The sequence below is a fragment of the Streptomyces liliifuscus genome, from assembly GCF_016598615.1.
GTDB classification, from domain to species: Bacteria; Actinomycetota; Actinomycetes; order Streptomycetales; family Streptomycetaceae; genus Streptomyces; species Streptomyces liliifuscus.
Window position 1 is genome coordinate 4,482,813 of record NZ_CP066831.1, and the last position, 57,671, is coordinate 4,540,483.

The 57,671-nt window shown below is 70.9% G+C and carries 46 protein-coding genes and 1 pseudogene (2 of these 47 cut by a window edge); 16 read left to right on the forward strand and 31 right to left on the reverse strand.

Annotated elements, in window-relative coordinates; translation table 11 throughout:
- The 3 genes in view from JEQ17_RS18905 to JEQ17_RS18915 are tightly spaced (at most 41 nt apart) and all read left to right on the forward strand, a layout consistent with a single transcriptional unit that may run on beyond the window.
- Positions 1-401, forward strand: partial view of an MFS transporter gene (locus tag JEQ17_RS18905; protein ID WP_200396340.1) — the final stretch only. Its footprint begins 964 nt before the window's first position; the window shows 401 of its 1,365 coding nt (coding positions 965-1,365); its start codon lies beyond the left edge, outside the window; its stop codon occupies positions 399-401.
- Between the two features lie 41 nt (positions 402-442).
- The gene (locus JEQ17_RS18910; protein ID WP_200396341.1) at positions 443-1,234 is read left to right on the forward strand and encodes a carbon-nitrogen hydrolase family protein; all 792 of its coding nucleotides are present in this window, start codon (positions 443-445) and stop codon (positions 1,232-1,234) included.
- On the forward strand, positions 1,231-1,569 hold the full coding sequence (locus tag JEQ17_RS18915; RefSeq protein WP_200396342.1) for a cupin domain-containing protein: 339 nt from the start codon (positions 1,231-1,233) through the stop codon (positions 1,567-1,569). The genes JEQ17_RS18910 and JEQ17_RS18915 overlap by 4 nt, the downstream gene beginning before the upstream one ends.
- Before the next feature lie 112 nt (positions 1,570-1,681).
- Here the strand turns inward: JEQ17_RS18915 and JEQ17_RS18920 are convergent, their stop codons facing one another.
- The 6 genes and pseudogenes from JEQ17_RS18920 to JEQ17_RS18945 form a co-directional block, all read right to left on the reverse strand.
- Positions 1,682-2,308 carry a GntR family transcriptional regulator gene (locus JEQ17_RS18920; protein ID WP_200401582.1) on the reverse strand — a complete coding sequence of 209 codons (627 nt, stop codon included), beginning with the start codon at positions 2,306-2,308 and terminating at the stop codon, positions 1,682-1,684.
- A gap of 149 nt (positions 2,309-2,457) precedes the next feature.
- Positions 2,458-4,101, reverse strand: a complete 1,644-nt coding sequence (locus tag JEQ17_RS18925; protein WP_200396343.1) for a serine/threonine-protein kinase — start codon at positions 4,099-4,101, stop codon at positions 2,458-2,460.
- Positions 4,102-4,225: 124 nt separating this feature from the next.
- Positions 4,226-5,458 (reverse strand): annotated as a pseudogene (locus tag JEQ17_RS18930) (serine/threonine-protein kinase); the annotation flags it as partial.
- A gap of 115 nt (positions 5,459-5,573) precedes the next feature.
- Positions 5,574-7,418, reverse strand: coding sequence for a protein kinase domain-containing protein (locus JEQ17_RS18935; RefSeq protein ID WP_200401583.1), 1,845 nt, complete (start codon positions 7,416-7,418; stop codon positions 5,574-5,576).
- Between the two features lie 199 nt (positions 7,419-7,617).
- Positions 7,618-10,404, reverse strand: coding sequence for a protein kinase (locus tag JEQ17_RS18940; protein ID WP_200396345.1), 2,787 nt, complete (start codon positions 10,402-10,404; stop codon positions 7,618-7,620).
- A gap of 154 nt (positions 10,405-10,558) precedes the next feature.
- Positions 10,559-12,778 (reverse strand): serine/threonine-protein kinase, encoded by a 2,220-nt coding sequence (locus JEQ17_RS18945; RefSeq protein ID WP_200396346.1) that lies wholly within the window; start codon positions 12,776-12,778, stop codon positions 10,559-10,561.
- Positions 12,779-12,955: 177 nt separating this feature from the next.
- On the opposite strand from JEQ17_RS18945, the gene JEQ17_RS18950 reads away from it, so the two are divergent.
- Positions 12,956-14,113, forward strand: a complete 1,158-nt coding sequence (locus JEQ17_RS18950) for a serine hydrolase domain-containing protein (RefSeq protein ID WP_200396347.1) — start codon at positions 12,956-12,958, stop codon at positions 14,111-14,113.
- 230 nt (positions 14,114-14,343) lie between these two features.
- Here the strand turns inward: JEQ17_RS18950 and JEQ17_RS18955 are convergent, their stop codons facing one another.
- The gene (locus JEQ17_RS18955; RefSeq protein WP_143639127.1) at positions 14,344-16,050 is read right to left on the reverse strand and encodes a glycerol-3-phosphate dehydrogenase/oxidase; all 1,707 of its coding nucleotides are present in this window, start codon (positions 16,048-16,050) and stop codon (positions 14,344-14,346) included.
- 273 nt (positions 16,051-16,323) lie between these two features.
- Here JEQ17_RS18955 and JEQ17_RS18960 point away from each other — a divergent pair, with 273 nt between their 5' ends.
- Entirely contained in the window at positions 16,324-17,529 is a 1,206-nt protein-coding gene (locus JEQ17_RS18960) for a nucleotide sugar dehydrogenase (protein WP_200396348.1), read from the forward strand.
- A 632-nt stretch (positions 17,530-18,161) separates the two neighbouring features.
- Here the strand turns inward: JEQ17_RS18960 and JEQ17_RS18965 are convergent.
- The 4 genes from JEQ17_RS18965 to JEQ17_RS18980 form a co-directional block, all read right to left on the reverse strand.
- Positions 18,162-19,286, reverse strand: coding sequence for a GuaB3 family IMP dehydrogenase-related protein (locus JEQ17_RS18965; RefSeq protein WP_055612678.1), 1,125 nt, complete (start codon positions 19,284-19,286; stop codon positions 18,162-18,164).
- 115 nt (positions 19,287-19,401) lie between these two features.
- Positions 19,402-20,907 (reverse strand): IMP dehydrogenase, encoded by a 1,506-nt coding sequence (gene guaB / locus JEQ17_RS18970; protein WP_200396349.1) that lies wholly within the window; start codon positions 20,905-20,907, stop codon positions 19,402-19,404.
- Between the two features lie 619 nt (positions 20,908-21,526).
- The gene (locus tag JEQ17_RS18975; protein ID WP_055612680.1) at positions 21,527-22,114 is read right to left on the reverse strand and encodes a sigma-70 family RNA polymerase sigma factor; all 588 of its coding nucleotides are present in this window, start codon (positions 22,112-22,114) and stop codon (positions 21,527-21,529) included.
- A gap of 271 nt (positions 22,115-22,385) precedes the next feature.
- Positions 22,386-22,997, reverse strand: coding sequence for a response regulator transcription factor (locus JEQ17_RS18980; protein ID WP_003948568.1), 612 nt, complete (start codon positions 22,995-22,997; stop codon positions 22,386-22,388).
- 380 nt (positions 22,998-23,377) lie between these two features.
- On the opposite strand from JEQ17_RS18980, the gene JEQ17_RS18985 reads away from it, so the two are divergent.
- Positions 23,378-23,713 (forward strand): WhiB family transcriptional regulator, encoded by a 336-nt coding sequence (locus JEQ17_RS18985; protein WP_143639121.1) that lies wholly within the window; start codon positions 23,378-23,380, stop codon positions 23,711-23,713.
- 85 nt (positions 23,714-23,798) lie between these two features.
- Here the strand turns inward: JEQ17_RS18985 and JEQ17_RS18990 are convergent, their stop codons facing one another.
- Complete coding sequence (locus tag JEQ17_RS18990) at positions 23,799-24,695, reverse strand: LysR family transcriptional regulator (RefSeq protein WP_200396350.1); 897 nt, start codon at positions 24,693-24,695, stop codon at positions 23,799-23,801.
- Positions 24,696-24,774: 79 nt separating this feature from the next.
- Between JEQ17_RS18990 and JEQ17_RS18995 the strand changes: the two genes are divergently transcribed.
- The 3 genes from JEQ17_RS18995 to JEQ17_RS19005 all read left to right on the forward strand — a co-directional run bounded on the left by JEQ17_RS18995 (position 24,775) and on the right by JEQ17_RS19005 (position 27,327).
- On the forward strand, positions 24,775-25,452 hold the full coding sequence (locus JEQ17_RS18995; RefSeq protein ID WP_200396351.1) for an MOSC domain-containing protein: 678 nt from the start codon (positions 24,775-24,777) through the stop codon (positions 25,450-25,452).
- Between the two features lie 224 nt (positions 25,453-25,676).
- Positions 25,677-26,450, forward strand: a complete 774-nt coding sequence (locus tag JEQ17_RS19000) for an SDR family NAD(P)-dependent oxidoreductase (protein WP_055612684.1) — start codon at positions 25,677-25,679, stop codon at positions 26,448-26,450.
- 169 nt (positions 26,451-26,619) lie between these two features.
- A complete protein-coding gene (locus JEQ17_RS19005; protein ID WP_200396352.1) occupies positions 26,620-27,327 on the forward strand; it encodes an ester cyclase in 708 nt (235 codons plus the stop codon).
- A 120-nt stretch (positions 27,328-27,447) separates the two neighbouring features.
- Here JEQ17_RS19005 and groL read toward each other — a convergent pair whose 3' ends face one another.
- The 4 genes from groL to JEQ17_RS19025 form a co-directional block, all read right to left on the reverse strand.
- Positions 27,448-29,076, reverse strand: coding sequence for a chaperonin GroEL (groL, locus tag JEQ17_RS19010; RefSeq protein ID WP_200396353.1), 1,629 nt, complete (start codon positions 29,074-29,076; stop codon positions 27,448-27,450).
- Between the two features lie 121 nt (positions 29,077-29,197).
- A complete protein-coding gene (gene groES / locus JEQ17_RS19015) occupies positions 29,198-29,506 on the reverse strand; it encodes a co-chaperone GroES (protein WP_015035628.1) in 309 nt (102 codons plus the stop codon).
- 437 nt (positions 29,507-29,943) lie between these two features.
- The gene (locus JEQ17_RS19020) at positions 29,944-30,717 is read right to left on the reverse strand and encodes a polysaccharide deacetylase family protein (protein ID WP_200396354.1); all 774 of its coding nucleotides are present in this window, start codon (positions 30,715-30,717) and stop codon (positions 29,944-29,946) included.
- Positions 30,714-31,706 (reverse strand): polysaccharide deacetylase family protein, encoded by a 993-nt coding sequence (locus JEQ17_RS19025; protein ID WP_200396355.1) that lies wholly within the window; start codon positions 31,704-31,706, stop codon positions 30,714-30,716. Before JEQ17_RS19025 ends, JEQ17_RS19020 begins: the two co-directional genes overlap by 4 nt.
- Positions 31,707-31,868: 162 nt before the next feature.
- Between JEQ17_RS19025 and JEQ17_RS19030 the strand changes: the two genes are divergently transcribed.
- Positions 31,869-33,041 carry a THUMP-like domain-containing protein gene (locus JEQ17_RS19030; protein ID WP_234048742.1) on the forward strand — a complete coding sequence of 391 codons (1,173 nt, stop codon included), beginning with the start codon at positions 31,869-31,871 and terminating at the stop codon, positions 33,039-33,041.
- Positions 33,042-33,071: 30 nt separating this feature from the next.
- Here JEQ17_RS19030 and JEQ17_RS19035 read toward each other — a convergent pair whose 3' ends face one another.
- Genes JEQ17_RS19035 through JEQ17_RS19045 form a run of 3 tightly spaced genes read right to left on the reverse strand, consistent with a single transcriptional unit; the run spans position 33,072 to position 35,946 of the window.
- Complete coding sequence (locus JEQ17_RS19035) at positions 33,072-34,250, reverse strand: dipeptidase (RefSeq protein ID WP_200396357.1); 1,179 nt, start codon at positions 34,248-34,250, stop codon at positions 33,072-33,074.
- A gap of 5 nt (positions 34,251-34,255) precedes the next feature.
- The gene (gene purE, locus JEQ17_RS19040; RefSeq protein WP_200396358.1) at positions 34,256-34,810 is read right to left on the reverse strand and encodes a 5-(carboxyamino)imidazole ribonucleotide mutase; all 555 of its coding nucleotides are present in this window, start codon (positions 34,808-34,810) and stop codon (positions 34,256-34,258) included.
- Positions 34,807-35,946 carry a 5-(carboxyamino)imidazole ribonucleotide synthase gene (locus tag JEQ17_RS19045; protein WP_200396359.1) on the reverse strand — a complete coding sequence of 380 codons (1,140 nt, stop codon included), beginning with the start codon at positions 35,944-35,946 and terminating at the stop codon, positions 34,807-34,809. Before JEQ17_RS19045 ends, purE begins: the two co-directional genes overlap by 4 nt.
- Before the next feature lie 247 nt (positions 35,947-36,193).
- Here JEQ17_RS19045 and JEQ17_RS19050 point away from each other — a divergent pair, with 247 nt between their 5' ends.
- On the forward strand, positions 36,194-36,736 hold the full coding sequence (locus JEQ17_RS19050) for a GtrA family protein (protein ID WP_234048266.1): 543 nt from the start codon (positions 36,194-36,196) through the stop codon (positions 36,734-36,736).
- 114 nt (positions 36,737-36,850) lie between these two features.
- Here the strand turns inward: JEQ17_RS19050 and JEQ17_RS19055 are convergent, their stop codons facing one another.
- Positions 36,851-38,125, reverse strand: a complete 1,275-nt coding sequence (locus JEQ17_RS19055; protein ID WP_200396360.1) for an ATP-binding protein — start codon at positions 38,123-38,125, stop codon at positions 36,851-36,853.
- Positions 38,126-38,268: 143 nt separating this feature from the next.
- Positions 38,269-38,946, reverse strand: a complete 678-nt coding sequence (locus tag JEQ17_RS19060) for a response regulator transcription factor (RefSeq protein ID WP_037748267.1) — start codon at positions 38,944-38,946, stop codon at positions 38,269-38,271.
- Positions 38,947-39,445: 499 nt separating this feature from the next.
- On the opposite strand from JEQ17_RS19060, the gene JEQ17_RS19065 reads away from it, so the two are divergent.
- Positions 39,446-40,942 (forward strand): oligopeptide:H+ symporter, encoded by a 1,497-nt coding sequence (locus tag JEQ17_RS19065; RefSeq protein ID WP_200396361.1) that lies wholly within the window; start codon positions 39,446-39,448, stop codon positions 40,940-40,942.
- A 171-nt stretch (positions 40,943-41,113) separates the two neighbouring features.
- Here the strand turns inward: JEQ17_RS19065 and JEQ17_RS19070 are convergent, their stop codons facing one another.
- The 6 genes from JEQ17_RS19070 to JEQ17_RS19095 form a co-directional block, all read right to left on the reverse strand.
- Positions 41,114-42,397, reverse strand: coding sequence for a hypothetical protein (locus JEQ17_RS19070; protein ID WP_200401584.1), 1,284 nt, complete (start codon positions 42,395-42,397; stop codon positions 41,114-41,116).
- 77 nt (positions 42,398-42,474) lie between these two features.
- On the reverse strand, positions 42,475-43,593 hold the full coding sequence (locus JEQ17_RS19075) for a neocarzinostatin apoprotein domain-containing protein (protein WP_200401585.1): 1,119 nt from the start codon (positions 43,591-43,593) through the stop codon (positions 42,475-42,477).
- A gap of 65 nt (positions 43,594-43,658) precedes the next feature.
- Entirely contained in the window at positions 43,659-44,576 is a 918-nt protein-coding gene (locus tag JEQ17_RS19080) for a COG1470 family protein (protein ID WP_200396362.1), read from the reverse strand.
- A gap of 120 nt (positions 44,577-44,696) precedes the next feature.
- The gene (locus tag JEQ17_RS19085) at positions 44,697-45,383 is read right to left on the reverse strand and encodes an LPXTG cell wall anchor domain-containing protein (protein ID WP_200401586.1); all 687 of its coding nucleotides are present in this window, start codon (positions 45,381-45,383) and stop codon (positions 44,697-44,699) included.
- A gap of 304 nt (positions 45,384-45,687) precedes the next feature.
- The gene (locus tag JEQ17_RS19090; protein ID WP_143639095.1) at positions 45,688-46,191 is read right to left on the reverse strand and encodes an ATP-binding protein; all 504 of its coding nucleotides are present in this window, start codon (positions 46,189-46,191) and stop codon (positions 45,688-45,690) included.
- 280 nt (positions 46,192-46,471) lie between these two features.
- Positions 46,472-46,891: an STAS domain-containing protein gene (locus tag JEQ17_RS19095; protein WP_200396363.1), complete on the reverse strand. Its 420-nt coding sequence runs from the start codon at positions 46,889-46,891 to the stop codon at positions 46,472-46,474.
- Between the two features lie 250 nt (positions 46,892-47,141).
- Here JEQ17_RS19095 and JEQ17_RS19100 point away from each other — a divergent pair, with 250 nt between their 5' ends.
- The 3 genes from JEQ17_RS19100 (at position 47,142) to JEQ17_RS19110 (ending at position 51,551) form a co-directional block, all read left to right on the forward strand.
- A complete protein-coding gene (locus tag JEQ17_RS19100) occupies positions 47,142-48,041 on the forward strand; it encodes an RNA polymerase sigma factor SigF (RefSeq protein ID WP_055614815.1) in 900 nt (299 codons plus the stop codon).
- A 393-nt stretch (positions 48,042-48,434) separates the two neighbouring features.
- Positions 48,435-50,018, forward strand: coding sequence for an RICIN domain-containing protein (locus tag JEQ17_RS19105; protein ID WP_200396364.1), 1,584 nt, complete (start codon positions 48,435-48,437; stop codon positions 50,016-50,018).
- Positions 50,019-50,210: 192 nt separating this feature from the next.
- Positions 50,211-51,551, forward strand: a complete 1,341-nt coding sequence (locus tag JEQ17_RS19110) for a DUF418 domain-containing protein (RefSeq protein ID WP_200396365.1) — start codon at positions 50,211-50,213, stop codon at positions 51,549-51,551.
- 37 nt (positions 51,552-51,588) lie between these two features.
- Here the strand turns inward: JEQ17_RS19110 and hutI are convergent, their stop codons facing one another.
- From hutI to hutU, 4 genes are all read right to left on the reverse strand, one after another.
- Positions 51,589-52,776 carry an imidazolonepropionase gene (gene hutI, locus JEQ17_RS19115; protein WP_234048268.1) on the reverse strand — a complete coding sequence of 396 codons (1,188 nt, stop codon included), beginning with the start codon at positions 52,774-52,776 and terminating at the stop codon, positions 51,589-51,591.
- Positions 52,777-52,817: 41 nt separating this feature from the next.
- Complete coding sequence (locus JEQ17_RS19120) at positions 52,818-54,179, reverse strand: formimidoylglutamate deiminase (protein ID WP_200396366.1); 1,362 nt, start codon at positions 54,177-54,179, stop codon at positions 52,818-52,820.
- Positions 54,176-55,441, reverse strand: a complete 1,266-nt coding sequence (locus tag JEQ17_RS19125; RefSeq protein WP_234048269.1) for an allantoate amidohydrolase — start codon at positions 55,439-55,441, stop codon at positions 54,176-54,178. The genes JEQ17_RS19120 and JEQ17_RS19125 overlap by 4 nt, the downstream gene beginning before the upstream one ends.
- Before the next feature lie 188 nt (positions 55,442-55,629).
- Positions 55,630-57,294 carry a urocanate hydratase gene (hutU, locus tag JEQ17_RS19130; protein ID WP_200396368.1) on the reverse strand — a complete coding sequence of 555 codons (1,665 nt, stop codon included), beginning with the start codon at positions 57,292-57,294 and terminating at the stop codon, positions 55,630-55,632.
- Positions 57,295-57,433: 139 nt separating this feature from the next.
- On the opposite strand from hutU, the gene JEQ17_RS19135 reads away from it, so the two are divergent.
- Positions 57,434-57,671, forward strand: partial view of a type III PLP-dependent enzyme domain-containing protein gene (locus JEQ17_RS19135; protein WP_200396369.1) — the 5' portion only. It continues 1,163 nt past the right edge of the window; 238 of the gene's 1,401 nt are visible here — the first part of the coding sequence; it begins with the start codon at positions 57,434-57,436; its stop codon lies off the right edge, out of view.

The following is a 57,671-nucleotide window of genomic DNA, read 5'->3' on the forward strand; positions in this document are numbered from 1 at the left end:
CCGCGGTGTGGCCGTTCGTGTTCTTCCCGATGGCCGCCGGCGGTTCCTGGCTGCCGCTCGCCGCCGGAGTCCTCGTCGCCCTGGTGATCCACTGCTGTCTCTACGGACCGCAGGCCGCCTTCATCGCCGAGCAGTTCTCGCCCCGGCTGCGCTACACCGGCTCCTCGCTGGCCTACACCCTGGCCGGGATCATCGGCGGCGCCATCGCCCCGCTGCTGTTCACCACTCTGCTGAGCGCCTACGACAGCTGGGTACCACTGGCCCTGTACATCGCCCTCGCCTGCGCGGTCTCCCTGGTGGGCGTCCTCCTGGGCCGCAACCCCGAGGCCGCCGTCGACGAGGACGAAGAGCTCGCCGCGCCGAAGACCCCGGCCGCGGCGGACGTCCCCGTGCCCCGCTGACAACAGCCACACAACCCCGCCCCGGACAAGGAGGCACCGCAGTGCAAATCGCCATCGGCCAGCTCACCAGCGGCCCCGACCCCGAGAAGAACCTGCGCCTCGTCGAGGAGTGGACGCGGCGCGCCGCGGACTCCGGAGCCCGCGTCGTCGTCCTCCCGGAGGCGTCGATGGCCTGCTTCGGCACGCCACTGGCCCCGCTCGCCCAGCCCCTCGACGGGCCGTGGGCCGACGGGGTCCGCGAGATCGCCCGGGCGACCGGCACGGTCGTCGTGGCCGGCATGTTCACCCCCGCCGACGAGGGACGGGTGGCCAACACCCTGCTGGCCACCGGCCCCGGCGTCGAGGAGTCGTACGACAAGATCCACCTCTACGACGCCTTCGGCTTCCGCGAGTCCGAGACGGTCGCCCCGGGCTCCCGCCCCGCCGTGATCGACGTGGACGGCGTCCGGCTGGGCCTGGCCACCTGCTACGACGTCCGCTTCCCGGAGCTGTTCCGGGCGCACGCCGACGCCGGGGCCGTGGGAACCCTCCTTGCGGCCTCCTGGGGCGCCGGGCCCGGCAAGCTCGACCAGTGGGAGCTGCTGGTGCGGGCCCGCGCGCTGGACGCCACGGTCTGGGTCGCCGCCGTCGGCCAGGCCGATCCCGGCACCCCTCCGGGCCCCGCGCCGACCGGCATCGGGCACAGCCTGGTAGTCGGCCCCGACGGGACCGTACGAGCTTCCCTCGGCGCCGATCCTGAATTGCTGGTGACGGACCTGGACGTCGACGAGGTCGGCGCGGTCCGCGAGAAGACGTCCGTACTGGCGAACCGGCGGCCGGAGGTGTGGCGATGAGCGGGCCCGAGCTGGAGTTCCACCGGCCCGACGGGCCCTGGCGGCCCCCGGCGGGCGCCGGACCCGGCGTCGAGGAGTGCGTGCTGGCCGAGGACCCCGAGAACGGCCGGCGCACCGCGCTCGTCCGCTGGGCGCCGGGCACCGACACCTCGGCCGCGGGCGTGTCCCGGCACGACGTGTGGGAGGAGGTCTATCTCGTCGAGGGATCGATGTACGACCTGACGCTGGAGCGCACCTTCACCGCGGGCATGTACGCCTGCCGTCCCCCGGGCATGCCGCACGGGCCCTGGACCTCGCCGGACGGCGTGACGATGCTCGTGATCACGTACCCCTGATCCGGGCGGGCACGGGAGCGTCCCCCGGCGGCGGGTGTCCCTCGGCCGCGGGCGTCCCCGGGCTGCCGGGAGGCGCGCCGGGGGCGCCTTCAGGCGTCTCAGCCGCCAGCCGTCAGCCGTCGAGGAGCACCTTGAGGGTCGACTCCAGGTGGTGGTCGATGGCCGCGCACGCGGCCCGCGCGTCACCGGCGGCGAGGGCGTCCACGATGGCCTCGTGCTCGTCGAGCACCGCCTTCTGCCGCCCCTGCTGGTTGAAGACGGCGACCACTCCGGCGCGGACCTGGCGGCTGCGCAGACCGTCGTAGTGCCGGTCCAGCAGGGTGTTGCCGACGGCCGCGACCAGGGACGCGTGGAACCGGTGGTCCACGGCGATGAACTCCCGGGTCTCCTCGGCACCGGTGAGCGCGCGCTGCTGTTCCAGCAGGGCGCGCAGCTCCTCCAGGGGCACCCGCCCGGCCGCGACGAGCCGCTCGGCCGCGTACCGCTCGACGAGGCCGCGCAGCTCCATCAGCTCCCGCACCTCACGTCCCGTCAGAGGGGCCACCCGGGCACCGCGCTTGGGCACGAGCTCGACCAGGTCCTCCGCGGCGAGCAGCAGCAGCGCCTCCCGGATGGGGGTGCGGGAGACACCGATACGATCGGCGAGCTCCTGCTCCGACACGAAGGCCCCCTGCATCTCGGGGTCCGTCAGCACCGTGTCCTTGAGATACGCGTAGGCCTTCTCCCGACCGGACGCCACGGCAACCCCCAGACATCGCATACAGTTTGTATACCGACGCTACCACGCGCGTTCCCGCACGACACCGGGCCGTGAGCCGTCACGAACCTGCCGTGGAAGCCTGCACGAACCCGCCGTAGGAGCGCGAGCGTCCCGTCCACGCGGCGGGCTCAGAGCGTGTCGATGTCCAGGTTCGCGATCGCCGTCCTCGCGACCTCGCGCCCGCGCTCGGTGAAGTCGCCCTTGCCCGGATAGCCGATCATGAACTTGTACATGTCGCCGGACTTGGTCTTGTAGTAGAGGACCTGGATCTCGCGCGGACGCGGGTATTCGGTGTCCGTGGTCGAGTAGGTGATGGTGTTGAGGGCCGCTTTCCGGTCCTTGTACGTCGTCGGGTCGGGCTTGCTCTTGGGAGCGGGCTCGGAGTCCATGTCCATGCCGTAGCTGCCGCTCTGACGGTAGCTCGCGTCGTCGTCGTACATCTCGGCCGCCGCCGACCCGGCGATCTCACCGCTGGTGTCCTCGGCCTTCTTGGCCAGGGTGAGGCTGATCCAGAGGCTGCCGCTCAGGTCGGTGAACTGGACCCAGTGTTCGTCCTTGGCCGCGTCGGGCTTGGGCACGGTCTTCTGGTAGCCGGCCGGTACCGCCACCGTCGCGCCCAGTGCCTTGAGGTCCTTCTTCTCCCAGTTGTCGGGCAGGGGCCCCGCGAACGGGTCCGCGACCACCAGGTACGCCGCCAGCACGGCCGCGACGACCACGGCACCGATGCCGATCCACCCCTTGCGGCCGACCCGGATCGACCTGCCGCCGGGCTCCGCAATCCGTACGACCTGCGTGGGCGCGGGCTCGGGCGGACGCGCGGCCTGCTCCAGGAGCGTGCGCACCCGCGCGGCGTCCGGGCGGCGGGCCGGCTCCTTGTCGAGGAGGCCGTTGATGGCGTCGGCCAGTGGTCCCGTGGCGGCGTTGGGCGCGGCCGGCGTGGCGTTGAGGACTGACTGGAGCGTCGCGGGCGTGTTGTTGCGGCGGAACGGCGACACGCCCTCCGTGGCCGCGTACAGGACCACGCCCAGGGACCAGAGGTCCGAGGCCGGACCCGGGCGCTGCCCCACCACCCGCTCCGGCGCGATGAATTCGGGCGAGCCGACGAAACCGCCGGTGTCGGTCAGGTTCGTCTCGCCCTCGATCTGGGCGATGCCGAAGTCGGTGAGGACGACCCGGTCGCCCGTGCCGAGCATGACGTTGTCGGGCTTGACGTCGCGGTGCAGGATGCCCGCCGCGTGCGCGGACTCCAGCGCGCCGAGCACCTCAAGGCCGATTCTCGCCGCCTCGCGCGCCCCGATCGTGCCCTCCTGGAGGGCGTCACCGAGCGAACGCCCCCGTACGAGCTCCATGACGATCCACGGCTGGCCGTCCACGACCGCGACGTCGTGGACGTTCACGACGGCCGGGTGGTCGAGCCGGGCGGCGGCGCGCGCCTCGCGGCGCATCCGCTCGAAGACATTGGCCCGTTCGCGTTCGGGAAGGTGGTCCGGTACGCGCGGCTCCTTGACGGCGACCTCCCGGTCCACCGTCTCGTCCTTCGCCCGCCACACCGTGCCCATACCGCCATGGCCGAGTTTGCCGAGCAGCCGGTAGCGGCCCGCGATCAGCCGACCGGTGCCGGGCTCCTGCGGCGCCTGCCGGTCGGGCACCACCTGGGTGGGCGCGGCGTACGGGTTCCCGGGGTGCGGCACGGCGACCGGCGGCCGCGGCGGTTGCAGGCCGAAACTCGTTGGTTCGTCGGGTCCGTAAGGGGCTCCCCCGTTGTTGCTCATGGGTCCATCCCTATCGCGGCAAGCGCTTCGTGAGCCACCCTGGGCGCTTTCCAGTCACAGACCCGTGACGCACGGCGTCGCTTATGTTCCTTTTACGCCGCCGCGCTGCTCAGGTGTCCGAGGGGGCGGGGCCAGAGGGCGCGGGGCCGGTGGTGGCCGGCATCGTGGCCGGGCCCGGGGGCTCGCTGGCCGTCGGGCCGGTCGTCGACGTGGTCGAAGTGACTGTCGCGGTCGTCGTCGCGGTGGTCGTCGCCCGGGACGAGGGCACGGAACTCGTCGGCGACAAGGGCCCGTTGCCCCCGTCGCCGTTCATCAGCAGCGCGGCCGCCGACACACCCGCCACGGCCATCGCGGCGACGAGCGCGACCGCGATCAGCACGTTCCGCGTGGCGGAGCGCGAGGAGGCGGCGGGCCTCATCGGCGAGGTCACGGGCGAGTCCGACGAAGTCGACGGCGCACGCAGTGGTTGCGGCGGCTTCGGCGCGTCCCGCCGGGTCGGTCTGTAGCCGGGCGACACGGGTGGCATACGGCCGGTGTCGAGAAACGCCCGCAGCAGCCGCTCCGCCTCCACCGCGTCGAGCCTGCGCTCGGGATCGCGCTCCAGGAGACCCCGTACGACGGGAAGCAGGGGCGCGGCGGCCGCGGGCGGACGTATCTCGTCGACCACCACCGCGTGCAGGATCCCGCCCAACGAGTCGCGGCGGAACGGCGATTCGCCGCTCAGGGCCGTACAGAGCAGCGCGCCGAGCGACCACAGGTCGGACTCGGGCCCGGTCCTGACGCCGGACATCCGCTCGGGCGCGGTGTACTCGGGCGAGCCCACGAACGACCCGCTCTCGGTGAGTGTCGTCGACCCCGCGACCTGGGCGATCCCGAAGTCGGTGAGGACGACGCGGCCGTCCCCGGTGAGAAGTACGTTCGCGGGCTTCAGGTCCCGGTGCAGTACGCCCGCGCCGTGCGCCCTGCGCAGCGCGCCGAGCAGGTCGATCCCCATCCGGGCCGCCTCGGCCGCGTCCACGGGCCCGCTCCGGGAGATCCGCTCCGCGAGCGAGCCGCCCTCGATCAACTCCATGACGATGCAGGGGCGTTCGTCCTGCTCGACGACGTCGTGCACGACGATGATGTGCGGGTCCCGCAACTGGGCGATCGCACGCGCCTCACGCAGGGCCCGCTCGCGCTGCAGCCGGGACTCCTCCGCGGAGAGCGAGGTGTCGAGGACGAGTTCCTTGACCGCGACCTGCCTGCCGAGCAACAGGTCCGTGGCCCGCCATACGACGCCCATACCGCCCCGGCCGAGTCTGGCCTCCAGCCGGTAACGGCCCGCGATGACACGGACGTTGTCCCCCTCGGTCACCATGCGCCCCATCATGCCGCACCGGACGGAGGCCTTCCGGGACGCCTCGGCGCGGGTGGCCGACAAGCGACGTACGCGGTCGTGTGTCGGGCCGGCCGTACTCACTCGGCGTTCGGGGTCACTGGGCGCCCGGGGGCCGCCAGCTGCGCAGGATCGTGTCGAACCGTTCCTTCGCGGTGTCCCAGTCGGCCACCGGCGAGGACATGTAGATCACGTACTCGACGCCGTCACGGCTGAGATACGCCTGCTCTATGGCCCGGCGCGGGCCGGGAAACTCCGTGTCCTTCGACAGCGCGGTCCAGGTGAAGTCCCAGAGCGCGCCCGGACGGTCGCGGAAGGTGTTCTCCTCCAGACCGACCCGCCGGTAGTCCTGCAACCGCCCCAACTGCTCCTCCAGGTCGAGCAGATGCGTGTACGGGGTGTCGAAGTCCGGGGAGTCGTCGACGGCGATGCGGACGAAGTGCTCGCCGTTGTCGGGCGTGTAGTCGACCTGGGTGTTCTCGACCTGCCGCTTCCAGCCCTTGGGCAGGGCAAGGCTGAAACCCTGGGGGTCGTCGACGCGCTCCCAGCCGTCCGGCACACCGCCGGTGCCGGTGTCCGGGGTCTGGTTTCCCTTCCCGTCGTCCGTCGCACCCGCCGAGGACGACGGGGTGGAGGAGGACCGGTCGGGTGAGGACGGGTCGGACGAGGACGTCGAGTTGCCGTCGCTGCCCCACCGGTCCGCGTACAGCAGCGCCGCGACGCCTCCGCCGCCCACGAGCGCGGCCAGAATGACGACGAGGACGAGCGTGCTGACCTTGCGGCGCTGCGTCCCGGCGACGGTCGGCTGGTTCATGGTGGCGACGGCCGGGTCGTGCGTGGGACGGCCGTGGCTGTCGTAGGTGTCGTGGCCGCCGTGGCTGCCGTGGCTGCCGTAGGTGTCATGGCCGCCGGAGCCGCCTGGAACGCCGGGGCCTCCCTGGGTCCCGTGAGCACCCTGAGGGCCGTACATGCCGTGCGCCCCCGGGACGCCCTGGGGCCCGTAGGCGGCATGGGCGGGCCCGTAGGTGCCCTGGGGTGCGGGGGACTCGGGAGACTGAGGGGTTTCACCGGACTGGTGTGAGGCGGCCACATGTTCCGTCGGCACATAGGCCTGTGCCGAACTCGGTGCGCGCCCCTCCGCGGCCTCGGCGAGCATCTGCTCGGTCTCCTCGGGCCCGGGCCGCTCGGCGGGATCCTTGCGCAGCAGCGCGGCGATGACGGGCGCGAGCGGACCGGCGTGCGTCAGCTCCTCGGGCTCCTCGCCGACCACGGCCTGCATGGTGGTCAGCGGGGTCGTCCGCCGGAACGGGGACCTTCCCTCGACCGCCGTGTAGAGCGTCGCGCCGAGCGCCCACAGATCGGAGGAGGGACCCGGATCGTGGCCGCGTACACGCTCCGGCGCCAGATAGTCGACCGAGCCGACGATCTCCCCGGTACGCGTGATCGTCGTGTCGCCCTCGACCTGCGCGATCCCGAAGTCGGTGAGCAGGACGCGCCGGTCGTTGGAGATCAGTACGTTGCCCGGCTTGACGTCGCGGTGCAGTACGCCCGCGGCGTGCGCGGCCCGCAGCGCGCGCAGCACCCACAGCCCGACCCTCGCCGCCTCCCGGGGCTCGACGCGCCCGGAGTCCTTGACCGCGTCGGCGAGCGAGTGGCCCTCGACCAGCTCCATCACGATCCACGGGCGGCCGTCGTGCTCCAGCACGTCGTGCACGGTGACGACGGCCGAGTGGTTGATCCGCGCGGCCGCGCGCGCCTCGGCCCGCGTCCGGGCGAGGAGCACGGGCCGGTCGCTGTCCGCCACATAGAGCGCGGCCGTCAACTCCTTGATGGCGACGGCCCGGTGCAGCACTTCATCGTGCGCCCGCCACACCCGGCCCATGCCGCCACTGCCGATGGAGTCGACGAGCCGGTAGCGCCCCGCCAGCAGCAGGCCCTGCATCTGATTCACGTTTCCCCGCAATGCTCTTGACAGGGTCAGACTAAGGACCGGCCCTCGCCCAGGGAACCGGCGGGGCCCTACGGAGACAGCACTGTGACGGTTTGCCCGGACGTGAACGGGCGTTTGCCGCCCGGCAATCGGACGTCTGTCGAACCTGAGTCGGACGTCAGCCGGACCTCGGCCGAACCTGGATCGGACGTCAGCCGGTGGCCTGGTAGGTCGCCGACGCCTGCTCGTAGAGCCGCGTCACCTCGTCCCGCTCGGCCTCGGGACCGAGCACCTGCACCACGTGGTACCGCCCGTCGACGATGATCGCGAGATTGCGTACGAAGACCTCGCGCCCCTGGGAGTCCTGCCAGGTGAACTGCCCCTCGGCCATGGTCCGTCCGCCCACCTCGATGCGCCGCATCCCGCTGGAGGTCGCCCACGTCGAGTCGCGGAACGGCTGCAACTCGCGCTCGTCCTCGCGCTGGTACGTCATCGGATCGGTGCCGTACTCACTGGTCGTGTCGCGGCCGGGCACGACCAGCAGCTCGAAGTCGCCCTGGGAGTAGACGATCTGGCCGCGGCCGTTCTTCCCCGTACGGTCCCAGCCGTTGGCGACCGCCACGCGAAAGCCCTCGGAGTCCTTGCGCAGGGTGAAGCCCTGCGCGACCTCGGGTCCGGTGGTCTGGGTGCTGGAACTGGACGACTGCGTCGGGCTGTTCTCCTTGCTCGGCGACTTCTCGTCCTGCGGATCCGTGCCCGCGTTCCCGTCCGTGCCGGTGTCCGTGTCGGCCGAGTGCCCGGGGTTCGGACTGACGACGTCCCCCGCGGAACCGGTCCGCTCACCGGCGCTGTCGGACTTGGGCATGAAGGCCACGGCATACGCGACGGCCGCCGCCATGGCCAGCAGTATCAGCAGAAGCAGCGTGCGGCCGAGCCTGCGGGGCTTGGCCTCCCTGCCCCGCTTGGACCGCTTGTGGCGGCCGTGCGGGCTGGTGTCGGGCAGCCCCGCGCGGCGCCTTCGCACGAGCTCGCCCCGGCGGCGAACGACGGGCAGCCGCTTGGGGTCCACGGGCGGCGCGGCCACGACGTACGTCCCCGCCTCCGGCTCGGGCGCCGACCGCACCAGCGAACGCAGCCAGCCGCGCAGCTCCTCGAAGTCCAGCCGCTCGGTGGGGTCCTGGCGGAGCAACGACTCCACGACCGGCCGGAGCGGCCCGCACTCCTCGGCGAACGCGGGCGGCTCGGCGCACACCAGCTGCACCAGCTCGGCGGTGTTCTCCTCGGGGTAGGGCGCGTGCCCCTGAACGGCCCGGAAAAGCAGTGCCCCCAGCGCCCACAGGTCGGTCGCGGGCCCGATCGGCGCCGCCAACTGCCAGTTCTCGTGCACGGGCCCGGCCTGCTCGGGCGCCCAGCGCTCGGTGACAGGGCCGACGACAGCCATCCGCGCCTGCCGCGCCCGCTCGGCCGCCAGCGCGGTGGCGGGACCCCGATGAGCTGCGGGTGCGGAGTCGGCGGTCAGCCGGCTCCACTGGGTGGGGGCTTCGGTGGCGGCGGTGCTGGTGGTGTGAGCGGGGTCTGCGGCGTGGGCGGGGTCCGTGCCGTAGGCAGGATCCGTGCCGTGGGCGGGGGCAGAGGTGTAGGCCGGGTCAGAGGTGTTGGCGAAGTGGCCGGCGATGCCGTTGCCGTGCCCGGTGTGGGACACGCCGTTGCCGTTGCCGGGGAATCCGGTGCCGTCACCGTGACCCGGTACACCGCTTCCGTTGCCCCCGTTGCCCCCATTGCCGCTGCTTCCGGTGCCGGGCCCGGGCAGCGCGGGAGGCTGGCTCTGTCCGTTCCCGCCCAGCGCGGGCGCACCGTGACGCGGCGCCGCGCCGTGCCAGGAACTGGACCGCCCCACCCCGTACGGGTCGGCGATCTGCCCCGGCGGCGAGGTGCGCTCCACTCCGAGCCCGGAGGTCTGTCCGGCCTCGGCCTCGCCCTCGGCGGGCTGGGACCGCGGCGCGGGCAACGCCGCGTTCCTGCCGCCCCGCTGTTCCTCCTGCACCCGGGCCGCGGCCCGCGCGCCCGCGCGGTAGGCCGCGATGGCCCCGGCCCGCGCGGCCCGCACATCACCGCCGGCGTCCAGCGCCCGCTGCCCCGCGGCCGACGCCTGTGCCCGAGCGACGGGCGACAGCCCTCCGCCGCCCCCGGGCACAGCCTCGACGGCGGCACGACCGCCACCGGAACCGCCCTGCTGGGACTGCCCGAGCTGCCCTTGCCGACCGAGCTGGCCATGAGGCCCGGACGAGCCCGTGGGACCAGCCGAACCGGCGGAACCGGTCGGCCCTGTCCGCCCTGGCGGACCGCCCGCCGTTCCGGAGCCGCCCGCCTCGCCCTCACCGTCGGCGGCCGGCACCGGGTCGTACCCGCACAGCGCCTCCTCCGCGGCCCCGGCGGCAAGCCCGGTGAGCATCACGCGCCCGTCGTCGCAGACGAGCACCGTGCGCGCGGTGATGTTCCGGTGCACCCATCCATGGCCGTGCAGCACCCGCAGGGCGGTCAGCACATCGGAGGCCACCTCGGCGGCCCGGTACGGACTCAGCGGCCGCTCGGCGAGCAGCGCCGCCAGTGGCCGCGCGGCCACCATCTCACTCACTATCCACAACGACCCGCCCTCGGCGAACACGTCGAAGACCTGGTCGAGCCGCGGATGGTCGGGGATCTGGGCCGCGGCCTGCGCGGCCTCGATCGCACGCCGCACCGCCGGTTCGGTGGGCCGCCGTGTGGTCCGCGCGGACGGCCGCCGCACTCCGGCGTCCCGGGCCACGAACCCGTCGGGCAGCCCGTCCGCGTCGAGCACCTCCGCCTCGACGATCTCGGGCAACGGCACCTGCCGGACCAGGACTTCCTGCCCGCTGTACGTGTCGAAGGCGCGGGTCTCGGCCAGTTCGTACTCGTCCGACGGCGGCAGCGGCAGACGGTAACGGTCGGCGAGTACCCGTCCCGCATAGTCGTCCACGATGCCTCCCCCGGCCGCCCGGTTGGTCAATTCCGTTCGCCATGCGTCCCGTTGTGGCTGCAGATGTGGCTGCGTACGGTCCGCAACCACTCACGATACGTGCCGTAGGCAACCCACAGTGAGGAGATACGAGATCTCAGGAATCTCGTGCCCCTCAGGACTTCGGTTCGAACGACTTCGTCAGCGTCCGCCACGTATTTTTACGAAGCTCGGTGTCCCACTTCGAGCCCTTCGCGGTGTACATGAGCCCATATCCGAGGCTGTCGTTGACGACGAACCCTCGGTCTATCGACCGGTACTGCGTACCGCCGTCCACGTAGGTGAACTCCCAATCGGCCGTGTTCCAGCCGCGGTAGTCCACCTTTTCTATTCGGATGCGCTTGTACTGCGACCGCTGCATGAACTGCTCTTGGTTCTTCCAGTCCGCCACCGGGTCGCTCTTGGGCGTCGTGGTCCACCCGACCAGCAGCTTCTGCCCGTCAGGACCGGCGAACCGGGACCCGGCCGCACTCGTGGACTCGTACTTCCACCCCTTGGGCAACCCGATCGAGAACCCCTGCCCGCTCTTGTACGTCTCCTCGGCGCCGTCTCCCGAACCACTGCCGGAGTCGTCGTTCGAACCGCCGGTCCCGCTCGTAGCGCTCGCGGTCGGCGAACTGCCGGTGTTCGCGCCCCCGCCGGCGGAGTCGGTCTTCTCTCCGCTGTCCTTTTCGGTACCGCTGTTCTCGTCCTGCTTGGTGTCGCTGCCCGCGCTCGCCCCGCTGGACGCCGACTTGTCGTCGCCGCCCTTGTTCTCCTTGGCCCCGGAGTCGTCGCCACTGAGCGTGACGGCGAGGATCGTGCCCAGCACGGCCAGCACGACGACCACGGCGGCGATCACCAACGCCCGCCGGGGCACCACATCGGTGAGCGAGGCCCTGGGCGCGACGGTCCGCGGATGCGTCTCCCCGGCACCACCCGAACCCCCGCCCACCGAACTGAAGTTCACCTCGGAGGCAGCAGAAGCCCGCCCCTTGGCCGAACCAGCCGCACCCGCGGAAGCAGAGCGAGAAACAGCCTCGGAGTCCGAGCCAGAAGCAGCGGCAGCCGCCGCGGGGGAAGAGGAGGGCGAAGCGGGGGCGGAGGCAGAGGGAGAAACCGCAGGAGCGGTCGGGGTAGAGGGCGAGGCCTTGGCGGTCTTGGCAGCCTTGCCGTCCGACCCGTCCGGCGTCGTCGCCGGCGCCTCGGCGTCCGCGGGCTTCCCGGCACCGGCCTTCTCGGTTCCGGCCTCCTCCGCACCGGACTTGCCGGTTCCGACGACCGCGGCAGCACCCGCCGCCACAGCGGCAGCGGCCGCCCCCTTGCCCTTCCGCACGGAACGCAGCGCCCCGCGGAGCCGCTCCACCGGCTCCTCGCCCTTCTTGTTCCCGCCCGTGGCCCTGCCGCCCGAGCTCTTCTTCTTGGCGGGGGCGTCCACCGGAAGCTCGGGCAACGGCACGACCTTCGTCGCGTCCACCGGCTCCGGCTCGTCCTCCTTGGGCTCGGGCGCGTGGATCACCTCGGTGAGCATCGCCCGGGCCCCGGCGTCGTCGAGCCGCTGCTCGGGGTCCTTGACGAGCAGCCCGTAGATGACCTTCTCCAGCGGCCCGGCGTTCTTCGGCTGCTCCAACGGCTCCGTCATCACCGCGGTGAGCGTCGCGATGGCGGACCCCTTGTCGTACGGCGGTACGCCTTCCACCGACGCGTACAGCAACCCGCCGAGCGACCACAGGTCGGCCGCGGGGCCGGGCTTGTGCCCCCGGGCGCGCTCGGGCGAGATGTACGAGGGCGCGCCGACGAGCATGCCGGTCGAGGTGATGGACGGGTCGCCCTCCACCTGCGCGATACCGAAGTCGGTGAGCACGACCCGGCCGTCCTCGGCGATGAGCACGTTCGACGGCTTCACGTCCCGGTGCAGGATGCCCTCGCGGTGCGCCGAACGCAGCACGTCGAGGATGGCCAGCCCCACCTCGGCCGCGCGCTTCGGCGTGAGCAGCCCGTCCTCTCGGATGACCTCGGCGAGCGACTTGCCCTCGACGAGTTCCATCACGATCCACGGCCGGTTGTCCTCGTCGACCACGTCGAAGACCGTCACCGCGCCGTTGTTCCGGATCCGCGCGATGGCCTTGGCCTCACGGAAGGTCCGTGTGATCAGCCGCCGCTTCTCGTCCTCGTCGATCCGCGCCGGCAACCGCAGTTCCTTGACCGCGACCGTCCGGCCCAGCGTCTCGTCCTTGGCCCGCCACACGGTGCCCATGCCGCCGCGGCCGAGGACTCCTCCCAGCCGGTATCGCCCGGCGAGAAGACGATCGCTCTCGTCCTGCCGGGATGCTCCCGCGCGCTCCGCCTCCGACATGCGTCCCCTCATGCAACCCGCCCTGACAGAGCCTCCATTGTCACCCACCCGACCACCGTCCGACGCCCCGGGTGCCCCCTCGCGGAGGCATTCCTTCCCCGCGCCGCCCCTCACCTGCCCCGCCTGTCACCCGGCCGAGCCCGTCCCTCATGATGAGCGGCGACAAGGAAGGACCTCATGCCACCTCTGAGGACGCTACTGACCCTTCCTGTGTGCCTGACCCTCCTCGCCCTGACCTCGGCCGCCTCGACAACTCCCGCGCCCCCGGCCGTGGACACCGCCCTCACCCGGCTCGTCACCCAGGGCAAGGTCCCGGCCGCCGCCCTGCTGGCCGCCGAGGGATCCGCCTCCCGCTTCGCCCACGCGGAAGCCCCCACAACCACCGACCCGGCCGCCGCCGGCAGCTCTGCCGACGCGATCCGCCACACCGACGCGACCCTCCCTGCCGACGCGATCCGCCACACCGACGCGACCCTCCCTGCCGACGCCATCCGCCGCACCGACCACTTCCGCGCCGGCAGCATCACCAAGTCGTTCGTCGCGACGGTCGTCCTTCAGCTGGCCGCCGAGCACCGCCTGTCCCTGTCCGACTCGGTCGAGGATCATCTGCCGGGCCTGGTGCACGGCTCGGGCAACGACGGTCGCGCCCTGACCCTGCGCACCCTGCTCACCCACACCAGCGGCCTCGCCGACTTCACCGCCGACACCGCGGGCACCGTCTCCCTCACGCCTCTCCAGGCCGTCCGTATCGCAATCGCCCACCCCCCGGCCGAACGCGGCCGCTTCGAGTACTCCAACACCAACTACGTGCTGCTCGGCATGGTCGTCGAGCAGGTCACCGGCCGCTCGTACGCCGCCGAGGCCGAGCGCCGCATCATCACTCCCCTCCATCTGACAGGCACCTCGTTCCCGGGCGCCCGTCACTCCCTGCCGGACCCGCACGGTCGCTCGTACACCGCCGACGGATCCGATGTCACCGATCTGGACCCGCGCGTGGCCGGCGCGGCGGGCGAGCTGGTCACCACGCTCGCCGACCTGAACCGCTTCTACGCGGCCCTGCTCCGCGGCAACCTGCTGCCGCCCCGCCAACTGCGCGAGATGCTCGACACCGGCACCGCACACGGCTTGTACGGCATGGGCCTCTATTCCGAGAAACTTCCGTGCGGCACCACGGTGTGGGGGCACAACGGCCGCATCACCGGCAGCTACGTCCGGACCGCAGCCACACTCGACGCCCGTCGTGTCCTCACCTTCCGCGTGAACACGGATGCGATCGCAGACCCCGACCTCGAACCGGCGCTGCTCGCCGCCGAGTTCTGCCCCCGCACCCCGTAGAACGACCGGGTTCCGAGCAAAGATCCCAGCTCAGGACACTCGTTCGGGTGACACCCGGAAACCATCCGCTCGGACTCCCGGGCCGCCACCACAGCCCGGCAGCCACCACGGCCACGCCACCATCACGGCCAAGCAGCGACCACGGCTGGCTGCCGCCACCGCCGCCAAGCCCCTCAGCGCACGCACACGTGAACGCGCGCCTTCCACCACCGCGCCTTCCACCACCGTGCCTACAACGGCACGATGTCCGGCGCCCCCAGCCGAGCCGCGTCGGCCGTCAGATCGTCCGGCTGCCGCTGCGACTCCCGCTCCGCCTCGACCCGCTTCTCGTAGTGCTCGACCTCGCGCTCGATCTGGTCCTTGTCCCAGCCCAGCACCGGCGCCATGAGCTCCGCGGCCTCCCGCGCACTGCGCGTGCCCCGGTCGAAGGTCTCGATCGAGATGCGGGTCCGCCGTGTCAGCACGTCGTCGAGGTGTCGTGCCCCCTCGTGCGAGGCGGCGTAGACGATCTCGGCGCGCAGATAGTCCTCGGCGGCGGGCAGCGGCTCGCCCAGCGAGGCGTCCGCGGCGATGAGGTCGAGCAGCTCCTCCGCGAGTGCCCCGTACCGGTTCAACAGGTGTTCCACGCGCACCACATGGAGTCCGGTCCTCGCGGCGATGCGCGCTCGCGCGTTCCACAGCGCCCGGTACCCCTCGGCGCCGATCAGCGGGATGTCCTCGGTGACGCACTCCGCGACGCGCTGGTCGAGCCCGTGCACAGCCTCGTCCACCGCGTCCTTGGCCATCACCCGGTACGTCGTGTACTTGCCGCCCGCCACGACCACGAGCCCCGGCACCGGATGCGCCACGGTGTGCTCGCGCGACAGCTTGCTCGTGGCGTCCGACTCGCCGGCGAGCAGTGGCCTCAGCCCCGCGTACACCCCCTCCACGTCATCACGTGTCAGTGGCACCGCGAGCACCGAGTTCACATGCTCCAGCAGGTAGTCGATGTCCGCGCTGGACGCCGCCGGGTGGGCCTTGTCGAGGTCCCAGCCGGTGTCCGTCGTCCCGATGATCCAGTGCCGGCCCCAGGGGATCACGAACAGCACGGACTTCTCCGTACGCAGGATCAGCCCGGTCGTCGAGGTGATCCGGTCCTTCGGTACGACCAGATGGATGCCCTTGGACGCCCGGACGTGGAACTGGCCCCGCTCGCCCACCATCGCCTGTGTGTCGTCCGTCCACACCCCGGTGGCGTTGACGACCTGCTTGGCGCGGATCTCGTACTCCCCGCCCCCTTCGACGTCCTGCACCTTGGCGCCGACGACGCGTTCGCCCTCGCGCAGGAAGCCGGTCACGCGCGCGCGGTTGGCGACCTTCGCTCCGTACGCCGCGGCCGTGCGCACCAGGGTCGCCACATAACGGGCGTCGTCCATCTGCGCGTCGTAGTACTGCAGCGCCCCGACCAGGGCGTCCTTCTTCAGGGCGGGGGCTACACGCAGCGCGTGACGGCGTGACAGGTGACGGTGCATCGGCAGTCCGCGGCCGTGGCCGCGCGCCATCGACATCGCGTCGTAGAGCGCGACGCCCGAACCGGCGTACAGCCTCTCCCAGCCCTTGTGCTGCAAGGGATACAGGAACGGGACGGGCTTCACGAGGTGCGGCGCGAGCCGCTCCAGCAACAGGCCGCGCTCCTTCAGCGCCTCCCGGACGAGTGGGAAGTCGAGCATCTCCAGATAGCGCAGACCTCCGTGGATCAGCTTGCTCGACCGGCTCGACGTGCCCGACGCCCAGTCACGCGCCTCGACCAGGCCGGTGGACAGACCGCGGGTCACGGCGTCCAGTGCCGTGCCCGCACCGACCACGCCTGCTCCCACGACCAGCACATCCAGCTCGTGCTCGGCCATTCCCGCGAGTGACTCGGCGCGCTCCGCCGGTCCCAGTGTCGCTGTCCGCACAGTTGCCTCCCGCTGTTCTGTCGCGCCGGGCTCACCCGTCCGGCGAGGCCCGGCTCACATCCCCCATGCCCAAATTCTCAACCCGTTGCCCGCCTTCGGCCACCACCAGCCGTCCGCCTGTGGATATCTCTCGATGACTTCCGGAGAAACACAGCCGAACAATCCCGCAAATCGGTCATATTTACTCCTAGTCTGACATTGCGCTCGCCCGTTCTGTCCACAGGGCTTGCGCCCTTGTCCCCCTTCGGTTACTGGGAAGGACGGCCCACCGCCATGCCCGCAGATCTCGCCGTCATCGGTCTCGGCCAGTTCGGCCTGCCCCTGGCCCAGGCCGCCGTCAGCGCCGGCATCTCCACACTCGGCTACCAGTGCGGCGACCCCGCACCGCTGGCCGCCGCCGACCTGCGCCGGATGCTCTCGACGGGCTTCCGGCCGGCCACCAACCCGGCCGAACTCGGCCGGGTCCGTACCGCGGTCATCTGCGCGCCGACCCCGCGTGGCGCGGACGGCGCGCTCGACCTGGGCCAACTGGCCGACGCCGCCCGCACCCTGGCCGCACACCTGCGCCCGCACACCACGGTGATCCTTGAGTCCCCCGTCTACCCCGGTACGACGGAGGAATTCCTCCGGCCGCTCCTCGAAGAGGGCTCCGGTCTCCGTGCGGGCCGCGACTTCCATCTCGCGTACTCACCCAGCCGCGTCGACCCGGGCAACCGCGACCACACCCCCGCCAACACCCCGAAGGTCATCGGCGGCCTCACCCCCGCCTGCACCGAGTCGGCCGCCGCCTTCTACGGGCGCCTCACCGACAAGGTCGTACGCGCGCGTGGACCACGGGAAGCCGAAACCGTGCAGCTCCTGGAGACCAACTACCGGCACGTCAACATCGCCCTCGTCAACGAGATGGCGGTCCTCTGCCACGACCTGGGCGTCGACCTGTGGGACGTCATCCGCTGCGCCGAGACCAAGCCGTTCGGCTTCCAGGCCTTCCGCCCCGGCCCCGGCGTCGGCGGCCACGCCGTCCCCCGGGACCTCGCCGGCCCGCGAACCCGCTCCCTGCGCATGGTCGAACTGGCCCAGCAGGTCAACAACCACATGCCGCAGTACGTCATCCAGCGCGCGGCCACGCTCCTCAACGAGCACGGCAAGTCCGCCCGCGGGGCACGCGTGCTCCTCCTCGGCATCACCTACAAGCCCGACCACGCCGACCAGCAGGGCTCCCCCGCCAAGGAGATCGCGACCCGTCTGATGGAACTCGGCGCCGCCGTCAGCTACCACGACCCGCTCGTCCCGTCCTGGAGCATCCTCGACCGCCCGGTCCCCCGCGTGGACTCCCTCTACGAGGCGGCAGCCGACGCGGACCTGACGATCCTCCTCCAGCAACACCGCACGTACGACCTGCAAGGGCTGTCGGTGAAGGCGCAGCTGCTGCTGGACACGCGGGGAGCTACGCCCACGGGGGCGGCGCACAGGTTGTGACCGGGGGCGCGCGGGGCGGTCCCGAGCCTCTGGGGCTGGTGGCACGGAGCGCTCCACGCCGGTACCGTACAAGAGGTGGAGCCCACCGCAGCGGCCACTGCGGCAGGCTCCAGGATGGATCACGGAGTGTCCGCCCCTACTGTGTTTGGGGGCGGCCGCTCACCAAAGGTGGAGCCCACCGCAGCGGCCACTGCGGCAGGCTCCAGGATGGATCACGGAGTGTCCGCCCCTAGTGTGTTTGGGGGCGGCCGCTCACCATCCGAAAATTCGCAAGACCCACCTCCTCCGGCACTTCACCATCCGCAGACGGATCCGGTCCCAGCGGGTGGGCTTGCGATGGCGGCCCATGGGCGCCCCCTTCCACGACGCCACCCAGAGGCCCGGTGGGCAGCACGTCGGAACTCGGGCCGGGCCCCGACGGCCGGGGTCCGGAACCATGTCCTTGGAAGGGGGCGCCCCACACAACTGGGGCGCCGAACAGGGACGTTACCGCCCCGAAACGGCCTTCAGACGCGCATTCGCCCCGAACGCAACCACGCGCCCCCCATCACAAAACGCGCCCCATCAGGCCCAGTTGGGCACACGAAAGGGCCCGGACCACCCCGGCCCGGGCCCCTCGAAGCGCCGTGCGGCTACCGCTTGTGCTGCGAGTCCGCCACCGTGACCTCGACGCGCTGGAACTCCTTGAGCTCGCTGTAGCCGGTCGTGGCCATGGCGCGCCGCAGCGCGCCGAAGAAGTTCATCGAACCGTCGGGCGTGTGCGAGGGTCCGGCGAGGACCTCCTCGATCGTGCCGACCGTGCCGAGGTCGACCTTCTTGCCGCGCGGCAGCTCGTCGTTGACGGCCTCCATGCCCCAGTGGTGGCCCCGGCCGGGCGCGTCGGTGGCGCGCGCGAGCGGGGAGCCCATCATCACGGAGTCGGCGCCGCAGGCGATCGCCTTGGGGAGGTCGCCGGACCAGCCGACACCGCCGTCCGCGATCACGTGCACGTACCGGCCGCCGGACTCGTCCATGTAGTCCCGGCGGGCGGCGGCCACGTCGGCGACCGCGGTGGCCATCGGGACCTGGATGCCCAGCACGTTGCGCGTGGTGTGCGCGGCGCCGCCGCCGAAGCCGACGAGGACACCGGCCGCGCCCGTACGCATCAGGTGCAGGGCCGCCGTGTAGGTGGCGCAGCCGCCAACGATGACCGGGACGTCCAGCTCGTAGATGAACTGCTTCAGGTTCAGCGGCTCGGAGGCACCGGAAACGTGCTCGGCCGACACCGTCGTACCGCGGATGACGAAGATGTCGACGCCCGCGTCCACGACGGCCTTGGAGAACTGGGCCGTGCGCTGCGGGGAGAGCGCTGCCGCGGTGACCACGCCCGAGTCGCGCACCTCCTTGATGCGCTGCCCGATCAGCTCCTCCTTGATGGGAGCTGCGTAGATCTCCTGGAGACGGCGGGTCGCGGTGTCCGCGTCCAGCTCCGCGATCTCGTCGAGGAGCGGCTGCGGGTCCTCGTACCTCGTCCAGAGGCCTTCGAGGTTCAGGACGCCCAGTCCGCCCAGCTCGCCGATACGGATGGCGGTGGCCGGCGAGACGACCGAGTCCATGGGGGCGGCCAGGAACGGCAGCTCGAAGCGGTAGGCGTCGATCTGCCAGGCGATCGAGACCTCCTTCGGGTCTCGCGTACGGCGGCTCGGGACGACGGCGATGTCGTCGAAGGCATACGCCCGGCGGCCGCGCTTGCCGCGCCCGATCTCGATCTCAGTCACGTGTGTGGCCTTTCCCTCTTCGCTTCTGCGCCTCCCAGTATCCCCGACACCCACGACGAGGGCGGTCCCGGATGCTCCGGGACCGCCCTCGTCTCAGGTGTCGGCTGGGTGGCGACTACTGGTTGCGGCTGTAGTTCGGTGCCTCGACCGTCATCTGGATGTCGTGCGGGTGGCTCTCCTTGAGGCCCGCGGACGTGATCCGTACGAAGCGGCCCTTGGTCTCCATCTCGTCGATGGAGGCGGCGCCGACATAACCCATGGTCTGGCGCAGACCGCCGACGAGCTGGTGCAGCACATTGGCCAGCGGGCCGCGGTAGGGCACCTGGCCCTCGATGCCCTCGGGCACGAGCTTGTCGTCGGAGGCGACCTCGGCCTGGAAGTAGCGGTCCTTCGAGTACGACCTGCCCTGGCCGCGGGACTGCATGGCGCCGAGCGAGCCCATGCCGCGGTACGACTTGAACTGCTTGCCGTTGATGAAGAGCAGCTCGCCGGGCGATTCCTCGCAGCCGGCGAGGAGGCTGCCGAGCATCACCGTGTCGGCGCCGGCCGCGAGGGCCTTGCCGATGTCTCCGGAGTACTGCAGTCCGCCGTCACCGATCACGGGGACGCCCGCGGCGCGCGCCGCCAGAGCGGCTTCGTAGATGGCGGTGACCTGCGGGACGCCGATGCCGGCGACCACGCGGGTGGTACAGATCGAGCCGGGACCCACGCCCACCTTGACGCCGTCGACACCGGCGTCGACCAGGGCCTGGGCGCCGTCACGGGTGGCGACGTTTCCGCCGATCACGTCGACGCCGACGCTCGACTTGATCTTCGCCATCCAGTTGAGGGCGTTGCTGTTGTGCCCGTGGGAGGTGTCGACGATCAGGAAGTCCGCACCGGCCTCGGCGAGCGCCTGCGCCCGGTCCAGAGCCTCGGGGCTGGCGCCGACGGCGGCACCGACGAGGAGGCGGCCCTCGCCGTCCTTCGCCGCGTTCGGGTACTTCTCGGCCTTCACGAAGTCCTTGACCGTGATGAGGCCCTTGAGGATGCCCGCGTCGTCGACCAGCGGAAGCTTCTCGATCTTGTGGCGGCGGAGCAGCTGCATGGCGTCGTTGCCCGAGATGCCGACCTTGCCGGTGACCAGGGGCATCGGGGTCATGACCTCGCGCACCTGACGGGAGCGGTCGGTCTCGAAGGCCATGTCACGGTTGGTGACGATGCCGAGCAGCTTCTTGTTGCCGTCGGTGACCGGCACGCCGCTGATGCGGAACTTGGCGCACAGGGCGTCGGCCTCGGCGAGCGTCGCGTCCGGGTGCACCGTGATCGGGTCGGTGACCATGCCGGACTCGGAGCGCTTCACGAGGTCGACCTGGTTGACCTGGTCCTCGATGGACAGGTTCCGGTGCAGTACGCCGACACCGCCCTGCCGGGCCATGGCGATCGCCATGCGCGACTCGGTCACCTTGTCCATCGCCGCGGACAGCAGCGGAATGTTCACGCGCACGTTGCGGGAGATCCGGGACGAGGTGTCGACCGCGTTGGGCAGCACCTCGGATGCGCCCGGCAGCAGCAGCACGTCGTCGTAGGTCAGCCCGAGTGTCGCGAATTTCTCGGGCACTCCGTCGACGTTTGCAGTCATGACACCTTCCCCAAATGGCCTTGATCGGTGCGGATGTCCATGCTAACGGGAAGCATGGCTCTCTCATTCCACGGTTACGGGTGCCCCTGGGCTTCGTAGCTTCGTACGTGGAGGACGACCGCCGCGTTCATCCGGCGCCCGCCCGCCGGGGGCACGGGCCTTGGGCGGGCCACGCACTGTGTCGCCGCCCCGCGCCTCGCCCGGGGCGGCGGAAAAAATTTGCCGTACTCATGAGAAAGCCCACCCTGCCGGGAGGCTCACGCGGCGATCCACGGACCCCGGCGGACCGGCGCGCCGACGGTCGGACCGCACGTCCACTCGGCCCACCGACTGTCGGACCGCACATCCGCTCGGCCCATCAGCCGACCAACCGCACGCCGGCCCGGCTCGGCCGACCGCTCACCGGTCCGGCACGTCCATCCGCACACCGGCCCGGCACGTCCGAACGCACCGCGACCCGATGTCGTCCGCCCGCGTGTCGGGCCCGTTTTCGTCCGGCCGCGCCTCGAACAGGCACCCCGCCCAGCGGCCGCACTCCGAAGCCCACGAAGCCCGCGAAATCCGCCGATCGCACCTCGGCCAGGCGCACCCCACCCAGGGAACACACCCAGAAGTCCGCCTACTGCTCCGCCAGTGCCCGCAAACGGCTCAGTGCCCGGTGCTGGGCCACCCGGACCGCGCCCGGCGACATCCCCAGCATCTGGCCCGTCTCCTCGGCCGTGAGGCCCACCGCGATCCTCAGCAGGAGAAGCTCCCGCTGGTTCTCGGGGAGGTTGGCCATGAGCTTCTTGGCCCACTCGGCGTCGCTGCTGAGGAGGGCACGCTCCTCGGGGCCGAGCGAGTCGTCGGGCCGCTCGGGCATCTCGTCCGACGGCACCGCCGTCGAGCCGGGATGGCGCATCGCGGCGCGCTGCAGATCGGCGACCTTGTGCGCGGCGATGGCGAAGACGAAGGCTTCGAAGGGGCGCCCGGTGTCCTTGTACCGCGGCAGTGCGAGGAGCACCGCGACACAGACCTCCTGCGCCAGGTCCTCCACGAAGTGCCGTGCGTCACCCGGCAGTCGGGACAGCCGTGTGCGGCAGTAGCGGATCGCGAGGGGATGGACATGGGCGAGCAGGTCGTGCGTGGCCTGCTCGTCTCCGTCGACCGCGCGATGGACGAGCGCACCGATTGCCCCTTGGGCAGTGGCCGCCTCGTCGTCACGCATCGGTCCATGGTGCCTTGGCGTCGTCCTGTCCGTGGCACCGCGTCCGTAGTTGTGCACCGAAGCGTTATGAGCAGGTGCGCCGGAACTCATCTCCTGCGCCCTCCCCTCCCGCTCGACCGACTCGTTCCCGAGGAACTCCACACCTCAAGGATGCGGCATCCGCCGGGAAACGGGGATCGGGCGCCCGAACGGCCGATTTCGATCCCCCGTCGGGTCCGGCCCCACCCGCCGTGCGGCGGGCGGGGACACCCGTACCCCCGCGGCGGTTCACCTAGCGGACCAGGCCCCATCGGAACCCGAGCGCCACCGCGTGCGCGCGGTCCGAGGCACCGAGTTTCTTGAAGAGCCGTCGCGCGTGGGTCTTGACGGTGTCCTCGGAGAGGAACAGCTCACGGCCGATCTCCGCGTTCGAACGGCCGTGGCTCATGCCCTCCAGGACCTGGATCTCACGCGCGGTGAGCGTCGGCGCGGCACCCATCTCGGCCGACCGCAGTCTGCGCGGCGCGAGCCGCCAGGTCGGGTCGGCGAGAGCCTGGGTGACCGTCGCACGCAGCTCCGCGCGGGAGGCGTCCTTGTGGAGATAGCCACGGGCACCGGCGGCGACCGCGAGCGCGACACCGTCCAGGTCCTCGGCGACGGTGAGCATGATGATGCGCGCACCGGGGTCGGCGGACAGCAGCCGCCGGACCGTCTCCACGCCGCCCAGACCGGGCATGCGTACGTCCATCAGAATCAGGTCCGAACGGTCGGCACCCCAGCGGCGGAGGACTTCCTCGCCGTTGGCCGCCGTGGTCACGCGCTCTACGCCGGGCACGGTCGCCACCGCACGGCGGAGCGCCTCTCGGGCAAGCGGGGAGTCGTCGCAGACGAGGACGGATGTCATGGCCGTCCTCCGCAGCTGATGCGCGTCACCTTGAGCCTCCAGGCTGGTACGAATCGTCACCTGTGCGGTTGACGCTCTCGGACGCTTGCCCGAGCGCTTGTTCTTTCAACCGCCTCCGCACTCTCAACGACGGTCACCCGAAAGAGTTACGGGGCGGTGAGCCACGTTCGGCACTCTACGTGAGGGTGCGGACACGGTGGAGACACCCACGGTGGACCCTCAAGGTTTCATCACAACCCATGCCCCATTTAGCCGCTTTTCTTCCCATTTACTGGTGTCTGAGGCTAGATTCGCAATGAGTCATATTTTCATCTCCTTAGATCGTAGATGTACGGTCATGGGCACGTAACCGCCCAGAACGGCTACAAGGGGACAACGCAATGGCAGATTTCTCCCGCCTTCCCGGACCGAACGCGGATCTGTGGGACTGGCAGCTCCTCGCGGCCTGCCGCGGGGTCGACAGCTCGCTCTTCTTCCACCCCGAAGGCGAGCGCGGTGCGGCACGGAGCGCTCGTGAGAACTCGGCCAAAGAGGTCTGCATGAGGTGCCCGGTACGCGCGGAGTGCGCGGCGCACGCACTGGCGGTGCGCGAGCCGTACGGCGTGTGGGGCGGCCTCACCGAGGACGAGCGCGAGGAACTCATGGGGCGGGCGCGCAACCGCCTGGTCTCGGCGTCGGCATCGGCGTCCGGCGGAGGCACTCCGTCACATCACTGAAGGAACGTTTCTTCGAACGGGCACGCGCGCGTGCCCCTACTTTCCGACGGGCCGGCCCTCCGACAGGCCGGCCGCTTCCGGCGGGTCAGCGCGTCGCGGCCCGGGCCAGCTGGTCCAGCGTGGCCGCCACCGCGGGCACCTGGGCGAGGTCCGGCAGCGTGAGCGCGACGATCTCCCGTCGCAGGGCCGGCTCGACCATCACCGTGCGCGCACCCTTGGGGCGTACGGACTCGATGGCGAGCTCCGGCAGGACCGCGACCCCGAGACCCGCTCCGACCAGGCCGACCACGGCCGGGTAGTCGTCGGTCGCGAAGTCGATACGGGGTGTGAAGCCAGCGCGCTCGCAGACCTCGATGAGCTGGCCGCGACAGCGCGGGCAGCCGGCGATCCACGGCTCGTCGGCGAGTTCGCCGATGGCTACCGTCCGGGCGCGGGCCAGCCGGTGCCCTTCGGGTACCAGGCCCACGAGCCGGTCCCTGAGCAGGGGCCGTACCACCAGGTCGTCCCACTCCTCGGCGCCCGCCGCGCCCTCGTACCGGAACGCGAGTGTCACGTCGCAGTCGCCCTCGCGCAGCATCTCGACCGAGCGCGGCGGCTCGGCCTCCTCCAGGGAGACGCGCGTGCCGGGGTGCGCGGCGCGCAGGGCGGCGAGCGCGGCCGGAACGAGCGTGGAGCTGCCGCTGGGGAAGGAGACGAGCCGGACCCGGCCGGCCCGCAGGCCCGCGATCGCGGCGACCTCCTCCTCGGCGGCCGTCAGCCCGGCGATGATGCCCGCGGCATGCCGTACGAGAGCCTCGCCGGCCTGGGTCAGCCGCATCTCGCGGCCCGTACGGATCAGCAGGGGTGTGCCGACGGAGGCTTCGAGGGCCTTCATCTGCTGGCTGACGGCGGGCTGGGTGCAGCCCAGTTCGCGCCCCGCCGCCGAGAAGGAGCCGGTGGCGGCGACGGCGCGCAGCACACGGAGATGACGGGCCTCGATCACCCCCCGAGCATAAGCGAATCTTGGACATGGCGGCGAATATTGCGTCGAGGCTTTGGCCCGCATCGCCTAGCGTGCAGTCATGAAGCTTCTGTCTCTGAACCTCGGCCGCCCCAAGGCCGTCGACTACACGGACCAGGCGGACGGCGTGACCGGGATCGACAAACGGCCGGTGGACCGGCCGGTGCGGGTGTCCGCGCCGGGGCCCAAGGGGGTCGGCGCGAGCGGGCTCGCCGGGGACGCCGTGTGCGAGCTGCGGCATCACGGAGGCGACCACCAGGCGGTGTACGCCGTCGCCCGCGAGGACCTCGACGACTGGGAACGCGAACTGGGCCGCCCCCTGGCAAGCGGAATGTTCGGGGAGAACCTCACGACGGAGGGCGTCGACGTGTCCGGCGCGCGGATCGGTGAGCGCTGGCGGATCGGCTCCGAGGTCGTTCTCGAGGTCACGTCCGGGCGGATTCCCTGTCTCACCTTCCAGGGCCATCTGGGCGAGAAGGGATGGGTCAAGCGGTTCACCGCGAAGGGCGCGCCGGGTGCGTATCTGCGAGTGATCGAGCCGGGTGAGCTGCGGGCGGGCGATCCGATCGAGATCGTCCACCGGCCCGACCACGAGGTGACCGTCGCCCTCCAGTTCCGCGCCGTCACGACCGAACGGGCCCTGCTGCCGAAGGTGTTGGAGGCGGGGGACGCCCTGCACCCGGAAGCGCTGAAGAAGGCACGGGAGTACGTGGAGAAGTACGGCCAGGCCGCGAAGTGAGCCGAGACGGCCGTCCGGCCGGGCGAGTTGACGGAGCCCGGCACGGACGGGCGGTCGATCCGGACACTCCGTGCAAATCACACCACCGTCCGCCGCACCGCGAAGGCCGGGAGATGACAGGGCAGTTCGTCGTTGTGGAGGTTGTGGGGAAGGCACAGCCGACGGGTGCACTTTCGGGTCATTCGACGCACGGACAGCATGAGACAGGTCACTAATCTTGGGCCATGACAACGGCTCTGATTACGGGATCGACCGCGGGCATCGGTGCCGCCTTCGCGCGGCGGCTCGCCTCCGACGGGCACAACCTCGTGCTGGTGGCGCGTGACAAGAAGCGGCTCGGCGAGCAGGCGACCGAACTGCACGACCGGCACGGCATCGAGGCGGAGGTGCTGACGGCGGATCTGGCGACGGACGAGGGAATCGAAGCGGTGGCCGCCCGCCTCTCGGACCGCAAGAACGCGGTCGACCTGCTGATCAACAACGCGGGCTTCGGCAACAAGGGCCTCTATCTGGACGTACCGATGGCGGACGAGCTGAAGATGCTCAAGGTGCACTGCGAGGCGGTGCTCCGGCTGACGTCGGCGGCGGCCGAGTCCATGCGGGCGCGCGGGCGCGGCGGTGTCGTCAACGTGGCCTCCACGGCCGCGTTCGTGCCGCGCGGTACGTACGGGGCGTCGAAGGCGTGGGTCGTGCAGTTCACGCAGGGCGTGGCGAAGGACCTGTCCGGCAGCGGCGTCCGGCTGATGGCGCTGTGCCCCGGGTTCGTGCGGACCGAGTTCCACGAGCGGGCCGGGATGGGCACGGACAACATCCCGAACTGGATGTGGCTGGACGCCGACAAGGTGGTCGCGGCCGCGCTGGCCGACCTGGCCCGGGGCAAGTCGCTGTCCATTCCGGACCCGCGCTACAAGGCCCTGATGGGAGTCGCGAAGGTGACTCCGCGGGCGTTGCTCAGCGGGATCAGTTCGAAGACGGGGCGGAAGTACGGGCCGAAGTGAGCGCGGTGGCGCGTGGTGACACGGACGGACACTTAGGCAACGGCACGGACGGCGCGGACTGCACGAGCACAGGCACAGGTGGAATCCCCTTCGGCTGAAAAACGGCCGGAGGGGATTTTCACTAAAATGGGCGTATTCAACCGGACTCGAAGTGCCGGGAGGCGGCGCCATGACTTTCGTACAGCTGATCGACTGCAAGACCAGCAGGATCGACGAGATGAACCGGCTCATGGACAGCTGGGTCGAGCAGACCAAGGGCAAGCGGACCGCGACGCACAACGTGATCGGGAAGGACCGGCACGACGCGTCGCACTTCGTCGAGATCGTGGAGTTTCCGTCGTTCGAGGTGGCGATGCGGAACTCGAGCCTTCCGGAGACCGACCGGATCTTCCGGGAGATGGTGGCGATCTGTGACGAGATGCCGACCTTCACGGATCTCGACGTGGTGCGGGACGAGTGGCTCTACAAGGCCAGCGTCCGCAATCTCTTCGGGCTGTTCGCCGGGAAGGGCAACATGCCGACGTGGGACCAGACCGTCGCGGAGAACTACCACGACCATGATCCGGCCAACGAACAGGGCGCCATCGGGCTGGACGCCATGCGCCGCGAGGTGGAGATGTGGCGGTCCGGCTTCGACTTCGTGTTCACCATCGAGGACCAGATCTCCGACGGTGACCGGGTCTGTACGCGCTGGACCTGGAACGGCACCCACAAGGGTGACTTCATGGGGATACCGGCCAGCGGCAAGCAGGTCACCATGACCGGTACGACCATTCACCGGTGCCGCGAGGACGGCAAGGTCGTCGAGGGGTGGTGGCAGTACGACCGGCTGGGGCTGATGGACCAGCTCGGAGTGCTGGACCAGCTGGAGGTCTGACCGCGCCGGGCCGCGCCGGCGACAGCACGAAGGCCCGGTCCCCCGCGACGGGGTACCGGGCCTTCGCCGGGCGCTCAAAGGGACCTACGCCCCCTCGGGCCGCCCGGAAGCGGCTTGCGCCTAGTGGGAGTGGCCGTGACCGTGGCCGCCGCCCGCGTCGCCCTCTTCCTCCGCCGGCTTCTCGACGACCAGGGTCTCGGTCGTGAGGAGCAGGGAGGCGATGGAGGCGGCGTTCTCCAGGGCGGAGCGGGTGACCTTGACCGGGTCGATGACGCCCTGCTTGACCAGGTCGCCGTACTCGCCGGTCGCGGCGTTGAAGCCCTGGCCCTTGTCGAGCTCGGCGACCTTGGAGGTGATGACGTAACCCTCCAGGCCGGCGTTCTCGGCGATCCAGCGCAGCGGCTCGACGGCGGCCTTGCGGACGACGGCCACACCGGTGGCCTCGTCGCCGGTCTTGCCGAGGTTGCCCTCCAGGACCTTCACGGCGTGGACGAGCGCGGAGCCACCACCGGAGACGATGCCCTCCTCGACCGCGGCGCGGGTCGCGGAGATGGCGTCCTCCAGACGGTGCTTCTTCTCCTTGAGCTCCACCTCGGTGGCGGCGCCGACCTTGATGACGCACACGCCGCCGGCCAGCTTCGCGAGGCGCTCCTGGAGCTTCTCGCGGTCCCAGTCGGAGTCGGTGTTCTCGATCTCGGCCTTGATCTGGTTGACACGGCCGGCCACGGCGCCGGTGTCGCCACCGCCGTCGACGATGACCGTGTCGTCCTTCGAGATGGTGACGCGGCGGGCGGTGCCCAGCACGTCGAGGCCGACCTGGTCGAGCTTGAGGCCGACCTCCTCGGCGATGACCTCGGCGCCGGTGAGCGCGGCCATGTCGCCGAGCATCGCCTTGCGGCGGTCACCGAAGCCGGGGGCCTTCACGGCGACGGCGTTGAACGTGCCGCGGATCTTGTTCACGACCAGGGTCGACAGGGCCTCGCCCTCGACGTCCTCGGCGATGATCAGCAGCGGCTTGGAGGAGTTGGTCTGGATGACCTTCTCCAGCAGCGGCAGCATGTCCTGGATGGAGGAGATCTTGCCCTGGTGGATCAGGATGTACGGGTCGTCCAGGACGGCTTCCATGCGCTCCTGGTCCGTCACGAAGTACGGCGACAGGTAGCCCTTGTCGAAGGCCATGCCCTCGGTGAAGTCCAGCTCCAGACCGAAGGTGTTGGACTCCTCGACGGTGATGACACCGTCCTTGCCGACCTTGTCCATCGCCTCGGCGATGAGCTCGCCGACCTGGCTGTCCTGGGCGGACAGACCGGCGACGGCGGCGATGTCGGACTTCTCGTCGATCGGGCGCGCGGTCGCGAGGAGCTCCTCGGAGACCGCGGCGACGGCCGCGTCGATGCCCTTCTTCAGGAGGGCGGGGGACGCGCCGGCGGCGACGTTCTTCAGGCCCTCGCGGACGAGCGCCTGGGCCAGCACGGTGGCGGTGGTCGTACCGTCACCCGCGATGTCGTTGGTCTTGGTCGCCACCTCCTTCACCAGCTGGGCGCCGAGGTTCTCGTACGGGTCGTCGAGCTCGACCTCGCGGGCGATGGTGACACCGTCGTTGGTGATGGTGGGTGCGCCGAACTTCTTGTCGATGACGACGTTGCGGCCCTTGGGGCCGATCGTCACCTTGACCGTGTCGGCAAGCTTGTTGACGCCGCGCTCGAGGGCGCGACGGGCGTCCTCGTCGAACTTCAGGATCTTCGCCATGGGAGCGGTTCAGCCCTCTCGGAAAACGTGGGTGAAACGAACTGCGCCCCCGACGCCCGGCTTCATAAGGTCGCGGGGGCCAGGGGCGCAGTTCACTGCAATGCTGGTAATGCCGGGTGAATTACTTCTCGACGATCGCGAGCACGTCGCGAGCCGAGAGGACGAGGTACTCCTCGCCGTTGTACTTCACCTCGGTGCCGCCGTACTTGCTGTACAGCACGACATCGCCGGTCTTGACGTCGAGCGGAAGACGCTCGCCGTTCTCGAAGCGGCCCGGGCCAACGGCCAGGACGACGCCCTCCTGGGGCTTCTCCTTGGCGGTGTCCGGGATGACCAGGCCAGAGGCCGTGGTCTGCTCGGCGTCGAGCGGCTGGACCACAATGCGGTCCTCAAGCGGCTTGATGGCAACCTTGGAGCTGGTGGTCGTCACGATCCGACCTCCCCCTTCGGAGATCTCACGGGGTTAACTGTCTGAGGTGGCGACCAGGTGGATCCGTCGTCGCGGGTGCCGGACCTGCCCGTCGCTATTGGCACTCTCCTGCGGTGAGTGCCAGGCCTGAGACTATGACTGCGATTAGCACTCGGTCAAGCGGAGTGCCAGTTGCCTCCGGCGGTCAGGGGATGTTCGGCGCCCGGTGCCACGGGTGAACGCCCCTGGGGGCTGCCGCCCCCAGCCCCCCGCTCATCGGCCTGAACGGCCTCGTCCTCAAACGCCGGACGGGCTGAAAATGTCGGCCCGGGCCGCGAAGTATTCAGCCCCTCCAGCGTCCGAATCCTCAGCCCCTCCGGCGTTTGAGGAGCGGGGGTTCGGGGGCCGGCCCCCGAAAAGGGACGGGAATGGGTAGGGGCGGCGGGGGCGAGAAATCGCTAGAGGTAGTCCTCCAGGCGGGCGACCGTGAAGCCCTGGTCCTGGACCCGGTTCAGGATCTTGGCTGTTGTCCGAGTGAGACTCGCACCGCCACGGCCCTCCGGGCAGTGAAGGACGTCGCCCGGGCGAAGGCGGTCGGCGTCACGCCAGAGGACGACGGCGGCCACCCCGCAGTCGGCGGCAGCACGCAGAGTGTCGGTGTTGTAGTCGCCGTAGGGCGGCCGAAAGAGCCGCGGCCGGATACCGAAGCGCTGCTTGAGCTTCTCCTGCTGCCCACAGATCTCGGCCCGCTGACCGGCGTACGGGAGACCCGGCAGGTACGGATGGTCGAGCGTGTGGTTCTGCACGGTCGCACCGACCGCGCGGAGCCGGCCGAAGTGGGCGTACCCCGGCCCGACGACACTGTCCGTGAGGAACATCGTGACCGGCAGCCGCAGCTCACGGACCATGTCGACGAACCCCGGGTCCTTCTCGGCACCGTCCTCGAAGGTCAGGAAGACGACCCGGTCGCGGGTGGGGACACGGTCGACCACGGGCGGCAGGCCCGGTCCCGCGCTACGGGCGGAGGGCCGCCGGCCGGGCGGCTTCGGCGCCGGCGCGAGCGGGGCGGACAGCCCCCAGCGGCGGTACGGGTCCTCGGTGGGGCCGTACGTGCGCACCTTCTCCGCGGCCTTCTTGCCCAACCGCTCGATGGGGTCCACGGACTGGGCGCAGCCGGCCAGGCAGACCAGGCCCGCGAGCAGTGCTGCGGCGGCGGCCGGCCGCTTCCTCACAGGTAGTCCTCGATGCGTGCCACCGCGTACCCCTTGTCCGTGACCAGTTTCAGGAACCGTCGGACCATGTCCGGCATCGTGCCCTTCCAGTGCTCCCTGCCGCGGAAGTGGCTGAGAACGATGTCTCCGGGGTGCAGGTCGCGGTCCAGTTCGCGGTAGTCCCAGCGGTCGACGAAGACCTCCTCGTTCCACAGCGGGGCCGCCTTGATGCCGCAGGCCCTTGCCGCGCGCAGGGTGTCCTCGTTGTAGTTGCCGAAGGGCGGGCGGAAGAGGGTCGGGCGCTTGCCGTAACGCTTCTCGATCACGTCCTGCATGCCGCAGATCTCCCGCTTCTGCCGTTCGTAGGAGAGGTTCGGCATATAGCGGTGATTGAGGGTGTGGTTGTTCAGGACCACACCCCTGTCCTGCATCTTCCTGAAGTAGCCGTAGTCCTCTTTGATCAGGTAGTCGCTCAGGAAGGCCGTGTACGGGATCTTCAGCTCGCTCATCATCCGCAGGAACGCGGGGTCCTTCTCGGCGCCGTCGTCGATGGTGAGGAAGACGACCTTGTCCTTGGTGGGGATCGTGGTGAAAACGGGTGGCAGGCCCTCGTGGTCGTCCACCTCGAAGCCCTTGCGGGTGCTGATACGGGGCTTCTGCTCGGGGGCGGGGGGTGCGGGGAGTGGGGGCTCGGACAGCCCCCACCGCTTTGCCGCGGTGGCGCGGGCGCGCTGCTCCTGACGGAGTTTGGTGGCGTAGGTGTCCATGGCTCGCGCGGGTGGGGCCTTGAGGAGTTGCTGGCCCGCGGCGGGCTTGGGGGTGGTGGATGGGGTTTCTCCGCAGCCGGCCGCCAGTGCGGTGACGGTCAGTAGCGTGATCGCGGTGCGTGCGGGGCGTGTGGGCCGGTTGTTCGTCCGCGGGCGCGTGGGGGCTGGTCGCGCAGTTCCCCGCACCCTTGAAAAGGACCCCCCGATTACACCGTTACTGTAATTTTGTCGTACAAGTCGCATGGGTCCGGATACTCACAGGTCGGGCCCCTCACCAGGCGTCGACACCGCCGTCCTGCCCGTCCCGTCCACCGACTGGCCCACAATGGGGCGGTGAACGACCTCGATCCTCCCTCCCGCCACCCGACCACCGCCCCTCATCGACGGGCTGCGCCCGACACCCCCTTGTCGTCATTCGCTGCCCTGCTCACCGACCAGGGCCGTGCCCTTCTCGAAGAGGTGCGGGACACCGAACCCGCTCAGGAGCTGGCCGTCGCGACCCGGCTGCGGCGGGAGCATCCCGTCGGGCTCGTGTCGGCGGCGCTCGGGCAGGCGCGGTTGCGGCAGCGGGCCGTGGCGAAGTTCGGCGCGGCGGACGCGGGGCGGATGTACTTCACGCCGAACGGGGTGGAGCAGTCGACCCGGGCGAGTGTCGCCGCGTACCGGGCCCGGCGTTTCCAGGAGCTCGGCGTGCGGTCCGTGGCGGACCTGTGCTGTGGGATCGGCGGTGACGCGATCGCGCTCGCCCGGGCCGGGATCCGGGTGCTCGCCGTCGACCGGGACCCCCTGACGGCGGCCGTGGCGCGGGCGAACGCCGACGCGCTCGGGCTCGGCAAGCTGATCGAGGTGCGCGAGGCGGATGTCACGGAGGTCGCGACGGACGCGTACGACGCCGTGTTCGTGGATCCGGCGCGGCGGGGCGGGCGCGGGCGTGTCTTCGACCCCGAGGCCTATTCGCCGCCGCTGTCGTGGGCCGTGCGAACCGCCCTCGAAGCGCCCCTCGCCGCCCTGAAGATCGCACCCGGGATTCCGCACGAGACCGTCCCCGCCGAGGCGGGGGCCGAGTGGATCTCGGACTCCGGGGACGTGAAGGAGGCCGTGCTGTGGTTCGGCACGGGAGACGCGGGATCCGTACGCGCGACTCTGCTGCCCGGGCCGCGGACTCTCGTCGGCCGGGGGCTGCCCGATCCTCAGGTGCGGCCCCTGGGACGGTACTTGTACGAGCCCGACGGGGCCGTCGTCCGGGCGCATCTGGTCGCGGAGGTCGCCGAGGAGCTGGACGGCGGCGGCCTCATCGACGAGACGATCGCCTACATCACCGCGGACTCGCTGAAGGCCACGCCCTACGCCACCGCCTACGAGATCACCGATCAACTTCCCTTCGGCGTGAAGAAGTTGAAGGCACTGCTGCGGGAGCGCGGGGTCGGTGTCCTCACCGTCAAGAAGCGCGGCTCGGCCGTCGAGCCGGAGGAGTTGCGGCGCAAGGTGAAGCCGCAGGGGCCGAACTCGGCGACCGTGTTCCTGACCCGGGTGAAGGGCGCCCCGACCATGCTGCTGGGGCACCCCGCACCCGCGTAACCGCTCCCGACCGTCGCGTAACCGCCGTACCTAGCCGTCCAGTTGGTCCAGGGTGGCGTTCGACGGGCCCCTGCGGGACTGCTCCTCGCGGGCCACGTCCTCCGCGGCGCCCAGCACCCGGACCGCGTTCTGCCAGGTCAGCTTGGCGAGGTCGGTGGAGGACCAGCCGCGGTCCAGGAGTTCGGCGATGAGGTTCGGGTAGCCGGAGACGTCGTCGAGGCCGTCGGGCGTGAACGCCGTGCCGTCGTAGTCGCCGCCGATGCCGATGTGGTCGACGCCCGCCACCTCGCGCATGTGGTCGAGGTGGTCGGCGACCGTCGGAACGGTCGCGACGGGGCGGGGGTTGGACTCCTCGAAGAGGCGGTGGACCTTCATCGCCTCGGTGGTCGTGTCGAGGTGGTGGAAGCCCTGCTCGCGCATGTTCTCGTCGGCGGCGGCCGTCCAGTCGACGGCGGCCTGGAGGACGAACTTCGGCACGAACGTCACCATCGCCACACCGCCGTTGACGGGCAGGCGCTCCAGCACGTCGTCCGGGATGTTGCGCGGGTGGTCGCAGATCGCGCGCGCGGAGGAGTGGGAGAAGATCACCGGCGCGACGGACGTGTCCAGCGCGTCCCGCATGGTCGTGGCGGCCACGTGGGAGAGGTCCACGAGCATGCCCAGGCGGTTCATCTCCCGTACGACCTCGCGGCCGAACGCCGACAGGCCGCCGACGGACGGCTTGTCCGTCGCCGAGTCCGCCCAGGCGATGTTGTCGTTGTGGGTGAGGGTCATGTAGCGGACCCCCAGCTCGTACAGCCCGCGCAGGGTGGCCAGCGAGTTGTCGATCGAGTGGCCGCCCTCGGCGCCCATCAGCGAGGCGATACGGCCCTCGCCGCGGGCCGTCTCCATGTCGGCGGCCGTCAGCGCGGCGCGCAGGTCGGCGGGGTAGCGCGCGATCAACTGCTGGACGCAGTCGATCTGTTCGAGCGTCGCCGTGACCGCGCCGGGCAGATCGGAGCGTACGTACACCGACCAGAACTGCGCGCCGACACCGCCCGCCCGCAGCCGGGCCAGGTCCGTGTGCAGATGGGCGCTCTGGTCGGCGGCGATGTCACGGGCGCCGATGTCGTAGCGGACCTGCTCGCGCAGCGCCCAGGGGAGGTCGTTGTGCCCGTCGACCACGGGGAAGTCGGCGAGCAGGGCGCGGGCGCGGTCCAGGGACGACATGCGCGTCACTTCCCGAAACCGAAGCCGTTGCCGGCGCCGGCCTCGACCTTGGAGCGCAGGCGCTTGCCCTTCTCCGTGGCCTGGTCGTTGAGCTCCTGCTGGAACTCGCGCATCCGGCCGAGGAGTTCGGCGTCCTGGGTGGCGAGGATGCGGGCGGCCAGCAGGCCCGCGTTGCGCGCGCCGCCGACCGAGACCGTGGCGACCGGGACACCGGCCGGCATCTGGACGATCGAGAGCAGCGAGTCCATGCCGTCGAGGTACTTCAGCGGGACCGGGACGCCGATCACAGGCAGCGGGCTCACCGAGGCGAGCATGCCCGGCAGATGGGCCGCTCCGCCCGCGCCCGCGATGATCACCTTGAGGCCGCGCCCGTCCGCCTCCTCGCCGTACGCGATCATCTCGCGCGGCATCCGGTGCGCGGAGACCACGTCGACCTCGTACGCGATCTCGAACTCGTCGAGGGCCTGTGCGGCCGCTTCCATGACGGGCCAGTCGGAGTCCGAGCCCATGACGATGCCGACTACGGGCGACTCGGAGGACACATCTGCGGACGTGCTCATTCGGTGATCGTGCCTCTCAGGTAGGCGGCTGCGTGACGGGCGCGGTCGAGGACGTCGTCCAGGTCGTCGCCGTAGGTGTTGACGTGGCCCACCTTGCGGCCGGGCTTCACGTCCTTGCCGTACATGTGGATCTTGAGCTGGGGGTCGCGGGCCATGCAGTGCAGGTACGCGGAGTACATATCGGGGTAGTCGCCACCCAGGACGTTCACCATGACCGTCCACTTCGCGCGCGGGCGCGGATCGCCGAGAGGCAGGTCCAGGACCGCGCGGACGTGGTTGGCGAACTGGGAGGTGATCGCGCCGTCCTGGGTCCAGTGGCCGGAGTTGTGCGGGCGCATGGCCAGCTCGTTCACGAGGATGCGGCCGTCACGGGTCTCGAAGAGCTCGACGGCGAGATGGCCGACGACGCCGAGTTCCTTCGCGATGCGCAGGGCCAGCTCCTCGGCCCGCAGCGCGAGCTCGTCGGAGATGCCGGGCGCGGGCGCGATCACCGTGTCGCAGACCCCGTCGACCTGCTGGGACTCGACGACGGGGTAGGCGACGGCCTGACCGTGCGGCGACCGTACGACGTTGGCCGCCAGCTCCCGGGCGAAGTCGACCTTCTCCTCGGCGAGGACCGGGACGCCGGCGCGGAAGGGGTCCTCGGCGTCCGCCGCGGACCTCACGACCCACACGCCCTTGCCGTCGTAGCCGCCGCGGACGGTCTTGAGGACGACCGGGAAGCCGTCCCCCTCGGCCGCGAACGCGGCGACGTCCTCCGGATCGCTCACGATCCGGTGCCGTGGGCACGGCACGCCGATCTCGTCGAGCTTCGCGCGCATCACGCCCTTGTCCTGGGCGTGCACGAGCGCGTCGGGCCCGGGGCGCACGGGAATGCCGTCCGCCTCCAGGGCACGCAGATGCTCGGTGGGTACGTGTTCGTGATCGAAAGTGATCACGTCGCAGCCCCGCGCGAAGGCCCGCAGCGTGTCGAGGTCGCGGTAGTCGCCGATGACGACATCGCTGACCACCTGCGCCGCGGAATCCTGGGGGGTGTCACTGAGGAGCTTGAATTTGATGCCGAGCGGGATGCCCGCCTCGTGTGTCATACGAGCGAGCTGACCCCCGCCGACCATGCCGACTACCGGGAACGTCACGCCCCCAGGGTATCGGCCATATCGGGGCACCCCTGTCGCGCGCATGATCATCGGAAGTTCCGCATGTTCATCACATCCCGGCCACATATTCGAGTCCAAGCCAGGCACTGAAGGGAACCGCTGGTTAGCATGGCGGAGTCGACGAAGGTTGACGAAATTGACGTATCCGACGAGACGGGGGCTGGGCGACACCATGGGCAAAGGTGGTAAACGCAGGGCTCATGCCAGGCCGCCCAGTGCTGTCCGCATGCGAATCGACCGGCTGACCAGGGAAGTCGCCAAGTTCGGCGCGGTCGGCGGGGCGGGTCTGCTGGTCAACCTGATCGCCTTCAACGTGGTGCGCAGTACCACGGATCTTCAGGTCGTGCGGGCCAGTGTGATCGCCACGGTCGTCGCGATCGTCTCGAACTACATCGGTTTCCGGTACTTCACGTACCGCGACCGCGACAAGAGCGGCCGCACCAAGGAGCTGACGCTGTTCGTGCTGTTCAGCGCGGTCGGCCTGGTCATCGAGAACGGCTTCCTCTACGCCGCCACGTACGGGCTCGGGCTGGACAGCCCGCTGGCCAGCAACGTCTTCAAGTTCGTCGGCATCGGGATCGCGACGCTCTTCCGCTTCTGGTCCTACCGCACCTGGGTCTTCCGGGCGGCTCCGGCACGTGAGGCCGTGGCCAGCGCCGAATCGTTCCTGGAGAACCCGGAGCCCTATCTCGACCAGGAGCGCCAGGCCTACCTGCAGGACGAGGACCGCCCGACCCGCCAGTTCCGCCAGGTCCAGCGCGTCCGCTAGAGGCCTTTCCCTTCGAGGCGCCGCGCACCCCCGCCCCGCCAGGGGCGCGGGGAACTGCGCGACCAGCCACATCCGGCCCGCAGCCTCCCGACGACCCCGGACCCGGCCTCAGCCTCAGCGAACCGTCTGCTCGTCGCCGCCGTCCTGCGGCCGTTTGAGAGGCGTACGCGACAGGAAGAGCCCGAACACCGGAGGCTGCGCCTGGAGCATCTCCAGGCGCCCCCCGTCGGCCTCAGCGAGGTCACGGGCCACGGCGAGCCCGATCCCCGTGGAGTTCCGCCCGCTGATGGCCCGCTCGAAGATCCGGGCGCCCAGATCGGCCGGGACACCGGGCCCCTCGTCGGTGACTTCGATCACAGCCTGGTTGCCGGTGACGCGCGTGCGCAGCGCGACCGTGCCGCCACCGTGCATCAGGGAGTTCTCGATCAGCGCGGCGAGCACCTGGGCCACGGCTCCGGGCGTCCCGACGGCCTGGAGATGGTGCTTGCCGGAGCTGACGATCGCGCGGCCCGCGTTGCGGTAGGCAGGGCGCCACTCCGCGAGCTGCTGCTTGATGACCTCGTCGAGGTCGAAGGTGACGGCGGAGCCGGTGCGCGGGTCCCGGGAGTTCGTCAGGAGCCGTTCGACCACGTCCGTGAGGCGCTCGACCTGGCCCAGCGCGATGGTCGCCTCCTCCTTCACGATGTCCGGGTCGTCGGTGAGGGTGATCTCCTCCAGCCGCATGGACAGCGCGGTCAGCGGCGTACGCAGTTGGTGCGAGGCGTCGGCCGCCAGACGCCGCTCGGCGGTCAGCATGCGGGCGATGCGCTCGGCCGAGCCGTCCAGGACGTCCGCGACCCGGTCCAGCTCCGGGACGCCGTAGCGCTTGTGGCGCGGCCTCGGATCCCCCGAGCCGAGCCGCTCGGCGGTCTCCGCGAGGTCGGTCAGCGGAGAGGCGAGCCGGTTGGCCTGGCGCACCGCGAGGAGCACGGCGGCGATCACCGCGAGCAGGGCGACGGCCGCGATGATCAGGAGCGTACGGCCGACCTCGCGGGTGACCGCGGAACGGGGCTCCTGGACCGTGACCGTCTCACGCTGCTCGCCCTTGCGGGTGGACTTGATGACGTCACCGGTGGGCTTGTCGCCGATGTGGATGTCGGCGCGGCCCGGGATCTCGATGCGCGCGTACCGGTCGCCCGTGACCTGGTCCTTGAGGACACCGGCGCTGATCAGCTCGTCACCGAGGATGCGGCTGTCGACGATGCTCACCAGCCGCACCGCCTCGGAGTCCACCCGCTCCTGGGCGCTGTTGCTGATGGTGCGGGTCTCCACGATGACGAGCGAGACCCCGAACACGGCGATCACGACCAGCACGACGGCCAGAGTGGAATTGATGAGACGGCGACGCACGGGGCCCTCCGGGCAACTGATCGATCAGGGGCTAGGGGCGCCCTTCAGGGGCGCGAGGAACTGCGCGACCAGCCACACACGACCCGCGGCCGCGCACTCACCGACGCCACAACGGCGATGAGGCGCAGCCCAACAGCAACGAGCTAACTCTTCTCGAAGCGGAAACCCACTCCACGTACCGTCGCGATGTACCGCGGATTCGCCGCGTCGTCGCCCAGCTTCTTCCGCAGCCACGAGATGTGCATGTCCAGCGTCTTCGTGGACGACCACCACGTGGTGTCCCACACCTCGCGCATGAGCTGGTCGCGCGTGACGACCCGCCCGGCGTCCCGGACGAGAACCCGCAGCAGGTCGAACTCCTTGGCGGTGAGCTGGAGCTCCTCGTCGCCCATCCAGGCCCGGTGCGACTCGACGTCGATGCGCACGCCGTGCGTGGCGGGCGGCTGCTGGGGCTCGGCCGCGCCGCGCCGCAGCAGGGCCCGGACACGGGCCAGCAGCTCGGCGAGGCGGAACGGCTTGGTGACGTAGTCGTCGGCGCCGGCGTCCAGGCCGACGACCGTGTCCACCTCGTCGGCGCGCGCGGTCAGAATGAGGATCGGCACGGTGTGCCCCTCGGCGCGCAGCCGCCGGGCCACCTCCAGGCCGTCCATGCCGGGCAGCCCGAGGTCGAGCACACACAGATCGATGCCGCCCTGGATGCCGGCGTCGAGCGCGGTGGGGCCGTCCTCGCGTACCTCAACCTCGTACCCCTCCCGGCGCAGGGCGCGGGCCAGGGGTTCCGAGATGGACGCGTCGTCCTCGGCGAGCAGTACTCGGGTCATGAACTGATGGTAGTCCGCTGCGGACCAGTGCAGACAGGGTGATCGACACCCGTGATTCGCCCGCACTCCGCGGGAGATGCCACCCTGTGGGTTGGGGATGTAAATCTATGAACGACCTTCGATTCAGGCGCATAGTTCCATCCATACCTGTGATCCATCTCTCAAGTCATGTCATATGCGGCAATGCCATGCCGTGGGGCCTTATGGTGACCAGACGCCTGTAGCACCACGCAGGGACCTTTGGCGGGAGCTTGACGCCGAAGGTCTCTTTTGTGTGCGGGCTGGTGTCTACCAGCCTTGAAAGGAATGACCTGTGGCCGGGCCCCGAGCGCGAGGACGCGCGCGGGGCGTGGATCCCGGTGGTCGCCGTCCACCGCTCCGACGATCAGGAGCGGACTCCCCGTGGGCGTGGGGCGGGACGGGCCCCCGCCGGTGCCGGCCGCCTCCCCCACCGGGCGCGCGACGCTCTGCAGCGCGTCCCGACCAGCAAGGAACGACCATGGCGTCCAGCCTGACGAAGGACTCGGTCTCTCCGGGCACCCCCGGTTCCGAGAAGACCTTCTTCGGCCACCCCCGCGGACTGGCCACTCTCTTCATGACCGAGATGTGGGAGCGCTTCTCCTACTACGGCATGAGGGCACTCCTCCCGCTGTACCTGGTCGCACCCGGCGGCCTGCACCTGAGCGCGACCGCCGCGACGGCGATCTACTCGGTGTATCTGTCGCTCGTTTACCTGCTCGCCCTCCCCGGCGGCTGGTTCGCGGACCGCGTGCTCGGCCCCCGCAAGACCGTCGCCGTCGCCGGCCTGGTCATCATGCTCGGCCACCTGACGCTGGCGCTGCCCTCGTCCGGCACCTTCTACGCCGGTCTCGGGCTCGTCGCGATCGGCTCGGGTCTGCTGAAGGCCAACATCTCGACGATGGTCGGCCACCTCTACGACGGCCCGGACGACCCGCGCCGTGACGGTGGCTTCACCGTCTTCTACATCGGCATCAACCTCGGCGCGTTCGCCGCTCCGCTGGTCATCGGCACCATCGGCGAGAACGTCAACTGGCACCTGGGCTTCGCCCTCGCCGCGCTCGGCATGGCGCTGGGTCTGGCCCAGTTCCTGATCGGCCGCCGCCACCTCGACACGCGCTCCGACGTCGTCCCGACGCCGCTGTCCGCCGCGGAGAAGGCCTCGACGCTGCGCAAGGGTCTGCTGTGGCTGGCCGTCGCCGCGGTCTTCTACTCCGTCGTCGGCTTCTCCGGCCACTACACGCTGAACTGGGTCCTGGTTCCGCTGACGGTCCTCGGCCTTGTCATCCCGGTCTGGGTCATCGCCCGTATCAAGCGGGACAAGTCCCTGGACCGTGTCGAGCAGTCGAAGATGTCCGCGTACATCTGGTTCTTCATCGCCGCGGCCGTCTTCTGGATGATCTACGACCAGGGCGGCTCCACGCTGTCGATCTTCGCCGAGTCGTCGGCCGAGAACAGCGTGTTCGGCTGGGAGTTCCCGGTCTCCTGGTACCAGTCGGTGAACCCCGTGCTGATCATGGCCCTCGCCCCGGTCTTCGCCTGGGCCTGGCTGGCGCTGAACCGCGCCGGCAGGGAGCCGAGCACGATCGTGAAGTTCTCCTCGGGTCTGGTCCTGGTCGGCGCGTCGTTCTTCCTGTTCCTGGCGCCCCTGTCGATCGCCGAGGGCGGTCACAAGGCCGCCGCGATGTGGCTGGTCGCCATCTACTTCGTCCAGACCGTCGGCGAGCTGACCGTCTCCCCGGTCGGCCTCTCCGTCACCACGAAGATGGCTCCCGCGAAGTACGCCTCCCAGATGATGGGCGTCTGGTTCCTCGCCGTCACCGCCGGCGACGCCACGACGGGCCTGCTCTCCATCGCGGGCGTCGACCTCAACGGCATGGGTGTGGTCGCCCTGGAGGCCACCCTCGCCGTGATCGCGGGCATCGCGGTCTACATGTACCGCAACAAGGTCAAGTCCCTGATGGGCGACGTCCGCTAGCCGCTCCGCCGAGGTCCGGCAGATCAACCGCGGGACCGTTGTGGCTGACCGCGCGGTTCCCCGCGCCCCTGATCAGGGGCGCGGGGAACCGCGCGGTCTTTGGCTTCAGGGGCGCGGGGAACCGCGCGACCAGCCATGACGCACCCGCGGCATCCGAACGGCGACGCTCCCCTACGGCGCCCGGCGCGAAGCCTGCCGCCGAGGCATGAACGTGAACACGGCCCCGCCGAGCAGAATCGCGGTCCCGGCAACAAACCCGAGCGCCCGCAACCCCCCACTGTCGTCGGCCCCGGTGTCCGCCAGCCCACCGCCGGAGTCACCGGACCCACCGGCCCCCGACGTACCGGTTCCCCCGGCGGAGCCACTCCCACCGGCGGCACCCCCCGGCTGCGCCGACGTGTCCAGCGTCAAGGACACCTCGGACTTCTCCGGCGTACACGTCGTGGTCGTCCCGAGCGCCTTCACCGTCAGCACACCCGGCGAGAGCGTCGACTCCCCGTCGGCGCCCGGCTTGTACGTGCCGGTCATGTCGGAGATCACCATCGGATCCCCGGACTTGATCGCCTCGGGGTTCGTCGGGCCCTCCACATGGACCGTGCCCTTGTCGGCACCGCCGAGCACGACCTCCATCGACGGCTTGACCGAGTCCGCCGGGATGTCGGCGGGGCTGTCCATCACGGACCCCTTGAACTTCACGGTGAGGTCGTAACTCCCGCCGTCCTTCTTGGCGTTGATCTGCACCGGTGAGGTCGCGTTCTTGTCGCCGATCGGCGTCTTGCACGCGTAGGGGATCTTGACCTCCTTGCCGGTGAAGTCGGTCTCACCGCCGCCACCGGTGGTACCGCCCGTGTCGCTGCCCCCGGTCTCGCTCTCGGTCGGGGTCGGCTCGCCGCTCGTCGGCGGCGGGCTGGTGGGATCAGGGGGATCGGTGGGATCGGGAGGCGGAGTCCCCTCCCCTGCCGTGACGTTGATCGTCGCCGCGGGCTTCACCGTCTCCGTCGGTGTGCACTTCGTGTCCGTCGAGAAGGCGTTGATGGCGTACGCGTCCGGCGTCAGCGTCACCTCGCCCGCCGTCGTCAGTTTCAGTTTGCCCTTCATGTCGGACAGGACCATCGCCCCGCCCTTGGGGATCGCCGGGTTCTCGCGCGGCCCCTGCATCGCGATGGAGGCGGCCTGCGCACCGGCCGCCTTGAGGGTGCCGGACGGCTGGACCGAGTTCGCGGGCAGATCGATGAGATCGGGGTTCTTCGACGCGGCCTGTGTGAACTTCCAGACCACCTCGACCTCGTCACCGACCTTCGCCGTGGCCGGCGCGGTGATCTCCACCTTGGTGGTGCCCTTGACCGTCGGCAGCCCGGCGGCCGGAGGCGGTACGCAGTCGGTCGCGTAGGACACCTCGGCGGCCTGGGCCGGCGCCGCGGCCACGCCCAGCAGGACTCCCGCACCGCCGAGCATCATCGCGACCCCGGCCGCGCCCGCTCTCCGGCTGCCTCTGGGCCGTTTCGGCCCCGGCCGGACTCTCCGTTGCGTGCTCACGTGTTTCCCTTCCTGGTGGGGGTCGTCGGACTGTTCTCGTGCGGTGCGGAGAGCGGATCGGCCTCGGCCGCCCCCGGATCGGTGTCCGGGGTGAACCAGGGCAGGGTCGGGTTCGTACGGGATCGCGTACGTGTCGTGGTGTCGGCCTCGGACTCGTCCGGGGAGGCCGACGTGAGGCTCAACCTGGGCATCCGCAGGGTGACTTCGGGCAGCCGGAGACCGCCGCGCCGCACACCGTGCGCACCGCGGCCGGGACGCCCCGGGCGCGCGGAGCGCCCTGTGCGCCCGCCGCCGCGTCCTGCGGAGCCGCGCGGCCGGATCCGGTCGACCACGGCCATCCCGATCCGGAACAGCGCGGCCGGTACGACGACGCAGACCAGGATCCAGAAGAGCGTCACGCCCCAGGGGCGCCCCACGCCCCACGGCTGCTCGGCGAGCACCTTGCCGCCGAACTTGAGCGAGACCGTGTAGTCGCCGTGCGCGCCGGCGGTCAGCTCGACCGGCAGGGTGATCCGTTCCTTCTCGCCGGGCCCGATGGTGCCGCGCCACTGCTGTTCCTCCCACTGCGGGGCGAACACGCCGTGGGAGGTGCCGACCTGGAACACGGGGTTCTTGACGGCGGTGGTGCCGACGTTGCCCACGGTGAAGACGAGCTCGCGGGACGGCGGCGCGCCGAACCAGGCGAGCAGGCCGCTCGATCCGTCCAGCCGGGTGTCGGTGAGCACCGAGAGCCGTCCGCCGCTGTCCTGCTTGGGCAGTGGCTCGACATCGTGTCCGGCGACCAGGAACGGGGCGTCCGCCTCCGCCTTCTCCCCGGTGACCGTCGCCACGTGCACCACGCAGGGACACGGTTTGGGCGGCTCGGCGACCGGCAGCTTCTTGCTGAAGGCGCCCTTCGCGTCGGTCGTGACGGCCCGGCCGTCCGCGTTGGCACAGGAGTTGGTCCCGCCGATCACGCCCCGGTCGGTCGAGGACTGCCCGCAGATCAGCATCATCAGCAGCGCGTTCGGCCGCCATCCCGTACCGCTCACGGTGATCGAACCACCCGTCCCCGCCTGGGACTTGGACAGCTTGACCACCGGTTTCTCCGCCGCCGAGGCGGTGGCCCCGGCCATGGGGAGCAGAACGAGTGCGAGCACCACGACAACCGCCGGAATCCGTCGCACCCCTGTTTTCGCGCTCACGTCACCGCTCCCGTCAACTCGGCTTCCGTACGCGGCTGTCCGGCGTCCGGTGTCTCCCGCGGCCGCCTACGACGTCGTACGAACCAGTGGCCGCCGGCCGCACACACCGCGAGCCCGGCCGCCGTGCCCGCCACCGCTCCCCACGGCACGAACCGGGCCGACGCGCCCGCCTCGTCGTGGGCCCCGCCCGCCGCGGTGACCGTGACCTCCACGTCGACGGAGTCGATCGCGGGCGGGTCGGGCCAGGGTTCGGTGAGCGCGACGCGGCGCCCGGGGAGCAGTTCGACGGGCAGGGCGCGCGGGGCCCGGTCCAGCACCTCGCCGAAGAGCCCCTCGGCCCGTACGGCGAGTTTCGGGGTCAGCACGGTGGTGCCGCGGTTGACCAGTTCGTACGAGATGCGCCCGCCGGTGACCCGTACGTGCTCGACGGTGAGCGCGGAGAGGGTCGGGCCGGCGACCCGCAGATGGACACGTACGGCCGCGGTCCGGCCGGCGGCGCTCGCGACGATCGCGCCGGGGTGGTCGCCGGGCGTGGCGCCCGCCGGGACGCTCACGGTGAACGGCACGTCCGCGCGGGTACGTGCCGGGATCCGCACCGTCCGCTCGGCGAAGGTGATCCAGGCACCGGTGTCCCTCGCCCTGGTCCGCACGGAGAATCCGCCGCTCCTCGTGTTGTCGGCGTCCGCGCCCCGGAGCCGAACGGTGAGCGGCCTGCCGCCCGGGTTGAGCACCGACACCGTGTCCTGCAGGACCGTGCCGGGCGCGCCCTCCGCGTAGAAGTACGGCCGTAAGTCCCGCCCGCCGGCCGACGGCACGACGGACCAGCCGCCGTCGGCCGCGGCGGTGGGAGCGACGGCCAGCAGTGCGACGGCGGCGAGACAGAGCACACGGGCGGCGGGCGGTACGAACGGCATCGGCGGCTCCGAATGGCGTACGGGTCGTGCGAGACGTGCAGGCCGTGCGGTTCGCACGGGTCGCGCAGTCGTACGAGACGTGCGGTTCGCACGGGTCGCGCAGTCGTACGAGACGTGCGGTCAGCGGTGGGCCTGGTTCCTCCGGGTCAGCCACAGCACTCCCGCCGCGCCCGCCAGCAGCACCGTGCCGCCGAGCGTGCCGAGGGCGATCGCGGAGTCCTCGGGGCCGGTCTGCGGGAGTTCCTCGCCGCCCGCGGGGGCGTCCTGCGAGGAGCCCGTGGTCCCCGTCGTCCCGCCGCCGGCCGCCGTGACGTCCAGGGTCAGCGAGACCTTCGGGCTGTTGGAGGGCGTGCACGTGGTCGTCGTACCGAGGGCCTTGATGGTCAGCACACCCGGCGTGAAGGTGACCTTGCCGGACTTCTTCGGGGTGTACGTGCCCGTGAGGTCGGTGATCTTGATCGGGGTGTTGGCGGGCACGGTCTCCGGGTTGGCGGGCCCCTTGACCGCCAGCGTGCCGGTCTCGGCGCCACCCAGTTTGATGACCGCGCTCGGGTTCATCGCGCCCTTGCCCAAGTCGACGGGGCTGGACGAGACGCCCTTCTCGAAGGTCATCGTGATCTGGTAACCGCTGCCGCTCTTGACGCCCTTGATGTCGATGGGCGAGACGGCGGACTTGTCACCGATGGGTGTCTTGCACTGGTAGTTGACGTCCACCACGTCGGCCCGGGCAGCGGGGGCGGCCATCAGCACCGCCGAGCCGGCCAGAGCCGCGGCGGACGCGAGCGCGGCGGTTCGTTTCGGGTACATCCGGTATGACACGGTCCCCTCATTCCTGAAGGCTTTCCTGATGGCGTTCCTGACGGCACATCAGATCGGCCGTCAAGGTACGCCCGGGGCCTTGCCGAGGGAAGACAAAGTGCGCGCCGGATCCGTGGGGATCCAACGCGCATCAAGTGAGGAAAGGGCAAGCACCCGAACCGCGGGTAACCCAAGAGACGCCCAGCGGCAGGCGCCCCCCGAAGGGGCGCGGGGAACTGCGCGACAAGCCACAACGCACCCGCGGACGAAGAAACCCGCAGGCCACGCCAGAACAGCCGAACCCAGCCGAGCGCTAAGCCGGCGCCCCGAGCTCCGCCCAGACCGTCTTGCCCGCAACCCCGTTCGTACGGATCACACCCCAGTCCAGACACAGCCGCTGCACGATGAACATCCCGTGGCCACCGGGCCGCCCGGCCCGGTGCGGGGTGCGCGGAGCGGGCTGACCCGTCCCCCGGTCGGAGACCTCGACGCGGAGCACCTTGTTCTCGCAGGCGATCGAGAGCTCGTCCGGGCCCTCGGCGTGCAGACAGGCGTTCGTGACCAGTTCGGAGACGACCAGCAGGACATCCTCGGCCGCGGCCCGTTGGTCGGCGGTGGCCGCGGGCAGCCAGCCCCACTCGTACAACGCCTGACGGGCGAAGTCGCGGGCGAGCGGGACGACCCCGCTCGCGCCGTCGAAGTTCAGCCGACGGGCCCGACGCACGACAGGCGTGCCGCCCGGAGGCGTCCCGGAAGCGCCGCCGTCGCCCGGTTCCGGGCCGCGGTCGCCCGGCGGGTAAGGCCGGGTGGTGCTCATCAGCGCTTCACCTCACCGATTCACCAGTTCACGATTCAAGACTCAGTACTCAGCACATTCAGGACATTCGGAAAGCTCGGGGACACTCGGGATCCGGGAGTCGTCCGGGGACTGCCGCGCGCTTGCCGTTCGGTCTGTTGACATATTCAGGATGTCTCCTGCCCGACCGAACCGTCAGAACACCCACTTATTCGGCATGGATGCTGTGACTCTGGTAACGCGCTGATCACACGGACACAACCGAGGCATAACTTTGCCTCAGAGGAGTGCCTTGCGGCGACTAGTCGCCCCGGTCGGGCTCGGGTTTTCCCGCCTCGGACCCGTCGGACCCGGGGTCGCTCAGAGCTTCTTCGAGCGTGTCGTGGAGGGTGAAGACGGCTTCCGCCCCGGTGATCTCGAAGACCCGGGACACCACCGGCAGCATGCCCGCCAGATGAACCCCGCCACCCGCGGCCTCGGCCTTCAGCCGGGCACCGAGCAGCACGTTCAGCCCCGTGGAGTCGCAGAACTCCAACCGCGAGCAGTCCACGACGAGCCGCGCGAACCCGCGGTCGAGGCATTCCTCGATCGGTTCGCGCAGTAGATCCGCCGTATGGTGATCCAACTCACCTGCCGGGGTCACGACGGCGCTAGCGCCCTCTTCCCGCACCTCGACCAGAAGCCGGCCCGACTGTGCGCTGCCGACCGTCCCGCGGTCCATGCCGTGTCTCTCTTCCGACCGTCGTGGCTGTTGATACGCCCTCGAACCCTACGCCTTCCTTGCACCCTTCCAACACCCGAACAACCGCCAAGAAACGGACATTTCGCAATGAAACACACTTGCGGGAGAGTCGCGAAAGCGGGTAGGGCTAGTAGAGACAGTTTTCGACACGGCCGGCTTTGGAGGCGCCGCACACCGCAGTGCACGTATTGGCATCGGCAGCCATATGCCGAGAACGATGGAGGACATCATGTCACCCCGGCTCGACGCATCGCAGACCCAGAGGGCGACGTCGACACCCCCTCTGGAACGACTGGAAGACGAGTCCGCCGACGAGAACGTCGGCCTCGCCGGACTTCCGGAGATCCCGCCTTTCGACGAGGTCGGGCCAGTGGACGCACGGGCCCTGTCCAAGACCCTCTTCGAGCGGCTGGAGTCGCTGGAAGAAGGCACCCACGAGTACTCGTACGTACGCAACACCCTGGTCGAACTCAATCTCGCCCTGGTGAAGTTCGCCGCCTCCCGGTTCCGCTCCCGCAGTGAGCCGATGGAGGACATCATCCAGGTCGGCACGATCGGCCTGATCAAGGCGATCGACCGGTTCGAGCTCAGCCGTGGCGTCGAGTTCCCGACCTTCGCGATGCCGACCATCGTCGGCGAGATCAAGCGCTTCTTCCGCGACACCTCGTGGTCCGTGCGGGTACCGCGCCGACTGCAGGAACTCCGCCTCGACCTGGCCAAGGCGGGCGACGAACTCGCGCAGCAACTGGACCGCGCTCCGACGGTGGGAGAGCTGGCGGAGCGTCTGGGGCTGTCGAACGACGAGGTCGTCGAGGGCATGGCCGCGTCGAACGCCTATACGGCAAGCTCGCTCGACGCCCAGCCCGAGGAGGACGACTCCGAGGGCGCGCTGGCGGACCGGATCGGCTACGAGGACCACGGGCTCGAAGGCATCGAGTACGTCGAGTCGTTGAAGCCGCTGATCGCCGAACTCCCGCCGCGCGACCGGCAGATCCTGTCCCTGCGGTTCGTCGCCAACATGACGCAGTCCGAGATCGGTGACGAGCTCGGCATCTCGCAGATGCACGTCTCGCGGCTGCTCTCGCGGACGCTGGTGCGGCTGCGCAGGGGACTGACCGTCGAGGAGTGACGGTCGCCGTCGCCACCTCCACCGCACGACCGCGCAGGGCTTGCGGTCGTGCCGGCGCACGAGGCGCGTAGGTGTGCGCTCGGGGCCGGGCCGGATCATCCGGCCCGGCCCCGAGTGCGTTGTCCGCCGGTCACGCGGGTTCGCGCCCGCGGATGACGCGCCTGCCCCCCGCGGCTCACGCGGGTTCCGGCCCGCGGCTCACGCGGCTTCCGGCTCGCGGATCCCGCCGCTTCACGCTCTCCGAGCACCCGGGTCCGGCCCTCGTGTCCCCCGAGTTACCCACGGGAACCCCTTTCTTCACTGTTCACCTTCCATCACTATGGTCACTCGCCAAACTGGCTGGTATGTCAGTTGTCCGGCGGGTGAGGCACGGGGGTGCAGGGAGGCACGTGGATGGTTCGGGGCGAGGGGCAGGGAGCCGGCGATGGCGCCGGTAACGGGGGCGGGGGCGGCGTGCACGCGGGTGCGGCCGACGCGCGGCTCACCGAGTTGCTGCGCGCGGACACCAAGACCGCGTACGCGGCACTGCGTGAACTGCGCGTGCGGCACCGGCCGGCGGTCCTCGCGTACGCCCGCCTGTGCACCACCGTCGACTCCGCGGCGCGGCAGCTGACGGACCGGGCGTTCGCCCTGGCGGCCCAGGAGACCGCTCGCGGTTCCGACCCGGGCGGCCCCTGGCGGCACCAACTCCTGCTGTTGACGGGGCGGGTGGCCGTCACCTGGGCCGGGGACGAACGGGCCGGCCGGCTCGACCCCGGTCTGCTCGCGCGGCTGCGCACGGCCGGTCCCGAGGGCCCGACGCCGCCGCTGCTCGACGCGTTCCGGTCGCTCCCCTCCCGGGTCCAGGGCCTCGCCTGGTACGGGATCGTGGAGCAGGAGCCCGAGGAGAACACGGCAGGCCTGCTGGGACTCACCCGCGAGGACGTGACGTACGGAACGGAGCCGGCGCTCCAGGCACTGCGCGCGTCCTTCCTGAAGAGCCATCTCGCCGCCTCCGGCGATCGGCGCTGCCAGGACTTCCGCCGGCTGATCGAGGAGTCGGTACGCCCCGACAGCCCCCGCCACAGCACGGATCTGCGCGCCCACATGGCCGAGTGCGCGCACTGCGCCACCGCCTACGAGGAGTTGTCCGCGCTGCGGGACGACCCGCACACGGGCCTGGCCGAGGGCCTGTTGCCCTGGGCCGGCACGGCGTACGCCACGGGCGCGGCGGCCCGCTCGCGCGCCACCCTGCGGACGGAGTCGGCCACTTGGGGGTCCCTGGCGGCCTGGCCGCCCTCCCGTCGCCTCGTGCTGGCCTCCGCGGCACTCGGGGTCGCCCTGGCCCCACTGCTGCTCTTCCTCGTCCCCTCGGGCGGCTCAGGGCCCGACACGGCGGGAAGCGCGGGGAATCCGGTGCCCCCGCCGGCGGTCACGGTGACGGCCACGGTCCCGACGGCACCCTCCGCGTCCCCCACGGGCGGCACCGACTCCCCGTCCCCGACGAAGAGTTCGCGTCCGTCGAAGTCGGCGTCCCCGAGCCCGTCCCACCCGACGTCCAGCCCGCCGGCCGCCCCTGCGCCACCTCCGAACGGCGGTTACGCCCAGGTCGTGAACCGCTCCACCGGCCGCTGCCTGGACATCCTGCACGGCGACATGGAGAAGGGCTCGGACGTCATCACGGCCCCCTGTTCCTCGTCCGGCACCCAGCGCTGGCGCGTCGACACCGACCGGGGCGCGCTGCAGTCGTACGCGGACCCCGACTTCTGCCTGGACAGCCGCGGCGCAACGGACGACGGCGTGGGCATCTGGGAGTGCGACTCGCTCGGCGGCCGCAACGCCGTGAACCTGCGGTTCGCGGTGTCCGCCGACGGCGCGATCCGCCCGGCCGTCGCCCCGGACCACGCGCTGACTCCGTACGGCGACGACGGCCTCGACCTGGCCCCCGACACGGAACGGACTGAGCAGTTGTGGCGGGCGGGGGCGGGGCCTGCCTGAACCTCCGGGCGGGGCTCCGGGCCGGGATTCCGGGCCAGGGTGCCTCGCCGGGATTCCTCGCCGGGGGCTGACCGAGGGGGCGTTCGGCGGCGACTTTGGTCGCGGTCCTCCGGCTCGGTGTCATCCCTTGGTCGGTCGGTGCTGGACCGCCGACCGATATCGCGCAGGTCAGGCCCTTCCTAGCGTGGGGTCATGACGACCACGAGCGAAGAGACGCCGGTACGACGCGGGGGCGTGCGGGCCGAGGAGCGGGCGCTCGCACCCGACCTCGCACGCGGGATCATGCTGTTGCTCATCGTTCTGTCCAACACCGCCTTCCACCTCTGGGCGGCCCGGCGCGGCCCCTCGGGCTGGCAGCCCGTGGACGGCTCGTGGCTCGACCACGCGGTGCAGTTCACCATGATCATCGTGCTGGACCTGCGGGTCTATCCGCTCTTCGCGTTCCTTTTCGGCTACGGGATGATGCAGCTCTTCCTCCGGCAGACCGCGGCCGGCAACTCCGAGCGGGGCGCCGCCAGGATCCTGCGCAGGCGCAGTCTGTGGCTGATCGTCATCGGGCTGCTGCACTCCACCTTGCTGATGGCGGGCGACATCGTCGGCTACTACGGAGTGCTGAGCCTCGTCCTCGGCCTGGTCTTCCTGCGGCGCAGCGAGCGCGCGCTGAAGCGGTGGATCTGCGTCGGCGTCGTACTGATCGTGTTCTTCGCGGCCCAGCCCGTCGTGTCGGCCCTGCTCCGGGGCGAGTTGGGCACGCTCGGGGACGCGGGCGCGGAGCCCGGCTTCATGGCGTATGCGGCACAGGAGGGAAATTGGCTCACAGCGGCTCAGACCCGGCTGGAGACCGGGCTGTTCGTCACGTTCCTGGCCTCTGCGCTGGCGATGGTCGCCGGCGGGTACGTCGTCTTCCTGCTCGGCTTCTGGGCGGCCCGCCGCCGTGTCCTGGAGGAGCCCGGACGCCATCTGACTCTGTTGCGCCGTACGGCCGTCATCGGCATCGCGGTCGGCTGGCTCGGCGCGCTGCCCACCGCGCTCGCCCACGTCGGCGCCCTGGAGGTACCGGCCGACGCGCAGAGCGAGGAGGGGGCGCTCACCCTGCTCCGAGACGTCACGGGCAATGCCGCCGGGCTCGGTTACGTCGCCGTCGTCGCGCTCTTCGTGCACTGGTGGAGCGGTCGCGGGGCGGCGCGCGTGGGTGCGGGTGCAAGTCAGGGTGAGGTTGCGAGGGCCGGGGCGCGCACGGGGGTTGGGGTTGGGGTTGGGGTTGGTGCCACGGTCGTCACGGCGGTGTCGGCGGTCGGCAAGCGGTCCCTGTCCTGCTACCTCGCGCACTCGCTGCTCTTCGCGCCGGTGCTGGCCGCCTGGGGGCTCGGTCTCGGCGAGCACCTGTCCAGCTGGACCATGGCGCTCTTCGCGGCCGGCGTGTGGCTGCTGACGGTGGCGGGGGCGTACGCCCTGGAGCGCGGGGGGCGCCGGGGCCCGGCCGAGGCGGTGCTGCGGCGGCTGATGTACGGGTCCCGGGCCAAGGCGGGCTGAGAGACCGCCCGCCCAGGACCCGCCCTCGGTGCCCGCCTCAGGCCACGCGTACGCCCCGCCGCCACACCTGGTCGACCAGCGGTACGCCCGGCCGGTAGGCCAGGTGGACGTGGCTCGGGGCGTCGAGGAACGCGAGGTCCGCGTACGCGCCCGGGGTGAGGCGGCCGACATCGGTGCGCCGAAGTGCTGTCGCGCCGCCCGCCGTCGCCGACCACACGGCCTCGTCCGGCGTCATCCCCATGTCCCGTACCGCGAGGGCGATGCAGAAGGGGACAGAGGAGGTGAAGGACGAGCCGGGGTTGCAGTCGGTCGACAGGGCGACCGTGGCCCCCGCGTCGAGGAGACGGCGGGCGTCCGGCCATTCGGCGCGGGTGGAGAACTCCGCGCCGGGGAGCAGGGTCGCCACGGTGTCGCCGCTCGCGAGGGCGTCGACGTCCGCGTCCGTGAGGTGGGTGCAGTGGTCCGCCGAGGCGGCGTCCAGTTCCACGGCCAGCTGCACTCCGGGGCCGTACGAGAGCTGGTTGGCGTGGACGCGCGGGTGCAGGCCCTTCGCCTTGCCCGCCGTGAGGATCGCGCGGGCCTGGTCCCCGTCGAAGGCACCCTTCTCGCAGAAGACGTCGACCCAACGGGCGTACGGGGCACAGGCGTCGAGCATCTCGCCGGTGACGAGCGCGACGTACGCGGCGGGGTCGTCGGCGAAGTCCGGGGAGACGATGTGGGCGCCGAGGTAGGTGACCTCGTCGGTGTGTGCGGACGCGATGCGCAGGGCCCGGGCCTCGTCCTCGACCGTCAGCCCGTAGCCGGACTTCGTCTCGAACGTGGTCGTGCCCTGGCGCAGGGCCTCGGCGAGGTAGTGGGTGAGGTTGCGCTCCAACTCCTCGTCGCTCGCCGCCCGGGTGGCGGCGACGGTCGTACGGATGCCGCCGGCGCTGTAGGCCCGGCCGGACATCCGGGCGTTGAACTCCTGCGTGCGGTCGCCCGCGAAGACGAGGTGCGAGTGGGAGTCGACGAAGCCCGGGATCACCGCGCGGCCACCGGCGTCGACCCGATTGTCAGTGGCGGGTGCTTCTCTTGAATCACCGGTCCACGCGATGCGGTCGCCGTCGATGACGACGGCCGCGTCCTGGATCAGACCGAGAGGAGACCCGTCGCCGAGGGAGGGATCGTTGGTGACCAGACTGGCGATGTTGGTGATGACGGTCGTCGTGCCGTTCGCAGTACTCATGGCGTCCTTGTCGGGGCTCGGGCTCGGGCGGGGCGCGAGGATCAGGCGCGCAGGGCTTCGACGGCGTCGGCCAGGGCCCGCGGCACGTTCGGCACGAGGGCATGGACCCCGTCGCGTACGACGTGCCGGCCGCCCACGACCGTATGGCGCACGTCCGCCGCGGTCGCCGCGAATACGGCCGTCTCGGCGCCGAGCCGCGGCACCGGCCCCGCTGTTCTGACCGAGTCGAGCGCGATCGTCGTGAAGTCGGCGAGCGCGCCGGGTTCGAGGGTGCCCGCGTCGTCCCAGCCCAGGGCCGCGTGACCGTCCGCGGAGGCGGCGCGCAGGAGCGCCGCCGCCGTCCAGTGGCCGCGGGTGCGGGTGCGCAGGCGCTCGTTCAGCTCCATGGCGCGTGCCTCTTCGAGCAGGTCGATGACGGCGTGGCTGTCGGAGCCGAGGGACAGCGGCGAGCCCGCCCGCTGGAGCGCGACGGCAGGTCCGATGCCGTCGGCGAGGTCGCGCTCGGTGGTCGGGCACATGCAGGTGCCGGTCGTGGAGCCGCCGAGCAGCGCGATGTCCTCGTCGGTGAGGTGGGTGTTGTGGACGCCCGTCGTGCGCGGGCCGAGCACCCCGTGGTCGGCGAGCAGCCGGGTGGGCGTGCAGCCGTGCGCCTCCAGGCAGGCGTCGTTCTCCGCCGTCTGCTCGGACAGGTGCACATGGAGCGGGGCCCGCCGCTCCTCGGCCCACCGAGCCACGGCCTCCAACTGCCCCGCGGGCACGGCCCGTACGGAGTGGATGGCGGCCCCGATCCGAGCGTGATCCCGGTCCTTGAGAACTGAACAGCGTGCGGCCCAGGCCTCCGCGGTGCCGTCGGAGAAGCGGAGCTGGTGCCGGTTCGGGGGCTGCCCGGTGCGCTTGTTGAGGAGGCCGGAGGCGAGGTAGGCGGTGTCGAGGAGGGTGATGCGGATGCCCGCCTCGGCGGCGGCCTCGATGAGGGCCTCGCCCATGGCGTTCGGGTCGGCGTACGGGGTGCCGCCGGGCGCGTGGTGGACGTAGTGGAACTCACCGACGGCCGTGATCCCGGCGAGGGCCATCTCGGCGTACACCGCGCGGGCGAGCGCGTGGTACGTGTCCGGGGTCAGCCGGTCCGCGACGGAGTACATGATCTCGCGCCAGGTCCAGAAGGTGCCGGAGCCGACCTGGACCGTGCCGCGCAGGGCACGGTGGAAGGCGTGGCTGTGGGCGTTGGCGAGACCGGGAAGGGTCAGTCCGCGCAGGATCTCGGCGCCCGGGGGCGGGGCGTCGACGCCCGTGCGGACGGCGGCGATCCGCCCCTCCGAGTCCACGTCCAGGGCCACACCCGGCTCGACGAAGGAGTCGAGCCAGGCGTGCTCCAGCCAGTAGGTCGTGCCTCGCGCGCTCACGTGCAGGCCAGCCCTTCCAGTACGTCGGCGAGTGCGGTCACCCCGGCCACGCAGTCGTCCTCGGCGGCGTACTCGGCCGGCGAGTGCGAGACGCCCGTGGGGTTGCGTACGAACAGCATGGCGGTGGGGATGGTTCCGGAGAGGATCCCGGCGTCGTGTCCCGCGCCCGTTCCGAGGACGGGGACCTTGAGGTCCGCCTCCTTCTCCCTGCCCAGGATGCGCGCGATCTCGTCCCGCAGGGCGTGCTCGAACTCGACGACGGGGGTGAACGACTCCCTGACGATGTCCAGTTGGACCCCGTGCTCGTCGGCGTACTCGCGGGCCGCCTTCTCGATGCCGCTCACGACCGTGTCGAGGGTCGCCTGGTCGGCGGCGCGGGAGTCGAGCCAGCCGCGCACGAGGGACGGGATGGCGTTGACGCCGTTCGGCTCGACGGAGATCTTGCCGAAGGTCGCCACGGCACCCGCGAGTTGTGCCTCCCGCCGGGCGGCGAGCACGGTCTCGGCGTAGGACAGCATCGGGTCGCGGCGGTCCACCAGTCGGGTGGTCCCCGCGTGGTTGGCCTCGCCCCTGAAGTCGAACCGCCACCGCCCGTGCGGCCAGATGGCGCTGGCGATGCCGACCTGGTCGCCGGAGAGGTCGAGGGCACGGCCCTGCTCCACGTGCAGTTCGACGAACGCGCCGATCCGGGCCAGGCGCTCGGGGTCGGCCCCGATGACGTCCGGGTCGTAGCCGGCGGCCTCCATGGCCTGCGGCAGGCTGACCCCGTCACCGTCCCGGAGCTGCCGTGCCCGCTCGACGGTCAGCTCCCCGGCCGCGAGCCGTGACCCCACACAGGCGAGCCCGAACCGGGCCCCTTCCTCGTCACCGAAGTTCACGATGGCGAGGGGCTTGGTGAACCGTGCGTTTCTGCTCCGCAGCTCATCCAGCGCGGCGAAGGACGACACGACACCGAGGGGACCGTCGAAGGCACCCCCATCGGGCACCGAGTCGAGATGCGACCCGGTGACGACGGCGTCCCCCGCGGCGGGATCACCGAGCCAGGCCCACTGGTTCCCGTTCCGGTCCAGCTCATAGCTCAGCCCCCGCCCCCGGGCCTGCTCCTCGAACCAGTCCCGACAGTCCCGATCGGCCCCGGTCCAGGCGAACCGCCGGTAGCCACCGGAGTCGGGGTGGCGCCCGATGGGCTGCAACTCCCGCCACATGTCGTGGAAGGAGGGAGGCGCTGAGCGAGGCTGAGTCTTCGAGTCCGGTCCAGGCATTTTCAGCCCGTCGTGGGGGTCCCCCCGCTCGAGCGAAGCCGAGAGTGGGGGAGTTTGAGGACGAGGCCGTTCAGGCCGATCGGGGGTCTGGGGGCGGAGCCCCCGGCGGGGTCCAGGGGCAGAGCCCATGGTTTCGGGAAGGGGCGGGGTGGGGGAAGAGGAGTCCCGCTCTCCACCGAACGGCAGGCTCACGCGGACTCGCCTTCCCGCATGGGAACCCGGACGCCCCGCTCATCGGCCACGGTCTCCGCGATGTCGTACCCCGCGTCGACATGCCGGATGACACCCATCCCGGGGTCATTGGTCAGCACGCGCCGGATCTTCTCCCCGGCCAGCTTCGTACCGTCCGCCACCGACACCTGACCCGCGTGGATGGACCGCCCCATCCCCACACCGCCACCGTGGTGGATGGACACCCAGGACGCCCCGGAGGCGACGTTCACCATGGCGTTCAGCAGCGGCCAGTCGGCGATCGCGTCGGAGCCGTCGAGCATGGCCTCGGTCTCCCGGTAGGGAGAGGCGACGGACCCGCAGTCGAGGTGGTCGCGCCCGATGGCGAGGGGAGCCTGCAGCTCACCGCTGGCCACCATGTCGTTGAACCGCTCGCCGGCCTTGTCCCGCTCGCCGTAGCCGAGCCAGCAGATCCGGGCGGGCAGGCCCTGGAAGTGCACACGCTCACCGGCCAGCTTGATCCAGCGGTGCAGGGACTCGTTCTCCGGGAAGAGGTCGAGGATCGCCTTGTCCGTCTTGTGGATGTCCGAGGCCTCACCGGAGAGCGCCGCCCAGCGGAAGGGGCCCTTGCCCTCGGAGAAGAGGGGCCGGATGTAGGCGGGGACGAAGCCGGGGAAGGCGAACGCCCGCTCGTACCCTGCGAGTTGGGCCTCACCGCGGATGGAGTTGCCGTAGTCGAACACCTCGGCGCCGGCGTCCATGAAGCCGACCATGGCCTCCACGTGCCGGGCCATGGACTCACGGGCACGGGTCGTGAAACCGGCCGGGTCCTTCGCGGCGTACGAGGCCATGTCGTCGAAGTCGACGCCCACGGGGAGGTAGGCCAGCGGGTCGTGGGCCGAGGTCTGGTCGGTCACGATGTCGATGGGAGCGCCCTCGGCGAGCATGCGCGGCAGCAGTTCGGCGGCGTTGCCGAGGAGCCCGATGGAGAGCGGGCGGCGGGCGTCGCGGGCCTCGACGGCGAGTTGGAGGGCGTGCTCCAGGGAGTCGGCCTTCACATCGAGGTACCGGTGCTCGATGCGGCGCTCGATGGCGCGCGGGTCGACGTCGATACAGATCGCGACGCCGTCGTTCATGGTGACGGCGAGCGGCTGGGCGCCGCCCATGCCGCCGAGGCCGGCGGTGAGGGTGATCGTGCCCGCGAGCGTGCCGCCGAACTTCTTGGCGGCGACGGCGGAGAACGTCTCGTAGGTGCCCTGGAGGATGCCCTGGGTGCCGATGTAGATCCAGGAGCCGGCGGTCATCTGCCCGTACATGGTGAGGCCGAGGGCCTCCAGGCGGCGGAACTCCTCCCAGTTCGCCCAGTCGCCCACCAGGTTGGAGTTGGCGATGAGGACGCGCGGGGCCCACTCGTGGGTCTGCATGACGCCGACGGGCCGGCCGGACTGGACGAGCATCGTCTCGTCCTGCTTGAGGGTGCGCAGCGTACGGACCATGGCGTCGAAGGAGCGCCAGTCGCGGGCCGCCTTGCCGGTGCCGCCGTAGACGACGAGCTTGTCGGGGTGCTCGGCGACCTCGGGGTCGAGGTTGTTCTGCAGCATCCGCAGCGCGGCTTCCTGCTGCCATCCCAGGGCGCTCAGTTCCGTACCGCGTGGTGCTCGGACGGGGCGGGGTCCTGACATGGTCTGCCTCCTGGCGGCTGGTGAGTGCTCCGGGTGGTGCCGGTCATTCAGTCGATATTCACATCCTGATCGCCTGAATAGAACTAGTCAATACCTTCGTGGCCCAGCACGGGCGCGGCGCGGATGTTTGGCTGGATGTATGGCGGCATACACAGGCACGGGAGACGCGGACGCGACGGGCGAAGAACCGGACGGAACTCCGAAGGGTCCGGACGGGGGCCTACGACGGGACGAGGCCGTTCGCGCGGCCGTTGAGCAGGGGCTGGTCGGTCCCCTCAGTCCCATCGTCGGGCTCCTCGACATCACCGGCATCCGGGCCTCGGCGGCGGCCCTGCACGCGGCCTTCGACGCGGTGACGGCACCGGGGACGCCCGTGC

Bases quoted from the DNA above. Each gene is read 5' to 3' on its own strand.
- JEQ17_RS19025 (WP_200396355.1), bottom strand. From the start codon at position 31,706: ATGCGACTTGTACGACAAAATTACAGTAACGGTGTAATCGGGGGGTCC.
- JEQ17_RS19070 (WP_200401584.1), bottom strand. From the start codon at position 42,397: ATGCTCGGCGGTGCGGGAGTCCTGCTGGGCGTGGCCGCGGCGCCGGCC.
- JEQ17_RS19105 (WP_200396364.1), top strand. From the start codon at position 48,435: ATGGTTCGGGGCGAGGGGCAGGGAGCCGGCGATGGCGCCGGTAACGGG.
- JEQ17_RS18960 (WP_200396348.1), top strand. From the start codon at position 16,324: ATGCCCGCAGATCTCGCCGTCATCGGTCTCGGCCAGTTCGGCCTGCCC.
- hutU (WP_200396368.1), bottom strand. From the start codon at position 57,294: ATGTCAGGACCCCGCCCCGTCCGAGCACCACGCGGTACGGAACTGAGC.
- JEQ17_RS19075 (WP_200401585.1), bottom strand. From the start codon at position 43,593: ATGGCCGGGGCCACCGCCTCGGCGGCGGAGAAACCGGTGGTCAAGCTG.
- JEQ17_RS19125 (WP_234048269.1), bottom strand. From the start codon at position 55,441: ATGCCTGGACCGGACTCGAAGACTCAGCCTCGCTCAGCGCCTCCCTCC.
- JEQ17_RS18950 (WP_200396347.1), top strand. From the start codon at position 12,956: ATGCCACCTCTGAGGACGCTACTGACCCTTCCTGTGTGCCTGACCCTC.
- purE (WP_200396358.1), bottom strand. From the start codon at position 34,810: ATGAGCACGTCCGCAGATGTGTCCTCCGAGTCGCCCGTAGTCGGCATC.
- JEQ17_RS19000 (WP_055612684.1), top strand. From the start codon at position 25,677: ATGACAACGGCTCTGATTACGGGATCGACCGCGGGCATCGGTGCCGCC.
- guaB (WP_200396349.1), bottom strand. From the start codon at position 20,907: ATGACTGCAAACGTCGACGGAGTGCCCGAGAAATTCGCGACACTCGGG.
- JEQ17_RS18980 (WP_003948568.1), bottom strand. From the start codon at position 22,997: ATGACATCCGTCCTCGTCTGCGACGACTCCCCGCTTGCCCGAGAGGCG.
- JEQ17_RS19065 (WP_200396361.1), top strand. From the start codon at position 39,446: ATGGCGTCCAGCCTGACGAAGGACTCGGTCTCTCCGGGCACCCCCGGT.
- JEQ17_RS19005 (WP_200396352.1), top strand. From the start codon at position 26,620: ATGACTTTCGTACAGCTGATCGACTGCAAGACCAGCAGGATCGACGAG.
- JEQ17_RS18975 (WP_055612680.1), bottom strand. From the start codon at position 22,114: ATGCGTGACGACGAGGCGGCCACTGCCCAAGGGGCAATCGGTGCGCTC.
- JEQ17_RS19090 (WP_143639095.1), bottom strand. From the start codon at position 46,191: ATGAGCACCACCCGGCCTTACCCGCCGGGCGACCGCGGCCCGGAACCG.
- JEQ17_RS18915 (WP_200396342.1), top strand. From the start codon at position 1,231: ATGAGCGGGCCCGAGCTGGAGTTCCACCGGCCCGACGGGCCCTGGCGG.
- JEQ17_RS19095 (WP_200396363.1), bottom strand. From the start codon at position 46,891: ATGGACCGCGGGACGGTCGGCAGCGCACAGTCGGGCCGGCTTCTGGTC.
- groL (WP_200396353.1), bottom strand. From the start codon at position 29,076: ATGGCGAAGATCCTGAAGTTCGACGAGGACGCCCGTCGCGCCCTCGAG.
- JEQ17_RS18985 (WP_143639121.1), top strand. From the start codon at position 23,378: ATGGCAGATTTCTCCCGCCTTCCCGGACCGAACGCGGATCTGTGGGAC.
- JEQ17_RS19100 (WP_055614815.1), top strand. From the start codon at position 47,142: ATGTCACCCCGGCTCGACGCATCGCAGACCCAGAGGGCGACGTCGACA.
- JEQ17_RS19060 (WP_037748267.1), bottom strand. From the start codon at position 38,946: ATGACCCGAGTACTGCTCGCCGAGGACGACGCGTCCATCTCGGAACCC.
- JEQ17_RS19110 (WP_200396365.1), top strand. From the start codon at position 50,211: ATGACGACCACGAGCGAAGAGACGCCGGTACGACGCGGGGGCGTGCGG.
- JEQ17_RS18945 (WP_200396346.1), bottom strand. From the start codon at position 12,778: ATGTCGGAGGCGGAGCGCGCGGGAGCATCCCGGCAGGACGAGAGCGAT.
- JEQ17_RS19080 (WP_200396362.1), bottom strand. From the start codon at position 44,576: ATGCCGTTCGTACCGCCCGCCGCCCGTGTGCTCTGTCTCGCCGCCGTC.
- JEQ17_RS18995 (WP_200396351.1), top strand. From the start codon at position 24,775: ATGAAGCTTCTGTCTCTGAACCTCGGCCGCCCCAAGGCCGTCGACTAC.
- JEQ17_RS19085 (WP_200401586.1), bottom strand. From the start codon at position 45,383: ATGTACCCGAAACGAACCGCCGCGCTCGCGTCCGCCGCGGCTCTGGCC.
- JEQ17_RS18935 (WP_200401583.1), bottom strand. From the start codon at position 7,418: ATGCAGGGCCTGCTGCTGGCGGGGCGCTACCGGCTCGTCGACTCCATC.
- hutI (WP_234048268.1), bottom strand. From the start codon at position 52,776: ATGAGTACTGCGAACGGCACGACGACCGTCATCACCAACATCGCCAGT.
- JEQ17_RS19050 (WP_234048266.1), top strand. From the start codon at position 36,194: ATGCGAATCGACCGGCTGACCAGGGAAGTCGCCAAGTTCGGCGCGGTC.
- JEQ17_RS18925 (WP_200396343.1), bottom strand. From the start codon at position 4,101: ATGAGCAACAACGGGGGAGCCCCTTACGGACCCGACGAACCAACGAGT.
- JEQ17_RS19035 (WP_200396357.1), bottom strand. From the start codon at position 34,250: ATGTCGTCCCTGGACCGCGCCCGCGCCCTGCTCGCCGACTTCCCCGTG.